General features: G+C 61.3%; 48 protein-coding genes, 1 tRNA gene and 1 other RNA gene (2 of these 50 running past the window's edge). 17 read left to right on the top strand and 33 right to left on the bottom strand.

Annotation, left to right across the window (positions count from 1 at the left end):
* From bamA to pyrH, 8 genes are all read right to left on the bottom strand, one after another.
* Positions 1–2226, bottom strand: the 5' portion of a protein-coding gene (gene bamA, locus phaeop14_RS06625; protein WP_040168926.1) for an outer membrane protein assembly factor BamA. The gene continues 171 nt to the left of window position 1, outside the view; 2226 of the gene's 2397 nt are visible here — the first part of the coding sequence; it begins with the start codon at positions 2224–2226; the stop codon falls past the left edge of the window.
* A gap of 125 nt (positions 2227–2351) precedes the next feature.
* Positions 2352–2477: a hypothetical protein gene (locus phaeop14_RS19965; protein ID WP_255352585.1), complete on the bottom strand. Its 126-nt coding sequence runs from the start codon at positions 2475–2477 to the stop codon at positions 2352–2354.
* A gap of 197 nt (positions 2478–2674) precedes the next feature.
* Complete coding sequence (gene rseP / locus phaeop14_RS06620) at positions 2675–4024, bottom strand: RIP metalloprotease RseP (protein ID WP_096789089.1); 1350 nt, start codon at positions 4022–4024, stop codon at positions 2675–2677.
* A 4-nt stretch (positions 4025–4028) separates the two neighbouring features.
* Positions 4029–5201, bottom strand: coding sequence for a 1-deoxy-D-xylulose-5-phosphate reductoisomerase (gene dxr, locus phaeop14_RS06615; protein ID WP_096789088.1), 1173 nt, complete (start codon positions 5199–5201; stop codon positions 4029–4031).
* On the bottom strand, positions 5201–5992 hold the full coding sequence (locus phaeop14_RS06610) for a phosphatidate cytidylyltransferase (protein ID WP_096789087.1): 792 nt from the start codon (positions 5990–5992) through the stop codon (positions 5201–5203). Before phaeop14_RS06610 ends, dxr begins: the two co-directional genes overlap by 1 nt.
* Positions 5989–6747, bottom strand: a complete 759-nt coding sequence (locus phaeop14_RS06605) for an isoprenyl transferase (RefSeq protein WP_096789086.1) — start codon at positions 6745–6747, stop codon at positions 5989–5991. Before phaeop14_RS06605 ends, phaeop14_RS06610 begins: the two co-directional genes overlap by 4 nt.
* Before the next feature lie 9 nt (positions 6748–6756).
* Positions 6757–7320, bottom strand: a complete 564-nt coding sequence (frr, locus tag phaeop14_RS06600) for a ribosome recycling factor (protein WP_014874537.1) — start codon at positions 7318–7320, stop codon at positions 6757–6759.
* Positions 7321–7607: 287 nt separating this feature from the next.
* Positions 7608–8357, bottom strand: coding sequence for a UMP kinase (gene pyrH, locus phaeop14_RS06595; protein WP_040168918.1), 750 nt, complete (start codon positions 8355–8357; stop codon positions 7608–7610).
* A gap of 147 nt (positions 8358–8504) precedes the next feature.
* Here pyrH and miaA point away from each other — a divergent pair, with 147 nt between their 5' ends.
* The 6 genes from miaA (at position 8505) to phaeop14_RS06565 (ending at position 17435) form a co-directional block, all read left to right on the top strand.
* Positions 8505–9377, top strand: a complete 873-nt coding sequence (gene miaA, locus phaeop14_RS06590) for a tRNA (adenosine(37)-N6)-dimethylallyltransferase MiaA (protein ID WP_096789085.1) — start codon at positions 8505–8507, stop codon at positions 9375–9377.
* A 291-nt stretch (positions 9378–9668) separates the two neighbouring features.
* A complete protein-coding gene (locus phaeop14_RS06585; protein WP_040168915.1) occupies positions 9669–10493 on the top strand; it encodes an AraC family transcriptional regulator in 825 nt (274 codons plus the stop codon).
* Positions 10494–10906: 413 nt separating this feature from the next.
* The gene (locus tag phaeop14_RS06580; protein ID WP_096789084.1) at positions 10907–12571 is read left to right on the top strand and encodes an ABC transporter substrate-binding protein; all 1665 of its coding nucleotides are present in this window, start codon (positions 10907–10909) and stop codon (positions 12569–12571) included.
* A gap of 170 nt (positions 12572–12741) precedes the next feature.
* Positions 12742–13794 carry an ABC transporter permease gene (locus phaeop14_RS06575; protein ID WP_096789083.1) on the top strand — a complete coding sequence of 351 codons (1053 nt, stop codon included), beginning with the start codon at positions 12742–12744 and terminating at the stop codon, positions 13792–13794.
* Between the two features lie 14 nt (positions 13795–13808).
* Entirely contained in the window at positions 13809–15251 is a 1443-nt protein-coding gene (locus phaeop14_RS06570; RefSeq protein WP_096789082.1) for an ABC transporter permease, read from the top strand.
* A 96-nt stretch (positions 15252–15347) separates the two neighbouring features.
* The gene (locus tag phaeop14_RS06565; protein ID WP_096789081.1) at positions 15348–17435 is read left to right on the top strand and encodes a dipeptide ABC transporter ATP-binding protein; all 2088 of its coding nucleotides are present in this window, start codon (positions 15348–15350) and stop codon (positions 17433–17435) included.
* A gap of 46 nt (positions 17436–17481) precedes the next feature.
* Here the strand turns inward: phaeop14_RS06565 and phaeop14_RS06560 are convergent, their stop codons facing one another.
* Both phaeop14_RS06560 and phaeop14_RS06555 read right to left on the bottom strand, forming a co-directional pair.
* Positions 17482–17856, bottom strand: a complete 375-nt coding sequence (locus phaeop14_RS06560; RefSeq protein WP_024097407.1) for a hypothetical protein — start codon at positions 17854–17856, stop codon at positions 17482–17484.
* A gap of 283 nt (positions 17857–18139) precedes the next feature.
* On the bottom strand, positions 18140–18724 hold the full coding sequence (locus phaeop14_RS06555) for a lytic transglycosylase domain-containing protein (RefSeq protein ID WP_024097408.1): 585 nt from the start codon (positions 18722–18724) through the stop codon (positions 18140–18142).
* Positions 18725–19067: 343 nt separating this feature from the next.
* Here phaeop14_RS06555 and ssb point away from each other — a divergent pair, with 343 nt between their 5' ends.
* Positions 19068–19598, top strand: a complete 531-nt coding sequence (gene ssb / locus phaeop14_RS06550; RefSeq protein WP_040168907.1) for a single-stranded DNA-binding protein — start codon at positions 19068–19070, stop codon at positions 19596–19598.
* 427 nt (positions 19599–20025) lie between these two features.
* Positions 20026–22104, top strand: coding sequence for a methyl-accepting chemotaxis protein (locus tag phaeop14_RS06545; protein ID WP_244905814.1), 2079 nt, complete (start codon positions 20026–20028; stop codon positions 22102–22104).
* Positions 22105–22251: 147 nt separating this feature from the next.
* Here phaeop14_RS06545 and aroB read toward each other — a convergent pair whose 3' ends face one another.
* Both aroB and phaeop14_RS06535 read right to left on the bottom strand, forming a co-directional pair.
* On the bottom strand, positions 22252–23367 hold the full coding sequence (gene aroB / locus phaeop14_RS06540) for a 3-dehydroquinate synthase (RefSeq protein ID WP_420874967.1): 1116 nt from the start codon (positions 23365–23367) through the stop codon (positions 22252–22254).
* Between the two features lie 25 nt (positions 23368–23392).
* Positions 23393–23983 (bottom strand): shikimate kinase, encoded by a 591-nt coding sequence (locus phaeop14_RS06535; protein ID WP_096789079.1) that lies wholly within the window; start codon positions 23981–23983, stop codon positions 23393–23395.
* Between the two features lie 80 nt (positions 23984–24063).
* Between phaeop14_RS06535 and phaeop14_RS19735 the strand changes: the two genes are divergently transcribed.
* The 6 genes from phaeop14_RS19735 (at position 24064) to phaeop14_RS06510 (ending at position 31873) form a co-directional block, all read left to right on the top strand.
* The gene (locus phaeop14_RS19735; RefSeq protein ID WP_014874523.1) at positions 24064–24213 is read left to right on the top strand and encodes a hypothetical protein; all 150 of its coding nucleotides are present in this window, start codon (positions 24064–24066) and stop codon (positions 24211–24213) included.
* The gene (locus phaeop14_RS06530; protein ID WP_096789078.1) at positions 24203–25930 is read left to right on the top strand and encodes a hypothetical protein; all 1728 of its coding nucleotides are present in this window, start codon (positions 24203–24205) and stop codon (positions 25928–25930) included. The genes phaeop14_RS19735 and phaeop14_RS06530 overlap by 11 nt, the downstream gene beginning before the upstream one ends.
* A gap of 33 nt (positions 25931–25963) precedes the next feature.
* Entirely contained in the window at positions 25964–26977 is a 1014-nt protein-coding gene (locus tag phaeop14_RS06525) for a site-specific tyrosine recombinase XerD (RefSeq protein ID WP_096789077.1), read from the top strand.
* A 109-nt stretch (positions 26978–27086) separates the two neighbouring features.
* Positions 27087–28397, top strand: coding sequence for an HlyC/CorC family transporter (locus phaeop14_RS06520; RefSeq protein WP_040168899.1), 1311 nt, complete (start codon positions 27087–27089; stop codon positions 28395–28397).
* A 186-nt stretch (positions 28398–28583) separates the two neighbouring features.
* The gene (locus phaeop14_RS06515) at positions 28584–31001 is read left to right on the top strand and encodes a GcvT family protein (RefSeq protein WP_096789076.1); all 2418 of its coding nucleotides are present in this window, start codon (positions 28584–28586) and stop codon (positions 30999–31001) included.
* Positions 31002–31246: 245 nt separating this feature from the next.
* A complete protein-coding gene (locus phaeop14_RS06510; RefSeq protein WP_096789075.1) occupies positions 31247–31873 on the top strand; it encodes a nucleotidyltransferase family protein in 627 nt (208 codons plus the stop codon).
* A gap of 11 nt (positions 31874–31884) precedes the next feature.
* Here phaeop14_RS06510 and phaeop14_RS06505 read toward each other — a convergent pair whose 3' ends face one another.
* From phaeop14_RS06505 to phaeop14_RS06445, 13 genes are all read right to left on the bottom strand, one after another.
* Positions 31885–32475 carry a Hint domain-containing protein gene (locus phaeop14_RS06505; RefSeq protein WP_102897071.1) on the bottom strand — a complete coding sequence of 197 codons (591 nt, stop codon included), beginning with the start codon at positions 32473–32475 and terminating at the stop codon, positions 31885–31887.
* Between the two features lie 524 nt (positions 32476–32999).
* On the bottom strand, positions 33000–34442 hold the full coding sequence (xylB, locus tag phaeop14_RS06500; protein WP_096789073.1) for a xylulokinase: 1443 nt from the start codon (positions 34440–34442) through the stop codon (positions 33000–33002).
* Positions 34443–34481: 39 nt separating this feature from the next.
* The gene (gene xylA, locus phaeop14_RS06495; RefSeq protein ID WP_096789072.1) at positions 34482–35786 is read right to left on the bottom strand and encodes a xylose isomerase; all 1305 of its coding nucleotides are present in this window, start codon (positions 35784–35786) and stop codon (positions 34482–34484) included.
* Positions 35787–35788: 2 nt separating this feature from the next.
* Positions 35789–36850, bottom strand: a complete 1062-nt coding sequence (locus phaeop14_RS06490; protein WP_096789071.1) for a LacI family DNA-binding transcriptional regulator — start codon at positions 36848–36850, stop codon at positions 35789–35791.
* Positions 36851–37045: 195 nt separating this feature from the next.
* Positions 37046–37135: transfer RNA gene (locus phaeop14_RS06485), tRNA-Ser, on the bottom strand.
* A 92-nt stretch (positions 37136–37227) separates the two neighbouring features.
* Entirely contained in the window at positions 37228–37959 is a 732-nt protein-coding gene (locus phaeop14_RS06480) for an alanyl-tRNA editing protein (protein ID WP_096789070.1), read from the bottom strand.
* Positions 37956–40445, bottom strand: a complete 2490-nt coding sequence (locus phaeop14_RS06475; protein WP_096789069.1) for a DUF3772 domain-containing protein — start codon at positions 40443–40445, stop codon at positions 37956–37958. Before phaeop14_RS06475 ends, phaeop14_RS06480 begins: the two co-directional genes overlap by 4 nt.
* Positions 40442–41476 carry a cysteine synthase A gene (locus phaeop14_RS06470; RefSeq protein WP_096790246.1) on the bottom strand — a complete coding sequence of 345 codons (1035 nt, stop codon included), beginning with the start codon at positions 41474–41476 and terminating at the stop codon, positions 40442–40444. The genes phaeop14_RS06475 and phaeop14_RS06470 overlap by 4 nt, the downstream gene beginning before the upstream one ends.
* 96 nt (positions 41477–41572) lie before the next feature.
* Positions 41573–42697, bottom strand: coding sequence for an NUDIX domain-containing protein (locus phaeop14_RS06465; RefSeq protein ID WP_096789068.1), 1125 nt, complete (start codon positions 42695–42697; stop codon positions 41573–41575).
* Positions 42698–42726: 29 nt separating this feature from the next.
* On the bottom strand, positions 42727–43167 hold the full coding sequence (locus tag phaeop14_RS06460; RefSeq protein ID WP_040178340.1) for a TrgA family protein: 441 nt from the start codon (positions 43165–43167) through the stop codon (positions 42727–42729).
* Between the two features lie 15 nt (positions 43168–43182).
* Entirely contained in the window at positions 43183–44388 is a 1206-nt protein-coding gene (locus phaeop14_RS06455) for an SAM-dependent methyltransferase (RefSeq protein WP_096789067.1), read from the bottom strand.
* 68 nt (positions 44389–44456) lie between these two features.
* Positions 44457–45896: a cryptochrome/photolyase family protein gene (locus phaeop14_RS06450; RefSeq protein ID WP_096789066.1), complete on the bottom strand. Its 1440-nt coding sequence runs from the start codon at positions 45894–45896 to the stop codon at positions 44457–44459.
* A 24-nt stretch (positions 45897–45920) separates the two neighbouring features.
* Positions 45921–47150, bottom strand: a complete 1230-nt coding sequence (locus tag phaeop14_RS06445) for an aminotransferase class V-fold PLP-dependent enzyme (RefSeq protein WP_096789065.1) — start codon at positions 47148–47150, stop codon at positions 45921–45923.
* 160 nt (positions 47151–47310) lie between these two features.
* On the opposite strand from phaeop14_RS06445, the gene phaeop14_RS06440 reads away from it, so the two are divergent.
* Positions 47311–47694: a VOC family protein gene (locus tag phaeop14_RS06440; protein WP_338090138.1), complete on the top strand. Its 384-nt coding sequence runs from the start codon at positions 47311–47313 to the stop codon at positions 47692–47694.
* 120 nt (positions 47695–47814) lie between these two features.
* Here the strand turns inward: phaeop14_RS06440 and phaeop14_RS06435 are convergent, their stop codons facing one another.
* Both phaeop14_RS06435 and acuI read right to left on the bottom strand, forming a co-directional pair.
* Positions 47815–49452, bottom strand: coding sequence for a BCCT family transporter (locus phaeop14_RS06435; RefSeq protein WP_040168876.1), 1638 nt, complete (start codon positions 49450–49452; stop codon positions 47815–47817).
* Between the two features lie 405 nt (positions 49453–49857).
* Positions 49858–50850: an acrylyl-CoA reductase (NADPH) gene (acuI, locus tag phaeop14_RS06430; RefSeq protein ID WP_040168874.1), complete on the bottom strand. Its 993-nt coding sequence runs from the start codon at positions 50848–50850 to the stop codon at positions 49858–49860.
* 173 nt (positions 50851–51023) lie between these two features.
* Here acuI and phaeop14_RS06425 point away from each other — a divergent pair, with 173 nt between their 5' ends.
* Together phaeop14_RS06425 and ssrA are read left to right on the top strand one after the other, a co-directional pair.
* Positions 51024–51764 carry a FadR/GntR family transcriptional regulator gene (locus phaeop14_RS06425; protein ID WP_040178332.1) on the top strand — a complete coding sequence of 247 codons (741 nt, stop codon included), beginning with the start codon at positions 51024–51026 and terminating at the stop codon, positions 51762–51764.
* Between the two features lie 68 nt (positions 51765–51832).
* Positions 51833–52184: a transfer-messenger RNA gene (gene ssrA, locus phaeop14_RS06420) on the top strand.
* Positions 52185–52301: 117 nt separating this feature from the next.
* Here the strand turns inward: ssrA and phaeop14_RS06415 are convergent.
* From phaeop14_RS06415 to phaeop14_RS06390, 6 genes are all read right to left on the bottom strand, one after another.
* On the bottom strand, positions 52302–53381 hold the full coding sequence (locus tag phaeop14_RS06415; protein WP_082035277.1) for a helix-turn-helix domain-containing protein: 1080 nt from the start codon (positions 53379–53381) through the stop codon (positions 52302–52304).
* 539 nt (positions 53382–53920) lie between these two features.
* Entirely contained in the window at positions 53921–54511 is a 591-nt protein-coding gene (locus phaeop14_RS06410; RefSeq protein ID WP_096789064.1) for a hypothetical protein, read from the bottom strand.
* A gap of 150 nt (positions 54512–54661) precedes the next feature.
* Positions 54662–55066, bottom strand: a complete 405-nt coding sequence (locus phaeop14_RS06405; protein WP_096789063.1) for a 4'-phosphopantetheinyl transferase superfamily protein — start codon at positions 55064–55066, stop codon at positions 54662–54664.
* The gene (locus phaeop14_RS06400) at positions 55059–55319 is read right to left on the bottom strand and encodes a phosphopantetheine-binding protein (protein ID WP_096789062.1); all 261 of its coding nucleotides are present in this window, start codon (positions 55317–55319) and stop codon (positions 55059–55061) included. The genes phaeop14_RS06405 and phaeop14_RS06400 overlap by 8 nt, the downstream gene beginning before the upstream one ends.
* Before the next feature lie 25 nt (positions 55320–55344).
* Complete coding sequence (locus phaeop14_RS06395; protein WP_096789061.1) at positions 55345–56280, bottom strand: 3-oxoacyl-[acyl-carrier-protein] synthase III C-terminal domain-containing protein; 936 nt, start codon at positions 56278–56280, stop codon at positions 55345–55347.
* A 688-nt stretch (positions 56281–56968) separates the two neighbouring features.
* Positions 56969–57671, bottom strand: the 3' portion of a protein-coding gene (locus phaeop14_RS06390; protein ID WP_040168841.1) for an ABC transporter permease. It continues 500 nt past the right edge of the window; 703 of the gene's 1203 nt are visible here — the last part of the coding sequence; the start codon falls outside the window, past its right edge — the gene reads right to left on this strand; the stop codon is at positions 56969–56971.

Raw genomic sequence — 57671 nt, 5'->3', positions numbered from 1 at the left:
AGCGCCGGTATCGGCGTTGTTCAAACCCCAAAGGTTGCCAACATCATAGAACAGACCACCGCGCAGTCCGATCTCTTCGGGCAGGCCCAGCGGGAATTCCGCATCAAAACGCGCAGCTGCGTAGTAGTTGCCGCCGAGGAAGTCGTTGTAATTTCCGCCGCTTCCGTTCGGTGACTGATCCCGTGGGCCAATCCCACCGGGTTCAAAACCGCGCAGGATGCTGGGCGACAGAACAAACCGGTCGATGGAGCGGCTGAACCCGTCCCCTTGCCAGCTGAATGCACCCGCCTCGATGGTGGCGCGCAACGTGACCTCTTCGTTGAAGACACGCCGCTGGGCGATGAACTTCGCGGTGCTGCGCAGATATTCAGAGTCTCCGCCAAGCCCTGCATAGTCAGCGCCAACCTGGATCAAATACCCCGAATTCGGGTCCAGACCGTTCAACCGGCTGTCCACCGTATAGGTAAAGCCGATGGTGCTGGCGTTGATAGCGCCCTGATTGATCTCGCTTCGAACAAGCGGCCCGGCCAGCGGGAAGCCAGAGGAATCGTCGCCCCGGCTGATCATCTCGTCCTCATCCCAAGTATAGCGCACCTGAAGATTGCTGTTTTCAGAGGTCTGGAAGGTCAGCGCAGGCGAGAAAAACGCCCGCTTGGTATCATAAAGGGCAAAGCTGGAATCGGTCTCCGAAAAGCCCAGATCCAGATCGAACCGCAGGTCGCGACCCAACAGGTAGGGCTCTGTAAAGCCGAGAGTATATTCTTCTTTATCCTGCGCAGTGGAGATGTTGAACGACAGACGCTGGCCACGGCCAAGGAAGTTGTTCTCCGACAGGCCCAGGCTGATGCCGAAACCATCGTTGACCGAATAGGCCCCGCCAAGGCTCAGCGATCCGGTTGGTTTCTCTTCGACGTCCACATCGACAACCACCTCACCGGCGCTGCCGCCTTCACGAACGTCTACTTCTGCGGTCTCAAAGAACCCAAGCGCCCGGATGCGTTCTGCGCTCTCGCGGATTTCACGCGGGTTGAACGGGTCGCCTTCAACTGTGCGGAACTGTTGACGGATCACCCGGTCCAGAGTGGTTGTGTTGCCTTCGATATCAATCCGCTCAACAAACACGCGTGGTCCGCGGGTCAGAACAAAATCGACATCGAGGGTCAGATCCCGATCATTGCGGCTGATGCGCGGCTCCACCCGCAGGAAATCGATCCCCTTGCGGATGGCAAAGGTTTCCAGCCGCCGGATCGCATTTTCAACAACGCTTGGGGAATAGGTCACGCCGGGGCGCACCTTCAGCACCTTGCGGAACTCATCAGCGTCGGCTTCCGACATTTCGCTGGTGACCGAGATCTCACCGAACTCAAACTGCTGGCCCTCGGTGATATCCACCACCAGGAAGGCGGCGTCGCGTTCTTCGGTGACTTCGGCGTTGGTGCTGTTGATACGCACATCCACATAGCCGCGCGACAGGTAGAAATCGCGCAGAACCTGTTTGTCGAACTCAAGGCGGTCTTCAATCAGCGTATCCGCCCGAATGAAGGTCCGCAGCAGACCCGCCTGTTTGGTTTCCAGCACGCGACGCAGGCGACGGTCGGAATAGACCCGGTTGCCCACAAATGACACGCGCTCCACCTCAATGGTATCGCCTTCGGAAATTTCGAACACCAGATCAACGCGGTTGTCGCTGCGCCGGATGATGCGCGGTGTCACAGTCGAGGCCAGACGCCCCTGCGCGCCGTAAGCTTCCGCGAGGTTGGAGGCATCCCGTTCGGCAACTGTCGGGTTAAACACCCGGCGCGGCGCTGATTCTATCAGCGCCAGCATTGCATCATCTTTGATACGGCGATTGCCTTCAAAGCTGATTTTGTTGATGGTCGGGAATTCGGTCACCTTGATCACCAGCGTGTTGCCCTGCGGCACGATCTCGACGGTTTCAAAAACACCACTGTCGAGAATACGCTGATAAGCATCATTGAGCTGACCGGCACTGACGGATTTGCCCCGTTCAATGCCTGTATAGGCCACAATTGTTGAGGTCTGGATACGTTGATTGCCCTCGACCTGAACGTTTGTGAAACTGTAGCTCTGCGCCACTGCGACCTCTGGCGTCAGGACAAACCCCAATGCAATTGCCAGCGCCGCGGCAGATACGTTTCTATACAAAATATGGGCACCCAATTTGCGCCCCCCACAGGATGTACCCGTGTGCTTCCCCCGAACCATCAGTCAAAACCCGATTTTTTTACAGCTTAATCCGTGCGTATCGGGTTTATCGGCGCTTGTCAAAAACAACAAAAAGGCGCGCGGGATCACCCCACACGCCAGATCGCTTACAACAGCTTGAAAACTCAGAGACTGCCGATCCAGGCACCGGCTGCAAGCGCGCCCAAAATCGTCGCCGCAGACATGGCGCGATCCCAGTTGAGGCGCATAAATAGACCAAATCCAGTATTGGTAATCTGCAGGGTGCTCATGTCGTCCACTCTCCCACTATCAATAATGATCCCACATCCGCCACAACCTTGCCGCGCTCTGCGACACCGTTGCCCACTGGCGTCTTACCAAAGGATTAACAAAGGAATGTGGCGACAGTTGGGCGCGCCAACCCGTCACAGGATCCGGACCCGGATCACAGCGCCAACCGGGCCATCCCCGGTCGGCGAAAAAGCGCTTAGCAGAAGATGTCGTTAAAGAGCGCAAACATCATCAGGCTGAGAATAGCAGTGATCCCCACAGTCATCAGGATCCGCATCACCGCGTCATTGGGCGGTTTCCCGGTGACGGCCTCATAGGCGTAGAACACCAGGTGGCCACCATCCAGCGCCGGGATCGGGAACAGATTCAGCAGCCCGACGGCGGTGGACAGCACCGCGATAAACCGGATGAAGCTTTCGGCCCCCTGGCTCGCCATCGCGCCGGAGGTCTCAGCAATGCCAATCGGACCGGAGAGGTTACAGGTGCTGATCGCGCCGGTGATCATATGCCCCAGCCCAGAGAGTGACATTTCAACCACGCCCCAGACCTGCGCCGCGCCACCGCCGAGGGCCTCGCCGACACCAACCGTCTCCGTCGCCGGGTCAAAGGCAAGACCACCGGCAATCCCCATGCGCCAGCGCGTGGCGAACCCGCCCTCTGGCTGTGGCTCATCGACACGCCGTGGTGCCAGCGCCATCTCAAACTCTTCGCCCGCGCGCCAGACATCCAGCAGCAGGACCTTGCCCTCCGCGCTTTCGACTGCCCGTTTCAGCTGATCGAAGGCAAAGATCGGCGTGCCATCAACGGCAGTGATCACATCCCCCGGCTGCAGGTCGATATCGGCGGCGGCACTGCGCGGCGCCACACCGCGCACATGCGGCGGCCAGGGATACGGGCCTTCGACCTCGACCTCCCGCTCATCCCGCAGCACAGTATAGGCCAGCGGTTGCTGCTCCGGCACCGCATCGCGGAAGGCGGTAAAGGCGGCACCGTCCTCCAGAGAGGGCACATCGACCCCTTCGATCTGCAACAGCGCGTCGCCTTCGCGCAGCCCCGTCTGCAGCCCCGGCAGCGGCACCAGCCGCTCCACGGTCAGCGGATCGCGCATAGTGCCTTGCAGCATGAACACACCCGCAAAGATCAGCGCCGACATGATGAAGTTGAACACCGGCCCCGCCGCAACCGTTGCCGACCGTGCCCAAAGCGGCGCGCCATGCATGGTCCGGCGCAGGGCGACCGGATCTGCGGCAGCATCTGCCATCGCATCCGCATCCTTGCCCGAGGCCGCATCAGCATCCCCAAGGAACTTCACGTAGCCGCCAAACGGCAACAGCGCCACCTGCCAGCGGGTGCCGCGTTTGTCGACGCGGGAGAACAGCACCGGGCCAAACCCCAGTGAGAACACCTCAGCGTGAATCCCGGACCAGCGCCCGACGATGTAGTGGCCATATTCATGCACAGCGACAATCACCGACAGCGCCACCAGAAAACTGGCAATCACATAGAGATACCCGCCAAGCTGCGGAAGAAAGGAGACGAAATCCAAGGGCTTACCTTACATAGTCTAAAATTGCGTTGTCGGCTTCCATACGGGTGAGATGGTCGGTCCGGCTCACCGTATCAAGGGTCATTGCCTCATCTAGCCCGCGATCCGCGCTGTCAAACTGCGCCAGCACCCGCGCGACCACCGCCGCCATATCCAGAAACCCGATGCGCCCGGCGATGAAATGATCCAGCGCGCGCTCCTTGGCGGCGTTGAACACCGCCCCCATCAGGCCGCCCCGGTCCATCACGTCATAGGCCAATTGCAGGGCCGGATACCGTGCCGGGTCAGGCGCGCGGAATGTGAGCGTTGCCAACCGCGCCAGATCGAGCCGCTCAACCGGCAGCTCCCGCCGCTCCGGCCAATGCAGCGCATAGCCGATGGCATGGCGCATATCCGGCGCGCCCAGATGCGCCATCAGCGCCCCGTCGCGAAACCCGACCAGCGCATGAACGATGGATTCAGGGTGAACGACAACCTCGATCTGCTCAGGCGCCACGCCAAAGAACTCACGGGTTTCAATAACTTCCAGCGCCTTGTTAAACATGGACGCGCTGTCGATGGTGATCCGTTGCCCCATGTCCCAATTGGGATGGGAGGAGGCCTGCGCCACCGTGGCTGTCTTCAGCTGCTCCTGCGGCCAATCCCGGAATGCCCCGCCAGAGGCGGTGATCACCACCCGCTCTACGGCGGAGATATCCTCGCCGACCAGCCCCTGAAATACCGCCGAATGCTCACTATCGACCGGCAACAGCCGCGCCTTGTGGCGCCGCGCCGTCTCCAGCAGCAGCGCCCCCGCGCAAACCAGCGATTCCTTGTTGGCCAGCGCCAGCGTGGCGCCCTGTTTCAGCGCCTCAAGCCCCGGTGCCAGCCCGGCCGCGCCCACAATGGCCGACATCACCCAATCCGCAGGCCGCGCCGCCGCCTCAGCCAGGGCCGCCTGCCCTGCGGCAGCGGCCACACCTGACCCGGCCAAAGCGGCCTCAAGCGCAGGCAGCTGGTCATCATAAGCGGTGACAGCGATATCCGCCTTCAGCGCAATCGCATCCTGCGCCAGCCGGGCAATATTGGCGCCACCAGTCAGCGCCACCACATCATAATCGCCGGGCGCCCGCCGGATCAGGTCAATCGTGTTCTGACCAATGGATCCGGTGGCCCCGAAAATCGAGATCTTCCGCATTACATCGTCCCGCCGGGCAGACCCCAAAGGCTGAGCACCAGAAGCACCATCGCCGCGGCTCCCAGCATCCCGTCAAACCGGTCGAACAAGCCGCCGTGGCCGGGGATCAGCGCGCTGGAATCCTTCACGCTCATCTTGCGCTTCAGCGCGCTCTCGGCCACATCACCGGCCTGGCTCGCCATGGAAACCAGCACCGACAGCACCACCACGCCAAAGCCCAGCCCCGCCTGCGCTGCAAAAATCGCGCCGACAATCGCCGCCGCGACCCAGCCGGCAGAGGTGCCGGACCAGGTTTTCTTGGGGCTGACACGGGGCCAGAATTTCGGCCCGCCAAAGGTTTTACCGGCAAAATAGCCCGCGACATCCGTAGCCACCACGACCGAGATCAGCCAGACCATCCAGTCCAGGCCCAATGTGCTGCGCATCCAGATGAAGGCATAGGCGGCGAACAGCACCCAAAGCGCAAAGCCAAGGTAAATGCCGCGGCGAATATCCAACGCGACCGCGCCGAGGATGGCCGGGATCAGCAACAGACCCACGGCCCCGCTGCCCGCCATCAGAGCCGCCGCCAGAACCGCGCCCATCGACAGGACACCCAGCGGCAGCGCCACCCCCTGACGATGCGGCGCAACCATGCGCAAAAGCTCCCAGATCATGCCACCACCGGCCGCCGCGATCAGCAGGTCAAAGACCACGCCACCACGCCAGACAGCCCAGCCGCCCACAAGGATCATCACCACGGCAGAAATCAGCCGGGGCATAAGGTCGGCCCAACGCCCTGCGCCGCTCATGTTTTCACCGCGCCAAACCGGCGATCCCGCTGCCCGTAGCTGCGACACAGCCGGTCCATTTCATCAGCAGTGAAATCCGGCCAAAGCGTATCAATGAATTCATATTCGGCATAGGCCGACTGCCACAGCAGGAAGTTGGAAATCCGCGCCTCCCCGCTGGTGCGGATCACCAGATCCGGATCCGGCAGCACATGGGTATCAAGATAACGCGGCAGAGTTTCCTCATCCACATCCGCAGGGTTCAGCCGCCCGGCCGCCACATCTTCGGCCAGCCGTTTGGTGGCACGCGCCACCTCATCGCGGCTGCCGTAATTCAGCGCGATAGTCAGATGGGTGCCGTCATTACACGCGGTTTCCTGTTCCAGCTGATCCATCAGCGTGACCAGTTTCTTGTCCAGCCGAACCCGGTCACCGATGAAGCGCACCCGCACGTTGCGCTGCGACAGCGCCTTCATCTCTTTGGAAATGTAGCGCCGGAACAGGCTCATCAGGCCTGCCACCTCAACCTGTGTGCGTTTCCAGTTTTCCGTCGAGAAGGCAAAAATGGTGAGGTATTTCACCCCCAGTGCCGGGCAGCATTCCACCACCTCACGGACGCGTTTGGCGCCCGCATGGTGGCCGAACAGCCGCGGACGGCCCCGTGCCTGAGCCCAGCGGCCATTGCCATCCATGATGATGGCCACATGTTTGGGACCGCGTTGCGGGGCAGGCTCGCCCTCACTCGGCGCCAAGGCGGTGTCTGTGCTCTGTGACATCTGCAGGTGTCAGACCTGCATGATTTCGGCTTGTTTGGTTTCCAGCGCTGCGTCAACGACCTTGATCATCTTGTCGGTCAGCTCCTGAACTTCGCCTTCCCACAGCTTCTGGTCGTCCTCAGACATGCCGTCAGCCTTGGCTTTCTTGATCTGGTCCATACCGTCGCGACGCACATTGCGGATCGACACGCGGGCGTGTTCGGCATATTGGCCGGCCACTTTGGTCAGATCCCGGCGGCGCTCCTCGTTCAGCTCGGGGATCGGCAGCATGATGATGGTGCCGTTGAGCTGCGGGTTGATGCCCAGACCGGATTCGCGGATCGCTTTTTCGACCTTGCCGACCAGACCTTTGTCCCAGACGTTGATGGTGACCATACGCGGCTCGGGCACATTGACAGTGCCAACCTGATTGATCGGTGTCATCGACCCATAGGCATCCACCATAACCGGCTCCAGCATCGACGCGGAGGCGCGACCGGTCCGCAGCGACGCAAATTCGGTCTTGAGGTTGGCCATGGCGCCATCCATGCGGCGCTGTAGATCATCGGTATCGAGAATAAAATCGTCAGACATTCTGCTCTCCCCTGACTTGAGGCGGTGTTTGTATTGCTCATAAGACATTGACGGGGGGTTGTATAGCGATCTTGCCGCAGTTTTGAAGCGCCGGCCTGCCCCGCCGCATGGCCCGCCGCGCTCAGGGATCTGCCATCAAACACGCCCTCGGCGCCTGGTTCAGCCCCCGGCACACCCCCGTCACAACAAAGCCGCGCGCTGGATTGATCCAAACGCACGGCCCGTTTCTGTCTCACCCGCAGGCCGTACGGCCCGGACTGAGCGCCCTCAAATAATGGAGAGGGGTGTTAGCCATGCACCTTGGTATAGGTGCCCTTCCCGGCCAGAATACCGCGGAACCCGCCGGGTTCATCCAAGGGGAACACCATCAGCGGCAGGTTATTGTCGCGCGCCAGCGCAATGGCCGAGGCATCCATCACCTTCAGACGCTTGGCCAGCACCTCATCGTAGGTGATATCATCGTAGCGCACCGCGTCATCATGCTGCGCCGGGTCCTTGTCATAAACGCCATCGACGCCGTTCTTGCCCATGAAGATCGCCTCACAGGCCATCTCATTGGCGCGCAGGGTCGCGGCGGTGTCGGTGGTGAAATAGGGATTGCCGGTCCCGGCGGCAAAGATGCAGACCCGTTTTTTCTCCAGGTGGCGGACCGCGCGGCGGCGGATGTAGGGCTCGGCCACCTCATCCATGCGAATGGCGGAGATCACACGGGTGAACACACCCAAACCTTCCAGCGCCGACTGCATCGCCAGCGCATTCATCACCGTGGCCAGCATCCCCATGTAATCCGCCGTGGTCCGCTCCATCCCCTGGGCAGAGCCGGACAGGCCGCGGAAGATATTGCCGCCGCCGATCACCATGCAGATCTCCACGCCCATATCGCGCACGGATTTCACTTCCTGGGCAATGCGCTGGACGGTCGGCGGATGCAGACCATACCCTTGGTCCCCCATCAGTGCTTCACCTGAAATTTTCAGCATGACACGTTTATAGGTTGCCGCCGGCGTGGCCTCCGGCTGATCGTTGGTAAGGGGCATGTTGCGCTCCGGAATATGACGGGGTTACTTTGCGCGCAAAATGAAGCAAATCGGCGGCAGGATCAATGCGGCCTGACATGTTTTTCGGCGCCGCCTTGCTACTCTGCCCGGCGCGCCGGGGAACATCCGAAGAACAGGACGCCCTGCATGACCGACTTGACCGCGCTGCCAGAGATCCCAGCCCACCTACCGGTGCTGATCGCCGGGCCAACCGCCTCCGGCAAATCCGCACTGGCCCTGCGGATTGCCGAAACTCAGGGCGGGGTGATCGTCAATGCCGATGCCAGTCAGGTCTATGACTGCTGGCGGGTGATCACCGCCCGCCCCTCGCCTGAGGAAGAGGCGATGGCGCCACATCTGCTCTATGGTCACCAGCCCTATGATGCCGACTATTCCGTGGGCCACTGGCTGCGCGAGGTGCGGCCGCTGCTCAGCGACGGCCCGCGCCCGATTATTGTCGGTGGCACCGGGCTGTACTTCGCCGCGCTCACGCAGGGGCTGGCCGAAATACCCGCCACCCCGGTAGAAGTCCGTCAGCAGGCCGATACGCTGTCGCTCGCGGAGATGTGCGCGGCGCTGGACGCGACCACCGCCGCCCGGATCGACCTGCAAAACCGCGCCCGTGTGCAACGCGCCTATGAGGTGCTGACCGCAACCGGGCGCGGGCTGGCCGACTGGCAGGCAGACACGCCACCGCCGCCGTTGCCGCTGGATCACTGCACCGGAATTGTCTTTGACACCGACAAGGACTGGCTTGAGGCGCGCATTCGCCGCCGCTTTGATGTGATGATGGATATGGGGGCCATGGCGGAGATCGCTGCCATGCAGGACCGCTATGATCCAACCCTGCCCGCCTGCCGCGCCATCGGAGTGCCGGAACTGATGGCCCATCACCTTGGCGACCTGCCCGAAGACGAGGCCCGCGAGCGTGCGGCGGTCGCCACCCGGCAATTTGCCAAACGCCAGCGCACTTGGTTCCGCGCCCGGATGAAGGGCTGGCACTGCCACCGCCCCGACTAGCTGCCACCGCGTGCTCAGTGCGAGCCCAATGCTACTCTGCGCCCCGGCCGAGCCTCGCTCTGGGCTGCACACTCAGCCAAATTGTCCGTATAGAGGCGCTTCACCTCGAACAGCTTGGACAATCCGTCCCGCTGACTGTGCGGAATGCGCGCAATGTTGCTCAAAACCCATGCGGCGGCTGCGATTCGACTAAATCCTTACGCATTTTTCGGCAAAAACTTGCCAGAATCAGTTTTTCATGGCCATTTGCGCGCACGGAAAATTACGAGCAGCACATACCATATCCATCCTATGCCATTTGACCCCACCCATATCGGCGAGATCACTGTCGCACCGCTGTCGCAGCTGACCCCCGATGGATCTTGGCAGGTCGAATTGGCGCATGATCTCACCGAAAACTTGCTGATCTGGATCACCCGTGGTCAGGGACGGGTTTTTCTGAATGGTCAACAGCGGGGATTTGGTCCCAACAGCGCGATCTTTGTACCTGCTGGCACGTTGTGGTCGCTGGAACTGGGCCGTCAGTGTATCGGGCAGGTGATGACAATCCCGGCCTCAACGCCGATGGATTTCCCTGACAGTGCCGACACATTGCGCATCCCGGACGCGCAGGATCAGGCGGTGATCAACAGCATGTTTCAGGCCATGCAGGCCGAGCAGCAGGATCGACCGGCTCTGTGGTATCGCGCCATGCAGGCCCATGGCACGCTGATTGCAATCCATGTGCGACGCCTGATGGCGGCACGCAACAGCGCCATCAGCAAACCCACCGCGGCCCAGAGACTTGCGCAGGGCTATTGCGGCCGGATTGTCGAATGCTATGCCCAGCACGCCAGCATGGCGGATCACGCGGCAGCGCTGAATGTGACGCCCACCCATCTGACCCGTGTCTGCAAATCCGAGACCGGCAAGACCGCAGGCGCCCTGCTGACCGAACGCCAGCTCCACGCCGCGCGCAGCCTGCTGATCACCTCTGAACTACCGATGCGCGATATCGCGGCCACGCTTGGCTTTGGCAGTGCGGCCTATTTCACGCGGTTCATCACCCAGCATACCGGCGAAACACCGAGCCGGCTGCGCAAACAGGCCCGGGACAAACTGAAGCGCAGCGCCTGATCCGGCAATTTTGGTGCCTCCCACCAGCCGCTCCAGGTCGGCCGAATTTCACCATCCAACCAACCTTTGACCAATATGGATCTACCCGCACGCGACAGGCTGCGCTTTCTGCAAAGCCATGTCGCGAGTCACCTTGGCAAAGGAGACATGGCAGGACATTGCACTGGGCACTTATGCCCAGTACTAAGGCTTTCGAAGGGGCCTTTCAGCACTCAAAATCAAAAAACGACATTCAAAATGTCGCAAAATACATAAGAAAGGTCGATAACCTACATTGACCTACCCCGCGTTCTGGGGCCGAATGGTCATACGGGGAAACAATCGTGAACACAGCACCACAAACGGCACTCGCCAGATCCGACTGGCCCGCCGTCCCAAAAGACAAAATCTTGCGGTGCAACAGGGAGAGCCACATGACAAAAGACACCACCACCGGGACCGATCTGCACCCGGCAGCAAAGATGTATGCGTCAGAAACCCTTGCAGGGAAGATGGACCGCCGCGAATTCATGGCCCGCGCCACTGCGCTTGGCCTCAGCTCGGTGGCGGCATATGGCCTCCTTGGGCTGGACGCACCGGTCCAGGCCGCCGGAGATATGCAGGATGGCGGCACCATGCGCATGCAGATGCTGGTGAAGCCACTGAAAGACCCGCGCACCTATGACTGGTCCGAAATGGGCAACCAGAGCCGCGGCACGCTGGAATATCTGGTCGAATACAACAACGATGGCTCCCTCTCCGGCATGTTGCTGGACAGCTGGGAGATCAATGAAGACGCCACGGTCTATACCCTTAACGTCCGCAAAGGCGTAAAATGGAACAATGGCGATGATTTCACCGCCGAGGATGTGGCCCGCAATATCGCTGGCTGGTGTGACAAGGGCATGGAAGGCAACTCCATGGCCGGCCGTTTTGGCTCATTGGTTGACGAAGCCTCCGGTCAGGCCCGCGACGGTGCAATCGAAGTGGTGGACAGCCACACCGTCCGCCTCAGCCTGCCGAACTCGGATATCTCGCTGATCCCCGGCATGGCCGACTATCCCGCCGCCATTGTCCACTCCAGCTTCCAGACCGACGATTTCACGGCCAATGTTGGCACCGGCCCCTACAAGCTGACCGAGCTTGAGGTCGGCGTGAAGGCCACGCTGGAGCGCAACGAAGATCACACATGGTGGGGCGAAGCCGTCTTTGGTCGTCCGGCGCTGGACCGGATTGAGTATATCGACTTTGGCACCGATTCCTCTTCCTGGCTAGCAGCACTGGAATCCGACGAGGTGGATCTGCTTTATGAATCCGTGGGTGAGTTCATCGACGTCATGGATGGGCTTGGATACCAGAAGTCTGAAGTTGTCACCATGGCCACCATCGTTGTCCGGCCAAACCAATTGGCGGAAGTGGACGGCAAACAGCCTTATGCCGATAAACGTGTGCGCCAGGCGATTTCCATGGCCGTGGATAATGCGGTCTGCCTGGAACTGGGCTACGGTGGCCGCGGTGAAACTGCCGAAAATCACCATGTTGGCCCAATCCATCCCGAATATGCCGAACTGCCCGCCCGCAAGGTCGACGCTGCCGCGGCAAAGGCTCTGATGGAAGAAGCCGGTATGATGGATTTCGAGCATGAAATCATCTCCATTGACGATGACTGGCGCAAGAACACCACCGATGCGGTCGCAGCGCAGTTGCGCGATGCCGGCTTCAAGGTCAAACGCACAGTGCTGCCCGGCTCCACCTTCTGGAACGACTGGGTGAAATACCCATTCAGCTCCACCAACTGGAACCACCGCCCGCTCGGCGTGCAGATCCACGCGCTGGCCTATCGCTCGGGCGAGGCCTGGAATGAATTTGGCTGGTCCAACGCAGAATTCGACGAGCTGCTGACTGAGGCGCTGGCTATTGCGGATGCTGACAAGCGCCGTGAGGTCATGGCCAAGATGGAAGCGATCATCCAGGATGAGGGCGTGACCATCCAGCCTTACTGGCGCTCGCTCTACCGCCACATGCGGGAAGGCGTCGTCGGCGCGGATATGCACATTTCCTATGAGCATCATCACTACAAATGGGGCTGGTCGGCCTGATCCTGCCAACTCACCTATCCCGCATCTGCCCCGTCACCGGGGCAGATGCTGCCAGCGCAGCTGCCACAGCCGCCAGCTCACCCGCCGTCGGACCTCAGCTCTAGCGCAGCCTCTGCGCTGCCTCCGATCGCGCATGGCAGACCAACCGGACTTTGCCAACAGGACTTTGCATGGGACTTTTTATTCTGCGCCGAACGGGCGTGATGATCCTGACGGCGCTCTGCCTCACCTTCATCGTGTTCATTCTGACCAACCTCTATCCGAACCTTGAAAAACTGGCCAAGACCGAGGGCAACTTCCGCATGTCGGATGAGGCCGTCGCCAGCTGGTTGGACAAAAACGGCTATCTGCAGCCAATGCCGGTAAAATACGGCCAATGGCTGGGGGTACTCCCCGGTTGGCGTACCACCACGGATGAGGGGATCACCGGCCGCTGCATCACCGGCGTTGTCAGCGCAGAGGAGGCAGAAGACGCCCCGTCGTTCTGTGGCGTTTTGCAAGGGGACTGGGGCTATTCCACCCGGTTCAAGGATGAAGTCTGGACCATTATTCAGACCCGGCTTGGCAATACCGCCTTCCTGATGATGTGGGTGCTGATCCTGATGGTGCCTTCGGCGCTGCTGATCGGTGTTCTGGCCGGTATGCGCGAAGGCTCGGTCACCGACCGGTCGCTCTCCACCGCCTCCATCCTGACTACCGCCACCCCGGAATATGTCTCCGGCGTGATTTTCATTGCGGTGTTCACCTCCTCCGCGGTGGGGCTCAAATGGTTCAAGGGCACGGCAACCTCTGCGATGACCGATGCCAATTTTGAGAATTTCTTCCTGCCGGTGCTGACCATCGCCCTTTATGGGATCGGCTATATCGCCCGGATGACCCGCGCCTCCATGACCGAGGTGATGACCGCGCAATATATCCGCACTGCCCGGCTGAAGGGCGTGAGCTTTCCGAAGATTGTCATGCGCCACGCCCTGCGCAACGCATTGATTGCCCCCTTCACCGTGATCATGCTGCAGTTCCCGTGGCTGCTGAATGGTGTGGTGATCGTGGAGACGCTGTTCAACTACAAAGGCTTCGGCTGGGCCCTGGTGGAGGCGGCAGGCAACAATGACATCGAACTGCTCCTCGGCATTTCCGTGGTCTCCGTGGTCGTGGTGCTGCTCACTCAGCTGATCTCCGATATCGGCTATGTCTATCTCAACCCCCGCATCCGGATTTCCTGAAGGAGGAACGCACTATGGACCCTCTCAGCTGGACCGGGAGCCTCTCTTTTCTCACCCCTGTGCTGATGCTTGCCCTGGTGGCGCTTGCCGCCTCTGTGATCGCCTGGCTGGTGCTCAGCATTGTGACCACAAGCCCCACAATGGCGGTGAACGCCCACCGCAGCGCTAGTCTCGCCACAACGCCGGATGTGCTGGCCGGTATCGCCGTGCGCTACAGTTTTCTCGCGGTGATCGTGCTGATCGTCATCTACATTCTGTTTGGCGTCATCTTCGGCGCCTCCGGTGGCATCGTTGGTGCCATGGCGCAGTTGCTCTTGCCGGTGTGGAGTGCATTGATCGCACTTTTTGCCGTCTCCATCACCTTCAAGCGGCGACTGGGTCTCTACGGGAAACTGTTTGACAGCCCCATCGGCATGATCGGCTTTGCACTGGTGATGTTCTGGGTCTTTACCGGGGTGCTTGGCGCGATGGATCTGATCGCACCGCATGACCCGCTGGCGCAGGTTTCCGGCCTCAAGAACAAACTGCCCGGCACCCCGCTGCCGGGTGCCGAGGCCGATGCAGGCATCGCGGCCTGGTATCTGCTTGGCGGTGACAATCTGGCGCGCGATGTGTTCAGCCGCCTGATAGATGGCGCCTGGGTGGTGGTGCAGATCGCGCCGCTGGCGACGCTCTTTGCCTTTATGGTGGGGATCACGCTGGGGCTGCCTGCGGGGTATTACGGCGGCCTATGGGACACGGTTCTGTCCTTCCTTGCCAACCTGATCCTCGCCTTCCCGGTGATCCTGCTGTTCTACCTGCTGGTCACGCCGGAGATCATCGAAACCGGGCTGCCGCAATATATCGCCGTGGTGCTCTTTGCCTTTCCGCTGATCTTTGTTGCGGTGCTGATCCATTCACGCTTTCGCACCCGCCCGCAACATAATACCATCTGGCTGGCCATTGTGCTGGTCCCCGGTCTCCTCGCCTATCTGTCGCTGATCAATGAGGCCGGGTCGAAGATCACCTTCTGGCCGCTGGATCTGTTTGACGTGCCGGGCGGTATACTGGTGGTCTTTGTCTCCGTGGTGTTTGTGAATTCTCCCACAGTGTTCCGCATCGTGCGCGGCCTGACCATGGATATCAAAACCCGCGACTATGTCGCCGCCGCCCAGACCCGGGGGGAGCGCCCCTGGTACATCATGCTCTGGGAAATCCTGCCCAATGCCCGTGGCCCGCTGATCGTAGATTTCTGCCTGCGCATCGGCTATACCACCATCCTTCTTGGGACCTTGGGGTTCTTCGGGCTGGGGCTGCCGCCGGAAAGCCCGGACTGGGGCAGCACGATCAATGACGGGCGTAAGCTGTTGTCGATCTATCTGCATCCACCGCTGCCACCGGCGCTGGCGCTGTTGAGCCTTGTTCTGGGCCTCAACCTGCTGGCGGATGGCCTGCGCGAAGAAAGCCTGCGCGACTGATATGACCCTCTCCGGGGGCGCTGCCCCCGGACCCCCGAGATATTTGGAGCCAGAAGATGCCTCTTAGGCATCAACCAGCCCTCCAGGGAGACCAAGATGACCAAACTCGCAGAGTATGACGGCCCGATTCTGGAAATCGACAAACTGTCGATCTCCTTCTTTACCCGGCTGCGGGAAATTCCTGCGGTGATGGATTTCTCCGTCTCGGTGATGCCAGGTGAGGCCGTGGGACTGGTCGGTGAAAGCGGCTGCGGCAAATCCACCGTGGCGCTGGGTGTGATGCAGGACCTCGGCAAGAACGGCCGCATTGTTGGCGGCTCGATCAAGTTCAAGGGCCGCGATCTGGCGGAGATGTCGGCGGACGAGCTGCGCGACGTGCGCGGCAATGAGATCGCGATGATCTATCAGGAGCCGATGGCCTCGCTCAACCCGGCAATGAAGATCGGCAAACAGCTGATGGAAGTGCCGATGATCCATGAGGGCGTCAGCAAGGAAGAGGCCTACAGGCGCGCCCTTGAGGTGGTCACGGATGTGCGCCTGCCTGATCCCGAACGGATGCTCAATTCCTTCCCGCATCAGCTGTCCGGCGGCCAGCAGCAGCGCATCGTGATCGCCATGGCGCTGATGTCAAAACCCGCCCTCCTCATCCTGGATGAGCCGACCACCGCGCTGGATGTGACGGTGGAGGCCGCCGTGGTCGAGCTGGTCAAGGATCTGGGCAAGAAATACGGCACCTCGATGCTGTTCATCTCCCACAACCTTGGTCTGGTGCTGGAAACCTGCGACCGGCTCTGCGTGATGTATTCCGGCGAGGCGGTGGAGCGCGGCTCCATTCATGATGTGTTTGACGAGATGCAGCACCCCTATACGCAGGCGCTGTTCCGCTCCATCCCGCTGCCGGGCGCGGATAAAAACGCCCGCCCGCTGGTGGCGATCCCCGGTAATTTCCCTCTCCCGCATGAGCGCCCGCCCGGCTGCAACTTTGGCCCGCGCTGCGATTACTTCGAGGCCGGGCGTTGCGATGCGCAGGACATTCCGATGGTGCCGGTGCATGGCAATGACCGCCATCACACCCGCTGCCTGCGCCATGATGAAATCGACTGGAACGCGCCGATCACAGTTGGTGAGCAGAAGGAGAAACCCGAGGTTGGCGAGGTTGTTCTGAAAATTGACGCGCTGCGCAAATATTATGAGGTCTCCGCCAATGCGCTGTTTGACAGCGGCGCGCGCAAGGTGGTGAAGGCCAATGAAACCCTCAGTTTCGAGGCCCGTGAGAGCGAGACGCTCGCTATTGTTGGCGAGAGCGGCTGCGGCAAATCCACCTTCGCCAAGGTGCTGATGGGATTGGAGACCGCAACCGCAGGCGCCATTCAGCTGGATGGCAAGAACATCGAAACAACCCCGATTGAACAGCGCGACACCCGCACCGTCTCCGACGTGCAGATGGTGTTCCAGAACCCATTTGACACGCTGAACCCGTCCATGACCGTGGGCCGGCAGATCATGCGGGCGCTGGAGATCTTTGGTATCGGCGACAGCACCGCCGCGCGCAAGGAGCGCATGCTGGAACTGCTGGATCTGGTGAAACTGCCGCGCGCCTTTGCCGACCGGATGCCACGGCAGCTGTCAGGCGGGCAGAAACAGCGCGTCGGCATCGCCCGCGCCTTTGCCGGTGGCGCGCGTATTGTGGTCGCCGATGAACCGGTCTCGGCGCTGGATGTGTCGGTGCAGGCGGCCGTGACCGATCTGCTGATGGAAATCCAGCGCAAGGAGAAGACAACGCTGCTGTTCATCTCCCATGACCTCAGCATCGTGCGCTATCTCAGCGACCGGGTGATGGTGATGTATCTGGGCCATGTGGTCGAGCTGGGCACCACCGATCAGGTTTTTGCCCCGCCCTATCACCCCTATACCGAGGCACTGCTGAGTGCGGTGCCGATCGCCGATACATCGGTTGAGAAACGCCACATCGTGCTGGAGGGCGATATCCCATCGGCGATGAACCCGCCGCCCGGCTGCCCATTCCAGACCCGCTGTCGCTGGAAATCCAAAGTGGCCGGCAACCTCTGTGAGGCAGAGGTTCCGCCGGTGCGCACCCTCGCAGGCGGCCATCAGGTGAAATGCCACCTCAGCGATGCCGATCTGAAAGAAATGGAACCGGTCATAAAAATCGCCGCCGAGTGATCGGCGGCGCGATTTGACCGGTGCTGGATCGGGGCTGCTGGCGGGATTATCCCAAGAGCAGCATCACGATGATCAGCAGGTTCATCGACGCAAACTGCATCAGGCGCGGCATGTCGTGACGGCGCAGCACGGCATAGGCGGCCAGCGCCAGTGACAGGCCCGCGCCAGCCATGGAGGCGCCGCCGATCAGCAGACCGGTCAGGCCGGTGTTCGGCCCCCAGGGCGCGCCGGGGGTATAAATTCCCTTAAGGCCCACCCCGATCAGGATCCCCAGGATCGCGCCTGCGAGGGTGAACTCCACCCCCCGCACCGCCAGCGGCGGGCGGTCGGCCATCACGCTGTCAACGATCTGTGGCGACGGGCCGGACTGGGGCTGCCACTGCATCTGGGTAAGACGTTCGTCAAAGCGTTTGAAAGACACCGGGATATTCCTCTTCTGAAGCTTCCCACTAGGTGCCAAGAGATTAAGGCAACTTTCTGGCAGACAGACGGAGTTAACACGGCATTAAGGAAGATTATCAGCAGATTAACGCCGATCCCCGGCGCAATCGGCAATGCGCTGCCGAAACGGCGCCAAAATATCAGGACGGGTGAAAAAACGCCGCCGCATCAGGACAGCTTGGAACCACAGATCTGCGCGCAGGGGGGCACACCTCCCCCGCCAGATACATGCCTGTTTCCACAGCAGTCTGGCAGCGCCGCTGTCAGCTGCCCCAGATCTTCTTCACGTAATTCTGAGTTTCGCGGTAGGGCGGCACGCCGCCGTGTTTACGCACCGCCTCAGGCCCTGCGTTATAAGCCGCCAGCGCCAACCGCCAGGAACCGAACTTGCGGTATTGCCGCGCCAGATACCGCGCGCCGCCTTCCAGGTTCTGCTTGGGATCGGACGCATCCACCCCCAGCGCCTTGGCGGTGGCGGGCATCAGCTGCGCCAGTCCTAATGCGCCCTTGTGGGATTTCGCCGTGGGGTTCCAGCCGCTCTCCTGCTGCACCAGTCGCAGGAACAGATCTTCGGGCACGCCATGTTTCTGCGCCGCTGCCCGCGCGACATTCAGGTATTTGCCGCGGTATTTGCCACTATAGGGAAGGCTGCCGTATTTCGACGGTGTGTGAATGGTCGGCGGCTGCAGGCGGATCGAATTCTTGTACTGCCCAGACGCCCGTTCATCCAACACCCGCGCCTGCGAAGCAAACAGCTTGCGCTGGCTCTTTGTGCTGAACATATCCGCAGTTGCAACCTGACCTGACAGAACCCCGGTCACCGCAACCCCCACCAACAGTTTACGCATTAAAAACGCCTTGTCCCGCCCCGGTTTCCCTGTCCTTGATTGCGCGAAACTATAGCCGGATTGACTAAAAAGAAAAGCACCATCGCATATTCCCGTCCGCCACCGCCCTGCCTCACGGCGCGCCTGCGCAAAATCTGTGGATGATCCCAGATATCCGGGCCTGCCGACTTTCATGTGGCGACCTTGGGCGGTACTGTGGCCGCCAACCCGGCGCGACCAGATTCGGACCGGACAGAATTCATACCCCGACGGGGTCCGCTGAAACCGCTGAGCTGGAAGGGAAGACCACCTGGCTTTGGCTGATTTTCGCGGCTTCGAACGACCAGACCAAGAGGACAGACCCATGGCAGGCTCAGTCAACAAAGTAATCCTGATCGGCAACCTCGGCCGTGATCCCGAAGTGCGCAGTTTCCAGAACGGCGGCAAGGTCTGCAACCTGCGGATCGCCACCTCGGAAACCTGGAAAGACCGCAACACCGGCGAGCGGCGCGAGAAAACCGAATGGCATTCGGTCGCCATCTTCTCCGAAGGTCTGGTCCGCGTGGCAGAGCAGTACCTGCGCAAAGGATCCAAGGTCTATATCGAAGGCCAGTTGCAGACCCGTAAATGGCAGGACCAGAGCGGCCAGGACCGCTATTCGACCGAGGTCGTCCTGCAGGGCATCGGCGGCACGCTGACCATGCTCGATGGGCGCAATGACGGCGGCCAGGGCGGCGGCGGCGGCGGCTACGGTGGTGGCAGCGGCGGCGGCTATGGTGGTGGCGGTGGTGGCTACGACAGCGGTCAGGGTGGCGGTAATCAGGGCGGTGGCTTTGGCGGCGGCAACCAGGGTGGCGCGTCACACAACATCGACGATGACGAGATCCCGTTCTAAGGACGAATCACCTCTTCATCCGGGCGGCAACGCCCTGATACAAACACACCAAAAAAGTGCAGGCCTCGACCAGGCCTGCACTTTTTTAGTGTAAACCTCTGAATTCTAAAAAGGAACGACCTTGCGTTTTCAGCGACGTCACCTGCCTTAAAAATACGGGTATTTTGCATGTATCTTTTATTTGAACTGCTCCAAAGCGTTTCAAATACACATTCTATTAGGGTCTCAAACACTACAATTTGTGCAGTATTAACGTTACGCCGGAGCGCAGAGTATGATTACCCGCCTGTTACAAAAAATATCCATCCGTACCAAAATACTGACCATGATAGGGTTGCCCCTCCTAATCATTATCGGGATGTCCGGGGCGGTTTTATACTCGCTCAATAAGCGCGCCAGCTTTGATACATCACTAACGCGGGACATCATGCTGACGGTTGGAGATCTCGTCCATAATCTGCAGCTGGAGCGGGGGCTATCGGCGGCATTTCTGACCGGTGACTCATCTGCCGTACCACAGACACTAACCGAACAGCGGCAAAAAGCGCAGGATCTGCGCCTCCATATGCTTGAGGTAATCGAATCTGCGGATCTGTCACAGCTGCACGAAAACACCCGCGGCTTCGTCGAACTCGCCCACGATGAATTGGAAGCCTTGGACGGCATCCGCACCCAGATCGAAAACCGCAGCATCAGCGCGCCCGAAATGATCGATTTCTACACCGAGGTGAACATACATCTGCTGGAAACTGCTCTGGCGTTCGAGGTGCTGGTACCCGATACCGAACTGGCGGAACGCGCGATGGCCTTCACCTATTTTCAGATGGCTAAAGACGCCTATGGGATCCAGCGCACGATCGGTGCAGAGGGCTTTGCACACGGTTGGAGCGACATGCTGCGCTCCCGGATGACTGTATCGTATCTGCAATCAAAAGAGAGAATGCGGGTGTTCCGCGAGCTTTCAGACAGCAAAAGCGTGCATCTCTTCGACGACCGCGCAGAAGGCGAGGTTTATCAGAGCTTCGACAGGATCCGGGCGGCCGCTATCGACAACAATGCGCCGGAAACTCTAACCGCGCAGCAATGGGTCAAGCTCGCAACCGCGGCGATCGAGGTTGTCGTAGACGTCGAATCCGAGATCCGCAGAGAACTTCTGGCCGACTTCCAAACTTTTGACACCTACAACAAAAATGCCTTCTACTCGGCGCTGGTCGGCCTTTTGCTGGTGCTTGTGTTCATTGGCCTCAGCGCTACCTTGATAGCCCGGGACATCGCCGGCGGCGTGCGCATGGTCACCTCCGCCCTGGAGCGGATCAGCGCTGGTGAACTGGATGAAGATATCTCCGGTAAATCGCGCCGGGATGAGGTCGGCAGCATCGCACGTCAGGCTGAAATCCTACGTGGATACGCGGTCGAGAAGCGAGAGGCCGATGAGCAGCTCAATCGCGCGATGGCCGAGCAGAAACAGGTCTCCGACGCCATCGCCACGGCGCTGAATCAGCTTAGCAATAAAGTTCTGGTCTATCGTCTGGACGATAACTTTCCTGAGGAATTCAAGAAGCTTCAGATCGATTTTAATGATCTGGCCCAATCGCTTGAGGATGCCATGGGCACGGTGCGCAGCACTGCGCTCACGGTCGGGGATGACAGCCAGACCATCGCGGCGAATATGGATGACCTGTCCCGCCGAACGGAATCGCAAGCCGCTGCACTGGAGCGGTCGACGCAAGCGATGAACGAAATCACCACCAGTGTCGGCGAATCCGCCCGCAACGCCAAAGATGCCGAAACCATCGCAGGCACCACCCAGGACAAGGTCAACGATTGCGAAGACATCGTGCAGAAAACCGTGACCGCAATGGAGGAGATCCGAGCCTCCTCGGATGAGATCTCCCAGATCACCAAGGTGATCGAGGATATCGCCTTCCAGACCAATCTCCTTGCGCTCAACGCCGGGGTTGAGGCCGCCCGCGCCGGAGAAGCCGGACGTGGCTTTGCCGTTGTCGCCAGCGAAGTGCAGCGCCTGGCGCAGCGTTGCTCCGATGCGGTGTCGCAGATCGACGAGATCACCGCCCGCAGTTCGTCTCAGGTCAATACGGGCTCCACCCTTGTTGGCTCCGCCGGAACGGCAATGGCCGATGTCAGCACGCAGGTGAGCGCGATTTCCGAGCTGATCGTCTCCATCGCCAGGGGGTTGGATGCCCAGTCTTCACAGCTGAGCGAAGTCAATCACGCCGTCGGCGAGATGGAGCAGATGACCCAGACCAATGCCGCCATGACCGAGGAAACCACCGCCTCCGCCACCCAGCTGTTCCAGCAGGCGCGTGAGTTGAACACCATGATCGGCGCCTTCCAGCTGGACGGTCCCGCCACCTCCTCGACACCGGAAGAGATGGCGCACGATGCTGAGATGGCGGCACAGATGCAGGCCACCGGCGACGGCGCATCGGATGTTTCCAATGAGGGCAGTTTCGACACACCGGACGACGAATCCTGGGTGGCCTGAGCTCCTCTCTCCCCGATCACGACAAACGACAAAAGCCCTCGCGTTCTGCGGGGGCTTTTGTCATGTGACGGTCAATAAAGTGCACGCCTTGGCAGACCTTGGTCCTGTCGTTCTCTCGAACTGCGGGGACCGCTGCTGGGTAGGCGACTATTTCGCGGCCAATGCGTCCCGCAGTACATCCAGCACCGCCGCTTGCGGTACATCCCCGGTGACAAAGGCCTGACCGATGCCGCGTGCGAGGATAAAGCGCAGCTGACCGTCAACCACCTTCTTGTCCTGCCCCATCAGCGCCAGCAGCGCCTCGGCATCCGGCAACTCGCCTGGAATATCCGCAAGGTCGGTCTTCATGCCCATCGCCTTCAGATGGGCCCGCACGCGGCTTGGATCCTCCTGACTGCACAGCCCCAGCCGCGCCGACAGCTCAAACGCCAGCGCACAGCCGATCGCGACGCCCTCGCCATGCAACAGCCGGTCGCTATAACCCGTTGCCGCCTCCAGCGCATGGCAGAAGGTATGGCCAAGGTTCAACAGCGCACGGTCGCCCTGCTCGGTCTCATCGCGCACCACAATGTCGGCCTTCATCTGCACCGAGCGTGTCACCGCCTCGACCCGCGCTGCCATGTCACCCGCCGCTAGCGCCGGGCCTTGCGCCTCCAGCCAGTCAAAGAACTCCGCATCGCCAAGCAGCCCGTATTTCACCACCTCGCCATAGCCGGCCAGAAAATCGCGCGGGGTCAGCGTACCCAGCAGCGCTGTATCCGCCAGCACCAGCGAGGGCTGGTGAAAGGCGCCGATCAGGTTCTTGCCCTGCGGCGCATTGATGCCGGTCTTGCCGCCGACCGAGCTGTCCACCTGCGCCAGCAGCGACGTCGGGATCTGCACAAACCGCACCCCGCGCCGCAGCACTGCCGCCGCAAAGCCTGCAAGATCGCCAATCACACCACCGCCAAAGGCGAGGACAATATCGCCGCGCTCCACTTTCTGCGCCAGCAGCCATTCCACCGCGCGGCTGAACTGCGGCCAGGCCTTGGTGCTCTCCCCCGGCGGCAGCGCCAGCGCCGCCATCTCGATCCCGGCGGTCGCTAGGCCGGCGCGCAACCCCTCAAGGTGATGCGCCGCCACGGTTTCATCGGTCAGCACCGCCACCTTTGGACGGCGCAGCATCGGTTTCAGGCGTGCGCCCGCATCTGCCAGCAGATCCGGCCCGATCACCACATCATATGCGCGCGCTCCCAGCGCCACATGCACGCTGCGTTCCAGCATTGCCTGCTCCATCACACCCACTCCGTCACACCCACTCAAGCACATCCGGGCGGGCGCGCAGCGCCTCGACAACCCGGTTTACCATTTCATCAATCGACGCCTGCCCATCCGACCGCACCGTCAGATCCGCCTGCGCATAATAGGGTACCCGATCATGATAAAGCGCCGACAGCGTCGCATGGGGATCCTCAGTGCGCAGCAGCGGCCGGGTGTCGCGATGTTTCACCCGGTTCCACAGCACCTCAAGGTCGGCATTCAGCCAGATCGCAACACCGCGCTCCGAGATGATCTGACGGTTTTCCGCCGCCAGAAACGCGCCGCCGCCTGTAGACAGCACACCGCGTTCCTCATCCAGCAACCGCCGGATCACCTGACGCTCCTTCTGTCGAAAGAACGGCTCGCCATCGCGGGCAAAGATTTCGGGAATCGTGCGGTTGGCCGCGGCCTCGATTTCATGGTCACTGTCCAGAAACGGGGCCTTCAGACGGGCCGCCAGGGCACGGCCCACCGCCGTCTTCCCTGCCCCCATCATGCCCACCATCACGATGGTTTTTTTCAGCGCACCGGGCACCCGGCGGTCACCCGCGCCACTGAGTGTTTGCTCTTTTTCGCTCATTCTTCAGTGAATGACGTGATATTGCTAAAAAGGCCATATATAACTTGCACAAAAGCCAAAGAAGCAGTGAGCGGACACCCATGGGGCGATTGATCAAATACTTCCTTTATTTAGTTGTTCTGGCAGCGATCGGTCTGGTGATCTATGCCTATGTGGGACCGTGGTTCGGGGCGGATTTCGACGCCCCCACCGCAGAGGTCCGCAAACCGGTGGTTCTGAATGCCGACTAGACAGCGGCGTGGTGAGTCGGCTCTGGCGGCTCTGCTTGCGCGCAGCATCTCTGCCAGCGCAGCCCCACGGCCCAATCATCTGCTGAACCACGTGCTGGCGCTGGGGCTGGGCGTCGCGACATCCGGGTTTTCTGCGGCGGCCACCGCCCAGACGCCAGCCGCTCCTGCGGCCTCACCTGTGGCGCAATCCGGCCCGCCCGGCACGGCGACCAGCCGCAACACCCCCCGTGCGGGCAGCGGTACAGCCAAACCCGACGACCCGCTTGCCGCCATCGACTGGCTGGCCACACCGGCGCCCGACGCAGGGCTGCCGGGCACCGTCCTGCTGGAACCACCCGTCGCAGGCTCCGCCCGCCGCCCGGAGGTGACCGTCACCCCGCTGGCCAGCCTTGTGGCGCCCATCGGCCTTGTCAAACCAGCCTCCACCGGCCTGCCCGTCGATCTCTGGCGCGGCAGCAACGCCGAGGCGCTCGCCACGCTGCTGGCCTCCGTTCCCGTGCGGAAATCCCCCGCGATGCAGTCGCTAATGTTCACCTTGCTGCTGTCGGAGACCCGCCCACCGGTTGAGGGCGGCGAAACCCTGTTGCTGGCACGGCTTGACCGGCTGATGGATCTGGGCGCGCCGGACCCCGCACAGGCACTGGCCGAACAGGCGGGCCCCACCCGCAGCAAGGCACGATTCAAACGCTGGTTTGACGCCACCCTCTTGACCGGCGACGAGCAGCAGGCCTGCAGTGCGCTGCAGGATCGGCCCCATCTCGCGCCGGATTACGCCGCCCGGATCTTCTGCGCCGCCCGGCTTGGCGATTGGCCCACCGCCGTGCTGCTGCTGGAGGCCGCCCACGCGCTGGAGCTGGTGGACAGCCGCCAGCTTGACCTACTCGACCGGTTCCTGAACCCCGATGTGTTTGAGGATGCACCGCCGCTGCGCGCGCCAAAATCCCCGGACCCGCTAACCTTCCGCCTCTATGAAACCATCGGAGAGCGTCGCCCCACCAGCAACCTGCCGCGCGCCTTTGCGGCGGCGGATCTGCGCGACATCGCCGGCTGGAAGGCCCAGCTTGAGGCGGCAGAGCGGCTGACCCGGATCGGTGCGCTGAACCCCAATCACCTGCTCGGTCTTTATACCGAGCGCAGCCCCGCGGCCTCCGGCGGTATCTGGGACCGGGTTGCAGCACTGCAACGCTTTGAAACCGCACTGGAAACCGGCAGCGCCGAGGCGGTCAGCAAAACCCTGCCCAAGGTCTGGCGCGCCATGCAGACAGCACAGATCGAAGCCGCCTTTGCCGATCTCTTTGCCGATCAGCTGGCGCGCATCCCGCTGGAGGGTCAGGCGGCCAATCTGGCTTGGCGCATTCGCCTGCTCGCCCCAACCTATGAAACCGCCTCTCACAGCCCGCCCCCGTCGCCGGGACGCAGCGCCTTTGTTGCCGCCGTGGCGCAGGGGGTGCCCACACAGGAGTTGGCCCGGAACGGTGTCGAACAGGCCATCGCCGCCGCCTTTGCTGCCGACAGTGCCGCGCCGCGCAAATTGCAACGGCTGCTCGACAACGGCCAGCTGGGTGAGTCGATCCTGCGCGCGATGCAGCTCTTTGCACAAGGGGCGGACGGCAATCTCGGCGATCTGACCGATGCGCTGGCCACCTTCCGCGCTGTCGGGCTGGAGGACACCGCCCGCCGCGCCGCGCTTCAGCTGTTGTTGCTGGACCACCGTTGACGGTCCCAGGCATGACATGAAACACCCCCAGCCATGACCCCACCCATCGCCCAGCCAGCCAACGCCCCGCAGGATGATCTGCAATGGATCGCCACCTTTCTGGATGCGCAGGCCGCCGATCTTGGTGCGGCGCGCAACACGCTGCTGGCCTATGGTCGCGACCTGAAGGATGTGGCCAGTTGGCTTGCGCATAAAAACCGCGCCTTTGGCAGCGCCTCCCGCGATGATATCGAAGCCTATCTGATCGCCTGCGACGCCGAAGGGCTGGCGCGCGCCACCCGCGCCCGCCGCCTCTCCGCGATCAAACAGATCTACCGTTTCGCCTTCGACGAGGGCTGGCGCAGCGACAACCCCGCCATCCAGATCAAGGGACCGGGCCGCAAAAAGGCGCTGCCCAAAACGCTGGAAGTGATCGAGGTGGACCGGCTTCTGGATGCGGCGCGCCAATCCGGGCGCAGCACCGCCGACCGGCTGCGCAACACCTGCCTGATGGAGCTGCTCTATGCCACCGGTATGCGCGTGAGCGAACTGGTCGGCCTGCCCGTCGCCGCCGCGCGCGGCGATCCCCGTATGCTGCTGGTGCTGGGCAAGGGCGGCAAGGAACGGATGGTGCCGCTCTCTCCCCCCGCCCGCGACGCGCTGGCCGCCTGGCTCACCACGCGCGATGCCGCTGAGGAGGCCGCCGTGGGCAAAGGCGCCGCCCCTTCGCGCTTCCTGTTTCCCTCGCGTGGCAAATCCGGCCACCTAACTCGGCACCGCTTTTATCTGCTGATCAAGGAGTTTGCCGTCACTGGCGGCCTCCCGCCCGAGGCTGTCTCGCCCCACACCCTGCGCCACGCCTTTGCCACGCATCTGCTGACCAATGGCGCTGATCTGCGGGCCATTCAGGCGCTGCTGGGCCACGCTGATATTGCCACGACGGAGATTTACACCCATGTGCTGGACGCCCGCCTGAGTGAATTGGTGCTGGAACATCACCCGCTGGCGCGCAAAGACACCGGATCAGACACCCCCCCGCAGCCGGGCGACGACGACGCGACAGACTAATCATCCCCAATAATCGCCCCAAGGTGCGACAGCTCGGCACCTCCCCCTTGCGACAGCGCGGCAGGCACCCCATAACCATGGGGATCTCAACATTTCTTTCGGGACTCTGATGGACAGCACCACGACCTTTGTCGATTCCACCTTCTGGACCACCGCCGGCGCGATTGTCTTCCTGCTGGTGCTCTCCGGTTGCTTTTCCGGCTCTGAAACCGCGCTCACCGCCGCCTCGCGCGGCAAGCTGCGCAGCCAGGCCGACAAGGGCTCCAACGGCGCCAAACGCGCGCTTGCCATCACCGAGGATAGCGAACGGCTGATCGGCTCGATCCTCCTCGGCAACAACCTAGTGAATATCCTTGCCACCTCGCTCGCCACCGCGCTGTTCACCCGTGCCCTCGGCGAAAGCGGCGTGGCGCTGGCCACGCTGGTGATGACCCTTCTGGTCCTGATCTTTGCCGAAGTTCTGCCCAAGACCTACGCGATCTCCAATGCCGAAAAAGCTGCCGCCGCGGTTGCGCCTCCAATCGGCATTCTGGTGACTGTTCTGGCCCCGGTGGTGGGGGCTGTCCGCCTGCTGGTGCGCGGCGTCCTGCGCCTTTTCGGGGTGCGGATTGACCCCGACAGCCACATCATGGCCGTGCGCGAGGAAATCGCCGGCGCCCTGCATCTGGGCCACTCCGAAGGCGTGGTCGAGAAAGAAGACCGCGACCGCATTCTCGGCGCGCTTGATCTCTCCGACCGCTTTGTTGAGGAAATCATGCTGCACCGCTCCAACATCGAAATGGTCGATGCCAATCTGGACCCGCAGAAGATCCTCGAACAATGTCTGACCTCGCCCCACACCCGCCTGCCAGTGTTCAAGGATGAGCCGGAGAACATCATCGGCGTGCTCCATGCCAAGGATCTCCTGCGTGAGATGTATGCCCAGATCGGCGGCCCCGATGGCGATGCCTCCCTGCTGCGCAACTTCAACATCACCAGCGTGACCAAGCCGCCGTATTTCGTGCCGGAAACCACCACGCTGGATGATCAGATGCGCCAGTTCCTGCGCGCCCGCACCCATTTTGCGCTGGTTGTGGATGAATACGGCACCCTGCAGGGGCTGATCACGCTGGAGGACATTCTTGAAGAAATCGTCGGCGAGATCACCGATGAATTCGACCCGGATGAGGAAACCGTCGTCACCAAGACCAGCGATGGCAACTACCTCGTTGATGGCGCCACCACCATCCGCGACCTCAATCGCGCCACTGACTGGTCACTGCCCGATGATGAGGCCAATACAATTGCCGGTCTGGTCATCCATGAGGCCCAGACCATCCCCATCGTCGGACAGGTGTTCTCCTTTCACAACTTCCGCTTTGAGGTCACCGCCCGCGAGGGCAACCGCGTGACCGAGCTGAAAATCCGCCCGCTGCACTGATCCTGCCTCAGCGCCGGACAGATCAAAAGCCGCTGCCCCGCTGGGCGGCGGCCCTGTTGTATTTGCCTATCGCAGCGCGAATTCACCGCCAGAGCGCCCATTCCCGACCCTGCGTGTCGCAATTTTACTGGACTACTGAACACATCTGTCCAGAATGAAGCGAAATAGCCAGTGAGGGATGACAAGATGAAGACGACAACACGGGTAGCAGTGATCGGCGGCGGCGTTGTGGGTTGCTCGGTGCTCTATCACCTGACCAAGCTGGGCTGGTCCGATGTGATGCTGCTGGAACGCTCCGAACTCACCTCCGGCTCCACCTGGCACGCGGCAGGCGGCTTCCATACCCTCAATGGCGACACCAATATGGCCGCGCTACAGGGCTATACGATCAAGCTATACAAAGAGCTGGAAGAGATCACCGGCATGTCCTGTGGCCTCCACCACGTCGGCGGCGTCACCCTGGCTGAAACCCAGGAACGGTTCGATATGCTGAAGGCGGAGCGCGCCAAACACCGCTTCATGGGGCTGGAGACGGAAATCGTCTCCCCCGAGGAAATCAAGAAGATCGCCCCCGTGACCAATATCGACGGCATTGTCGGCGGATTGTACGACTCGCTCGACGGGCACCTCGACCCCTCCGGCACCACCCACGCCTATGCCAAGGCCGCGCGCATGGGTGGCGCCACCATTGAAACCCACTGCAAGGTGGTGGAGACCAACCAGCGCCCCGATGGCACCTGGGATGTGGTCACCGACAAGGGCACGATCCACGCCGAACACATCGTCAACGCCGGCGGGCTCTGGGCGCGCGAGGTGGGCGCCATGGCGGGCGTCTACTTCCCGCTGCACCCGATGGAACACCAGTATATCGTCACCGATGAGGTGCCGGAAATCGCCGGGATCATCGACGCAGGTGGTGAACACCCGCATGTGATGGATCCCGCCGGTGAAAGCTACCTCAGGCAAGAGGGCCGCGGCCTTTGCATCGGCTTTTACGAACAGCCCTGCAAACCCTGGGCCGTCGATGGCACGCCGTGGGAGTTCGGCCATGAACTTCTCCCCGATGATTTCGACAAGATCGAAGACAGCATCGCCTTTGCTTACAACCGCTTCCCGGCGCTGGAACGCGCAGGCGTCAAATCGGTGATCCATGGCCCCTTCACTTTTGCCCCCGATGGCAACCCGCTGGTCGGCCCGGTGCCGGGGATGCGCAACTACTGGTCCGCCTGCGCCGTCATGGCCGGCTTCAGTCAGGGCGGCGGCGTCGGGTTGATGCTGGCGCAATGGATGGTGGAGGGCGAATGCGAGCGCGACACATTCGCGATGGACACCGCCCGCTTTGGCGACTGGATCACGCCGGGCTACACGCGACCTAAGGTGATTGAAAACTACCAGAAACGCTTCTCCATCGCCTACCCGAACGAGGAGCTGCCCGCCGCCCGCCCGTTCCGCACCACGCCAATGTACGACATCTTCGATGGCATGGGCGCGGTCTGGGGCGCGCAATACGGGCTTGAAGTCCCGAACTACTTCGCGGAAGGCGACGAGCCGCGCTATGAGACCCCGTCCTTCCGCCGCTCCAACGCCTTTGACGCCACCGCGCGCGAGGTTAAGGCGGTGCGTGAGGCCGTCGGCATCAATGAGGTCCATAACTTCGGCAAATACCTGGTCAAGGGTGCGGGTGCCCGCCAATGGCTCGACCGCATCATGGCCGGCCGGGTGCCACAGCCGGGCCGCCTGTCGCTGACCCCGATGCTGTCCCCCAAGGGCCGGCTGATCGGCGACTTCACCATCTCCTGCCTCAGCGAAGAAGAGTTCCAGCTCACCGCCTCTTACGGCTCGCAGGCCTGCCACATGCGCTGGTTCCTGCAGAACCTGGACGACGGCGTCAGCCTTGAAAACATCTCTGACACCCGCAACGGCTTCCAGATCGCAGGCCCCAAAGCACGTGATGTGCTGCAGGCCTGCACCCGTCAGGATATCTCCGACCTGCGTTTCATGGATGTGCGCCGCATGACCGTGGGCATGGCCGACTGCATAGTGCAGCGGGTCAGCTATACCGGCGATCTGGGCTATGAAATCTACTGCGACCTGCCCTCGCAACGCGCGCTCTGGGATGCGCTCTGGACCGCAGGCCAGCCGCACGGCATGAAACCCTTTGGCATGCGCGCGATGATGTCGCTGCGCCTGGATAAATTCTTCGGCTCCTGGCTCAGTGAGTTTTCGCCCGATTACACCGCTGCGGAAACCGGCTTGGATCGCTTCATTTCCTTCAAGAAAGATGTCGATTTCATCGGTCGTGCCGCAGCGGAGGCCGAGCGCGACGCAGGCCCCGCCCGCAAGCTCTGCGCCTTTGAGGTGGCGGCCGAGGACGCCGATGTCACCGCCTATGAACCCATCTGGCACGATGGCGCTGTGGTCGGCTTCTGCACCTCCGGCGGCTATTCCCATCACGCGCAGAAATCCATCGCCCTCGCCCTGATCCCCCGCGATCTGGCGCAGGACGGGCTGGAGGTGGAAATCGAAATCCTCGGCAAACTGCGCGCCGCACGGCTGATTACCACGCCGCTGTTTGACGCCGATGGCGCCCGCATGCGCGGCTAATACCATAGGTGGGTCAGATGAGCTGACCCACCTCACCCCCTGTTGCGCGCCCCGCGCGCGCTGAGCTGCTGATAGCACGCAACACTTAGGGCATATATCGGCCCCAATGTTTCGCACGCGAAACATCCCGTCAGCCTCTCTGACCTATTACCGCCGCTTTTGCTGGACCCGCCCCCGCTTCTGGCTCAAAATATCCCCGCCGAAGGAATCCAACAGCCCAAGCAAACGCCGGGGAGGCGACAGATATGACCGCCATCGCCGCTCTCATCCTCGCTGCGGGAAGATCTTCCCGGATGCGGGGGCGCGACAAGCTGCTGGAGCCGGTTGACGGCACCCCGCTTCTGGCCCGGATCTGCGCAGCGGCAACGCAGAGCGCAGCGACGACCTATGTCACCCTGCCAACCCCCGACCACCCCCGCGCCGCAGTGATCCGCGACCACTGCCAAGGGGCCAGACCTGTCTATGTGCCAAACGCAGAAGAGGGCATGGCCGCCTCCATCCGCGCAGGCATTGGTGCGCTCTCTCGGGCTTACGATGCGGTGATGATCCTGCCGGCGGATATGCCGGAGCTGACGGCCAAAGACCTCGCGCAGGTGGTGGCGCAGGCCAGCAGCACTCCGGATCAGATCCTGCGCGCCACCGGTGCCGACGGGACATTTGGTCACCCGGTGGTGTTCCCGCGCCGACACTTCACCGCACTCAGCCAGTTGACCGGCGATCAGGGCGCGCGCGCAATCTTAAAGGCGGCACAGCATCAGGGGGAGATCATCCGCCCGGTCCCCTTGCCCGCGTCCCATGCGCTCACCGATCTGGACACGCCAGAGGCCTGGGCCGCCTGGCGTCAGGCCCGCAAGTCAACGTCGACAGAATAACAAGATCCGCCTCAGTGGATGAACCACTGCACCCCGTCTTTGCCACCGCGCGGAGATCCAACCGCCGATGTTGCCATGGCGGATGGCTGCGCCTGCAACTCGGGAAACAGCATCAGCACCTCTTCCCGCTGGGCCCGGTCCAATCCGCGCTGGGATTGATCGGCCGGCTGAAAGCATTCGATCCACGCCCCGTCCGCACAAACCACCTCATGGCCCGCACAGACAAAATGGATGTAATCGATAGACGACGTCTCCACCGCATCCACCCCGGACAATCCGGTCAGATGTTTCGCCGCGACCAGAATTTCGCGGCCCTCAAAATAGAAGGCCGTCTTGTCATTGGTGATCAGCACGCGGTGGTTGGGGCTGAGCAGCAGATCCCGCTCCGGCATTCCATTGCCAAGCGCCCCCTCCGCAACCAGAACCGGCTGCAAATGCGCCGCCCCCTGCAAGGCCGCGCGGTCCAGCTGCCGCTGCCCGATCCAGCGAATGGGCTGCAGACCATTGTCGCGGGTCATCACCCGGTCGCCGACGCTCAGATCCTCGACGGCGCAGGCCCCATAGGGGGTTGCAATGGTTGTTCCGGGCGTGAAGCAGGGCACGTTGCAGTCTCCGTTCCAAAGCTGCCTCCACCGGTCGCAAACCTCGTGCAACCGGCCATTGGCCTGCTTTGGTGTCATTAAATCGAACCGCATCTGTCGGCACGGCGTAGAAGAGAGCGCCACGCATTCTGTGGCAGCATTAAAGGTATCCTACGCAGCGCCCTGCGCCCAAAAAAGAACAAAATCTTAATCAGCATCCCGTCGCCGACCAGCCCCAAGCGGGACATGCAGTTCTCTGAGGCGCGCGCGGGCGTGATTGTTTCCGCGCGAAGGTTGCGTTGGCCCTGATCCGGCCCAAATCCGCCACGCGGGCCTCCAAACCACCGCCCGTTGTTGCGTCAATGCGAACAATTGAGCGCCAGCTGTTCCGACAGATCACCTCGGACGGTTTGCGCAGCCCGTCAGGATGGACCTGAGGTTGTCCCGCGACGCGCAACAATATGGAAAATTTAAGGCAACTTGTCGTGAACCACGCCAAAGGTTCCGATTCGCGGCCCACGGCACGTTTCGCACCCACCGCGAAGCTACCGCAAGGTCAACTCAGCCCCGCGTTTGCGAAACGCGGCATAGCCTGCCTCATAGCTGTCGCGCAGCTGCGGATCAGGCGGGACGGTCATCGCACGCTCCGGTGCGGTCAACACCTCGGCCGGGTCCTCGCCGGTAACGGCCAGTCGCGCCAGCCGGGCCGCGCCTAGGGCCGCGCCAAATTCTCCATCCTTGGGCAATTGCAGCGGCAGGTTGAGAATCGTGGCCAGCAGCTTGACCCAATAGGCGGATTTGCTGCCGCCGCCGATCACCAGGCAACTGTCAAGTTGCGCACCGGTCTTGCGCAACGCCTCCAGACAGTCCCGCAGACCGTAGGAGACCCCTTCCATCACTGCGCGCGCCAGATCCTCAGCCGTGGTGGCGATGGACAGCCCGTCAAACCCGCCACGCAGGTTGGCCGAGTTATGCGGCGTCCGCTCACCTGAGAGATAGGGCATGAATGTCACCTCCCCCGGTGGCCGCAGCTGATCGCCAAGGCCTGCCGTCAGATCGGCAGGGCTGCGCCCGGTGATACGGCCCAGCCAATTCAGGCAATCGGTCGCCGACAGCATAACACCCATCTGATACCAGCGCTCCGGGATTGCATGGCAGAAGGTATGCACAGCCGTGGCCGGATCGGGATGAAACCCGTCGCGCGCCGTCAGCACCACACCAGAGGTGCCAAGCGAGACAAACCCCTGCCCCGCGGTCATCACGCCGGTGCCGCAGGCCGCAGCGGCATTGTCACCTGCGCCCCCTGCAATTGTAACAGGCCCGGTCAGCCCCCAGCGAGAGGCCAGTTCAGGACGCAAGCGACCCGCCGCCGCGCAGCCCTCGACCAGATCCGGCATCTGATCGCGCCGCATCTGTCCGGCCTCCAGCAGATGGTCGGACCAGTCCCGCGCGCCGACATCCAGCCAGGACGTGCCGGCACTGTCGGACATATCCGCGACATGCCGCCCGGTCAGATGCAGGTTGAGGTAAGCCGCAGGCAGAAGAACCTTGGCGGTTCTGGCAAAGATCTCCGGCTCGTGGCGCTGCACCCACAGGAGCTTTGGCGCGGTGAAACCGGGGAAGACGATATTGCCGCTGAGATCACGGACCTGAGCTGTTTCGTCCAGTTCCGCCGCCTCCGCCGCCGAACGGGTGTCATTCCACAGGATGCAAGGCCGCAGCACCTGATCGCCGCTATCCAGCAACACCGCACCATGCATGTGACCTGCGACCGCAATCCCGCGAATATCGCTGTATCCGGGACTGCCCTGCAACTGCGCCATCGCCTGATCCAGCGCGGTGATCCAGGTGCCGGGATCCTGCTCCGACCAACCGGGATGGGGGGTCTGCACATCATACTGCGCCTCTGCCGAGGCAACGGGCCTGCCCGTGTCATCCGTCAGCAGGGCGCGCAGCCCCGATGTGCCTAGATCAATGCCAAGATACATATCTGTCCCCTCTCCCGATTACGCCGTGGTCTTGTCGCCTCAGACGAAGCGGTTGACCAGCGCCTCCAGCTGTTCCTGACGGCCAGAAACCGGCTGCGGATTAAGCGCCTTGGCCTCAGCCTGATCGGCGATGGCGTCCAGCGTGGCCCCCTCCGCCAGATAGGCCTGCGCCTCGGGGCTGTTCCAACCGGCATAACGATCCCGGCGCTTGGCCTCGAGACTGTCGCTTTCCAGCATGGCCGCAGCTGCGCGCAAGCCGCGCGCACAGACATCCATCGCGCCCACATGGGCGGCGATCAGATCCTCGGCATCCAGTGACTGACGGCGCAGTTTGGCGTCGAAATTGGTGCCGCCAGTTGTCAGCCCGCCACCGCGCAGGATTTCGTAATAGGCCAGCGCCACCTCCGGCACATTGTTGGGAAACTGATCGGTGTCCCAGCCAGACTGATAGTCATTGCGGTTCATGTCGATGGAGCCAAAGATCCCCAGCGCATTGGCCATGGCGATCTCATGTTCAAAGCTGTGCCCGGCGAGGATGGCATGGCCCTGTTCGATATTGACCTTCACCTCCTCCTCAAGCCCAAAGCGTTTGAGGAAGCCATAAACAGTGGCAACGTCGTAGTCATATTGGTGCTTGGTCGGCTCCTGCGGTTTGGGTTCGATCAGGATCGCGCCTTTGAAGCCGATCTTGTGTTTGTACTCCACCACCATCGACAGGAAGCGGCCCATCTGCTCCAGCTCACGCGTGAGATCGGTGTTGAGCAGGGTTTCATACCCCTCGCGCCCACCCCAGAGGACATAGTTCTCACCACCCAGACGATGGGTCAGATCCATGCAGGCGCGCACTGTGGAAGCGCAATAGGCAAAGACATCCGGGTCCGGGTTGGTGCTGGCGCCGGACATATAGCGGCGATTGGAGAACATATTGGCGGTCCCCCATAAAAGTTTCGGGCCGCCATCGGCCATCTTCTGTTCCAGCACGTCGCCCATGGTGTTGAGGCGTTTGTGGCTTTCGGCGAGGCTGTCGCCCTCTGGCCGGATATCGTGGTCATGAAAACAGTAATACGGCACGCCAAGGATGCGGAACATGTCAAAGGCGGCATCGGCCTTCATACGCGCCAGATCCATGGTGTCGGCGGGGAACCACGGGCGCTGAAACGTCTGGCCGCCAAAGGGGTCGTTCCCCTCCCACACAAAATTATGCCAGTAGCAAACGGCAAAGCGCAGGTGGTCCTCCATCCGCTTGCCCATGATCATTTCATCGGGATTGTAGTGGCGATAGGCCAGCCCGTCGCTTTCCGGGTTATAGGTGATTGCCGCGATGTCGTCGAAATAGCCAGCCATGGTCAGGCCCCTTCTTCTGGCCCGACCGCAGACTGCGGGGGCATGTTGTGTTTGAAATGAACGGCCGGGGTGATTTGCCCCGCCAATGGATCAACCGGCTGCCCGTCACTGAGGGCGACAAGCGCGGCCAGGGCGGCAGTGATTTCCTGCGCCGGTTTCTGATCAATCACCGCATCAATGAGCCCCTGCGCCACCGCATCGCGGGTGGCCGCGCAGAGTTCGTGGCTGATCACCACCGGCTTGTCGCCTGACTGTGTCGTCGCAAGCGCCGAAATCAGACCCGGAATACCCGCCCCCAGATTGTAAATGCCGGTAATATCGGGGTTGGCACGCAGCGCGTGGCGCAAGGCCTGTTCAAGGATCTCCGGATCATCGCCAGTTTCCAGCGGCGGCAGGATGCGCAGATCTGCGGCCACCACATCACAAAAGCCCGCATAGCGGTCGGCGTGATCGCGGGCGTTGAGACTGCCGGTGATGGGTAGGATCTGACCCTGAGGGGCTGCACCACCGCGATGGGCCAGTCGCATCAGATCACCAGCGGTGCGCCCGGCCCTGCGGTTATCAATGCCAATATAGGTATCGCGGGTCTGCGGCGCGCTGTCGGCAACCAATGTCACCACGGCCATTCCCTGCGCCCGCAGCCGGGTCAGCGCGGCTTCAACGTCCGGATCCTCAACCGCGACGAGGCAGACACCATCGTAGCCTTCTGCGGCGCAGCCTTCTATCGCGCGGGTCAGCGCTGCGGCGTCGAAGGGCGGCACGCGGGTTATCGTGATCTGCTGGCGGGCCTGAGAGCGAGCGGCCACCTCCTGCTCCAGATCAGCGTGCAGCGCGGCAAAGAACCCCTCCCGCGCCGCAGGCAGCAACACCGCAAAGCGGTACTGACGGCGGCGCGACAGATTGGCGGCGGTGATGTCGCGCTGGTAGCCCAGATCGGCAATCGCCGCGCGCACCCGGTCCTGAGATTTTTTGGCCACGCCACCCCGATTGTTCAGCACCCGGTCCGCCGTCGCATAGCTGACCCCCGCCGCAGCCGCGACATCATGTAATGTGGGTTTTCCCATCCTTGCGGCGCCTCTGCGTTCGTGAGTTTTGATAGACGTATATCATTTCTTGATAGACGTCTATCATTTTGTCACACAGGTATTGGCCACCCTGATGTGACGGGTGGCATGACGGATCGCAGATCAACGGTGAAAACGCAAAAAGCCACCACATGCGGTGGCGGCTGTCATAAAATCATCTTGGTCTAGATGTTATGGCGGAGAGACAGGGATTCGAACCCTGGAGACGGTCTCCCGCCTACACACTTTCCAGGCGTGCGCCTTCGACCACTCGGCCACCTCTCCGTTGGGCGGACTTTTGACGGATCGCGGGGGCAATTGCAAGAGCGAAAACAGCAAAAAATTCACTCTTGCCCAAACTTATTTTCGCGCCCCGCTCAACCCCCCAGATGCAGGTAGACCCGGCGGTTCTGTTTTCCCTTTTTTTCAACCTTTCCAAGGCGGATAGGGCCAATCTCGGCGGTGCTGCGCACATGGGTGCCACCGCAGGGTTGCAGGTCAATCTGCTCATCAGCGCTGCCAATCCGCACCAGACGGATACGGCCAGTGCCACGAGGCGGCGCCACCGACATGGTTTTCACCAATTCGGGGTTTGCATCCAGCTCATCCTCAGTGATCCAGCGCTCACTGACCGTCAGATCGCGGGCGATCAGCGTGTTGAGCGCATCCTCCAGCGCCTGCTTGTCCTCAGGCGCCTCCGGCATGTTGAAATCAAGCCGGCCCTTCTCGGCGCCGATGGAGCCACCGGAGACCGGCAGCGGGACCACCACCGACAGCAGATGCAGCGCAGTGTGGACGCGCATATGGCCAAAGCGGCGGTCCCAATCGAGGGTCTGCACCACCTCCTGGCCGACAGCTGGCAGAGGCTGCCCCTCGGCGGGGATCAGGACACTGCGGCCCGCCTCCCCCTTTACCGTGTTGATAATGGGCAGGTCATGTTCCCCTGCCCCATCGGACCAGCTGAGGCGGCCGGTATCGCCCGGTTGCCCGCCCCCAGTCGCGTAGAAGACGGACTGGTTCAGAACCAGCCCGCCTTCTGTTGTGTGTTCGGTTACGTGTGCCGGGGCCTCTTGTGTATAGGCGTCGGTCAGGAACAATTGTTCGGTCATCGATCGGCGTCTCCGTCTTCGCTGCCTTCCCCGTCGTCGCCGCTGGACAGATCGTCAAGATCAGGACGATCCGGGCGTTTCTTGGCCGGGGATGGGGGTGGATTTGAGGCTGCTACCGACGCCTCAGGGGCCGCGATACCCTGAGCGGCCTCGGTTGCGGCGGTGGCAAGCGCATCGGGATTGCGGATCCAGATATCGCGCTGGGCAAAGGGGATCTCAATCTCGGCCTCTTCAAAGCGGCGTGCGATGTCGTAGTTCATGTCGGATTTCACCGACAAGACCCAGTTCACATCCCGCAGAATGGCGCGGATCTCAAAGTTGAGACTGTCGGCGCCAAAGCCCTGGAACACCACCGAGGGCGCCGGATTCATCAGCACCATCGGGTGATCCTTAGCCACCTCCATCAGAATCGCCTCCACCTTGCGCGGATCGGTGCCGTAGCTCACACCAACGGGCACAATCACCCGGCCCACGGTATTGCCGCGGGTGTAGTTGGTGACGGTGCCGGTGATCAGGTCCGAGTTCGGCACGATCACATCAGTGCGGTCGAAGGTTTCAATCCGGGTGGAGCGCACCGAGATGTCGCGCACATAGCCCATCAGGCCACCGACCTCGATCCAGTCGCCTTTGGAGACTGGGCGTTCGACCAGCAGGATGATGCCAGAGACAAAGTTCGATACGATGGTTTGCAGGCCAAAACCGATACCCACAGACAGCGCACCAGCCACAATGGCGAGGGAGGACAGATCAAGCCCCGCCATCGAAATCGCCACCAGAGCTGCGAGAAAGATCCCGACATAGCCCATACCGGAGGCAATGGCGTTCTGACCGCCGATATCAATGCGGGTTTTCGGCAGCAGCGCATTGCGCAAGCTGCCCTGCACCAGTCGGGTCAGGCCGTAGCCAACGGCAAAAATCGTCACGAAGGTGAGGAACGCCGTGGGTGAAATCCGGGTGTCCCCGATCTGAAAACCTTCGAGGAAGTTCGACCAAAGCTCGGTCAGATCCGCCACCCGCGCGCCCCAGATCAACGCCAGCAACGGCAGCGCCAGAAGCGCCAGCGCAAAGCCGATCAGCGCGGCAAAGAGTGAGTCGCGTGCCGCTGTGCCCTTGCCGCTGACAAATCCATAGAGATCACCGAGAAAGCGGTGCAGCACAAACAGCCCGGCCAGCACGGCGAGCGTCAGCATTGATGGATAGATCAATGCCTCAGCGGCGTTAAGATAGCCAATTGCTGCCAGAACGGGACCGGCGAAACCAAGCAAGTAAATGCTGCGCCGCAGCACAGCGATAATCCGGTTGGCGCCCGCGGCAATCGCGCCCTCCTCGCTGTCTTCATCATCCTGTGCCTGACGCTGTTTGGCTCCGATCCGGTGTAGCCGCAGTAAGATCAGTGCGGCGCAGGTGATCAGCGGGAAAGCGTAGACGGCGGCGCTGCTTTCGGGGATGTTCTGGATTCTCACAATCGTGTCGAATGCATCCTGAAGCACCAGGATCACCGCCATCATGTCGATCAGAAAGCGGGTCTCAGCCTGATTGTTTTCCTGAACCGGCAGCAGATCGTTTTCAATCTGATTGGCGTAGAGCTGCTCACCCAGCCAATGGAAGGACAGAATAATGAACGCCCAGGCTGGAACGGAATCCAGAATGATACTGCCGCGCACGCCAAGGATGCCCGAAAGATCAATCGCCGCTGCCAGAAAAATCACACCAATAAGCGGCAGCAGCACCTGAAGGAGCGAGACGACGAAGGTCCAAACCCCGGTCCCACGCGCACCGTAGCGGCGCAGATAATCGCCAGCCCGATGGGCCCATGAACGTCCGCGCGTGATCAGAAGCAGACCGATGAACAACACCGCAAGCAGCCCGACCAGATCACCGCTGATGCGTTCACTGGTGGTGTCATTGCGCAGCTGCGACAGGGTTTCATTGCCCACCCCACGGCTGGCATGGAGCATATCCCGCAAAGCTCCGGGCCAATGTTCGGGGTTGAGCGGCGAGGTGCCGCGTTCAAACAGACGTTTGGTCAGGCGCTCGCGGACGATCTTGTCGATCTCGTTGATGAGGCCATCGGCGCGGCTGTAAGCTTCCTCGGCGACGATACGCGGAACCTTGAGCTGATTGAGCTGCTGGGTCAGCGAGGCACGCAGATCTGCAATATCTTCGGGCTCTTCCTCCCCCTCGCCGGGAGCGGGACCTAGGGCATCGAGCTGGCCCTGTAGCGTTTGAATGCGCTCGCCATTTTCACCACGCTTGACCTGGAAAGTCTGCCGAAAATCCGCCAGCTCGCTGCGCAGCTGTTCCAGTGCAAGATTGGAGGCGCGGCTGGCGTCAATGACGGTCTCGGCCCGGTTGGCGGTGCGCAGCCAGTCCTCATAGTAGGATTTGGCACGCGCATCGAGCTGGGCCAGAGCGGGAAAGGCCAGGCTGATCAGCAGAACCAGCCCGGCCAGACATTTCACAATACCACGCATGACGGGGATCATACGTCCTCAAACACGCCGGGGATAGAGGCCGGGGTGTGGGTCATCCAATCGGGAACCGGCAGGTCCTTTTCACGCAGGAAGTCGGGATTGAACAGCTTCGACTGGTAGCGCGTGCCATAGTCGCACAGCACGGTAACAATGGTTTTGCCCGGACCCATGTCCTTGGCCATGCGCACGGCGCCAGCGATATTGATCGCCGAAGACCCGCCCAGAACCAGCCCTTCATCATGCAAGAGGTCAAAGACATACGGCAGCGCGTCGCGGTCTTCGATCTGGTAGCAGAAATCGGGTTTGAACCCTTCGAGGTTCTTGGTGATGCGGACCTGACCGATGCCTTCGGCAATTGAGCCGCCTTCGGTCGCGATCTCGCCGGTGGTGTAATAGGAATAAAGCGCGGCGCCCATCGGGTCCGCGAGACCGATCTTCACGCCCTTGGGCTGCAGCGCATCGGCGACACCGGCCAGCGTGCCGCCGGAGCCAACGGCGCAGACAAAGCCATCAACCTTGCCCTCGGTCTGGTCCCAGATCTCCGGTGCGGTTGTCTCAACATGGGCCTGACGGTTGGCCACATTGTCGAACTGATTGGCCCAGATTGCGCCATTGGGTTCGGTCTTGGCCAGTTCCTTGGCCAGACGTTCCGAGTACCGCACAAAGTTGTTGGGGTTGCGATAGGGCGCTGCGGGCACCTGCACCAGCTGAGCGCCGGCCAGCCGCAACATGTCCTTTTTCTCTTCGGACTGGGTTTCGGGGATGACGATCACCGTTTTGAACCCCATCGAGGCGCCAACCAGCGCCAGACCGATCCCGGTGTTGCCGGCGGTGCCTTCGACGATGGTGCCGCCCGGTTTCAGATCCCCGCGGGCAATCGCATCCTTGATGATATAAAGTGCCGCGCGGTCCTTGACCGACTGGCCGGGGTTCATGAACTCGGCCTTCCCCAGAATCTCACATCCGGTTTCATCGCTGACGCGGTTCAGGCGGATCAGAGGCGTGTGGCCGATCGCGTCGGCCAAGTCATGTGCAATGCGCATGGTATCCCTTTCGATCATTCCCGTTGAGGTGTAGCCAAGGCATTGGACAACCACAAGCCGAGATGCAGATCACATGCCCGGTTGCCCGCCGCCTTGTCAGGGTTCGCCGCGGCGCAGCCGGTCACGATGACGTGACAGCCAGAGTGCGGCGGTGACCAGTGGCATGTCCTGATAGCTGTGATCATCAACACCGCGCATCAGGTCATCATAGGGGATGATCTGGCTGCGGATATCCTCATTCTCGCTCTCCAGCCCGCCGCCGCCTGCGATGTTCTCAAAGTCGCAAACGCCTACAAAGATGTGCAAAAACTCGCCCGACGCGCCGCTGGACGGATAGACCCGTGTCACGGTTTCCAGCTGGTCGATGGTCAGGCCGGCCTCCTCCATCGCCTCGCGGTGGGCCGCCTGTTCGGGCGTCTCGCCGGGATCAATAAGCCCAGCCACCGGTTCCCACATCCACGGGCGCCGGTTGCCTGCGATATAGGTGGCCGCGCGAAACTGTTCGATCAGCAGCACCGCATCGCGGCGCGGATCATAAGGCAGCACCACCGCCGCCTGACCCACCAAGGCCGCGCCCCGGTTCACCACCGGGCTGAGGCTGCCATCGTAGCGGCGGAATTGCAGGTCCATCTCCTCCATGGCGAAGAAATTCACATAAGCGCGCTTATGCTCATGCACGACGACATCGCGGGCCAGATCGTGATCGGGATCCTCGGCCCGGTTCTGCGCCGCCAACCAAGCGGCGGCGCGAATACGGATCGGGCGAAAACGGGCTGCAACCTCAGCCGGGCTCAGTCGGCCACGGTAGGCCATGACCTCCTCTGCGGCGCGCAGGGACAAGGCGCCCCAGTCGGCCTGCCATGCGGCCAGATCCCAGGGCGCGCCGGTCTGCCAGAGGCCCGGATCGGGGAAATAGACATCCGCCGGGGCGCTGCCACCTGCGTCCAGCTCCACCGTGACGCGGCGCAGCGTATAGTCGAACCCGCCTTCGTAGAAATTCAGCGCGTCGATATCGTCCTGCGTGAGGCCCTGCAGCAAGAGCCCCGGGGCGCGGTGTCCGGCGCGGGCCTCAATCGCGGGAAAGGGCTGATCCACCACCGCAAAGGCGCCGTGGTCCGGCAGATGCGCCGACACGGCATCCAGCGCGGCACCGGACCGCCCCAGCACCAGTTCAAGCAGCGGCAGATGGCGCAGGGTGCCATAGACAAAAAGATCAACCACGGTCTGTATCCTATTGGAAATATGTCGTTTCAGCGCCAGCGTCTTGCGGCGTTCTCGGTCACCAGGCCAGAGAAGATGCCGCCAATCACCAGCGCCAGCAACACATGTGGCACCGCCATCACAAAAAAGAAATCCAATCCGATGACAAAAATTGCCGAAAGCGCCTCAAACGGGCCGTCGTAGCGATTGCGCATGGCGAGGCGGAACATCTCCCACGCGCCCTGAAAGAACAGCCCCCAGAGCACCAGAAGCGCGGCACCGGTCAGCCCGTTATTGATGGCATTGACCACCCCGCGCCCCACATGGCGCCCCACCCAGACCCAGCCAATCAGCACGCCAAGCGCGGCATTGAAGGGCACGAAATAGCCAAAATCCGTGCCCTCTGGCATCAGCGGCATGATCAGGAAGGAGACGGCGATGGCGACAAGAGCCATGCTAAGGGCGGCAATCAATCGGGCGGCGGTGGGCATATTCGGGGCTTTCGGTCAGCGGTGGGCAAGCGTGATCTGGGTGACATCGCAGGTCTCAGCCTTGAACGCGGCCGCGCAGGAGGTGAGGTAGAAATTCCACATTTTCCTGAAGCGATCATCAAATCCCATGGCAGCAATCTCGTCCCAGCGGTTGTTGAATGTGGCGTGCCAGCGCCGCAACGTCTGATCGTAGCTATCACCGAATTCGAGCGATTTCATGACCTGCAGCCCGGCAAGTTCCACCTGTTGGCGCAGGATCTTTGGCGCGGGCAGCATCCCGCCCGGGAAAATATGTTTCTGAATGAAATCGACGCCGCGTTTATAAACGGTCCAGCGCCGGTCCGCGACGGTGATGATCTGCAAGGTCGCCTGCCCGCCCGGGCGCAACCGGTCGTGGATCATCTGGAAATAGGCGGGCCAGTATTTTTCGCCCACCGCCTCAAACATCTCGATGGAAGCGATACCGTCAAAGGTGCCCTCGCAGTCGCGGTAGTCCTGCATCCTGAGTTCGACCTGATCGGAAAGTCCAGCCTTTTCAATGCGCTGACGGGCGTATTTCAACTGTTCTTCGCTGATGGTGAGGCCAGTGACACGCAAGCCCCGTTCGCGGGCGGCATATTCGGCAAAGCCGCCCCAGCCGCAGCCAACCTCCAGCACATGGTCGCCGGGCTTCACCCCCATCTGATCCACCATGGAGGCGTATTTGGCTGTTTGCGCGGTCTCCAGACTTTCCTGTCCGGTTTTGAACAGGGCACTGGAATAGGTCATCGTGTCGTCCAGCCACAGCCCGTAGAAGGCGTTACCAAGGTCATAGTGGTAGGAGATATTCGCCTTGGCCTGGGCGCGGTGATTGCGTTGCAGCCAGAAGCGGAACTGCTCATAGGCGCGGATCAGCCCGCGTCCCGGGAAGCCGTCGTAAACAGTTTCCGACCCGAGATGGATCAGATCCATGAAGGCTTGCAAATCCGATGTGCTCCACCAGCCGTCCAGATAGGCATCGGAAAACCCCAGATCGCCCTCGCGGATCAGCCGGGCAAAGCAGTCCGGATTGTGGATGCGCAGATCGGCCACCGGGCCGGGCCGTTGGCCACTGACGCGAAACACCCGCCCGTCCGGCAGGTCAATGTCCAGCTGCCCCACCTCCAGCGCGTGCAGTTGGTCAAAAATCGCTGCGAAGTAGCGCGGCAGATTGGCCTGTCCGTCGGTCGTTGTGAGCGCCATTCTGTCCTCCCCAAGACGAGCCCACCCAAAAGGCTAGGCCAAATCAGGCGCTTCTGGCAAGGGATCTGTCAGTCGTCAGGCAGTTCCCGCTGGCCGTAGACCTCCAGCGCGCGGGCGCGGCCCTCCTTCAGGTCAAGGAACGGCTCAGCGCGTTTGTCCTTTGGCGACAGCTGCCAGGACAGGGGTGTGGCGCGGTAGAAATCCAGCGCGGTCTGCGGCGGATTGGCCTGCCCTTCGGCGATCCAGGCGGACTGGTAGCGGCCTTTGGCGTCGAATTTCTCCAGCTGGCCATCGGGGTTGAAAATCCGAAAGAACGGCGAGGCATCAGGGCCGGAGCCTGCCACCCATTGCCAACCCATGGCGTTGGAGGCCGGGTCCCAGTCCACCAGACACTCCTCAAACCACTGCTGGCCAATGCGCCAATGGGTGAGCATATGTTTGGTCAGAAAGCTGGCCACGATCATCCGGGCGCGGTTGTGCATCTTGCCGGTCACGTAAAGCTCTCGCATGGCGGCATCGACGAAATTATACCCTGTCTGGCCGCGCCGCCAGGCGTCGACCTTGTCATCGTCACGCTCCGACCAGTTGAAATGCTCCCATTCCGGGCGCCAGTTGCGAGTCAGAATATGGGGGGTGTGGAACATCAGGTGATAGGCAAATTCGCGCCAGACGATTTCCTTGAGGAAATGCTCAGCGCCGGATTTGCCGGCCCGGCGCGCCTCCAGCCCGTGATGCCACATGCGGCGCGGACTGATCTCCCCCCAAGCGAGGTTCTCAGACAGACCCGAGGTGGCATCCATTGCGGGAAAATCGCGGTCCTGTTTGTAGTCGGCGACGCGGCTGTCGAGGAACTCTGCCAGCCGCTCCTGCGCTGCATCTTCGCCGACGCGGCAGTATTGCGCCACCACATCTGCGCCCCGCCGCATCGCGGCAGCCATCTGCCAGCTGTCCAGATCATCTGAGGCCGGCCAATGCGCCGGCGCCGGGATCCGTGAGGGGGCGGCGATCAGCCCGTCAACGTCGCGGTCGCGCACCGCCTTCCAATAGGGCGAATAGACCCGGTACATGCCGCCGGTTTTGGTCTCGACCGTCCAGGGCTCAAACAGCAGATGGCCGCCAAAGGATTTCGCCGCAATTCCCTGCCCCTTCAGCTGATCCTTGATGTCGGTGTCGCGGGCGATGGCCTGCGGGTCATAGGCGCGGGTCCAGTGAACTGCGCCCGCACCGGTGTCCGTGATCAGCTGCGTCAGCACCTCCTGTGCTGACCCGCGGCGCAGGATCAGCCGCGCGCCGCGCCGCTCCAGCTCCTTGGCCAGATGCGCCAGCCCCAGCCCCAACCGGAACCTTGGCGCGGCGCCCAGGTCCTCATCCAGCGCATCAAGGATAAAGACAGGGATAACCGGAACATCCGCAGCGACAGCCGCCGCCAGCGCCGGGTTATCGGCAAGACGCAGGTCGCGCCGCACCCACCAGATGATCGGGGCGTTGCTCGGTTTGTCGTCGGTCATGAAGGGCCTGTCCTTTGGATCTCGTCACTTGCTCAAGACGCGATCTAGGGCCTCCATCAGCTGTGTCATCTCCTTTTTCGAGGTGTAATGCGTAAAACTGAGCCGCAGCACCCCATCGCTGGTCGACACGCCCATAGCATTGAGCGCGCGCAGGGCGTAGAAATCGCCGCCCCCCGCCATGATGCCGTGCTCTGCCAGTTCAGCCGCCACGGCCTCTGCCGGGCGGTCGAGCGCCAGCGCCACGGTGGGCGCGCGGGTGGCGGCATCAGACGGACCAATCAGGCGCAGGTCATTGCGATCCTTCACCATGTCCAGCAGCGGTTGCAGCAGCTCTACCTCATGGGCGCGCATCAGATCGTGGACAAAGGCGCCCTGCGCGGCGCCTTCGGTCAGCGGACCGCCGTGGTGATGGGCAAGGGTTGCAATATAATCGGCCATGCCGGCGCAGGCCGCGATCTGCGCATGATCTGGCCCCGCCGGGGTGAAGCGTTTGTAAAGCGTATCACCATTGAAGAAATGGCCCTGATTGGGCAGCAGCTCCCCAAGGGCGCGGCGGATCACCATCAGCCCCTGATGGGGCCCGTAGGTTTTATAGGCAGAAAACAGATAGATATCCGGCCCCAGCTCGCCAACATTTGGCAGACCATGGGGCGCATAAGAGACGCCATCGACACAGACAAAGGCGCCCGCCGCATGGGCCAGTGCGGTGATTTCGGTGACCGGGTTCAACTCCCCGACCACGTTGGAGCAATGGGGAAAACACACCAGACGGACCTTTTCATCCAGCAGGTTTTCAAGATCGCCCGGATCCAGATGGCCGGACTGCGGGTCGATCTGCCATTCGCGCACCTCAATCCCCGCATCAGCCAGACGGCGCCACGGACCACTGTTGGCCTCATGGTCCTGATTGGTGACGATGATCGCCTCCCCCGGGGACAGAAAGTCACGAAAGGCCTGCGCCAGCACATAGGTGTTCTGGGTGGTGGAGGGGCCAAAGCTCAGCTCATCACGATCCACCCCGAGAATGCCCGCCAGGCGGTGCCGCGCCTCATCCATCTCAGCGCCTGCCAGTGTCGAGGCCTCATAGGGCGCATAGGGCTGCACCTTGCGTTCAGTGTAAAACCGGGTGAGCCGGTTGATCACCGGCTGGCAGGTATAGGAGCCGCCGGCATTTTCAAAAAACGCCTGACCTTGCAAATTCGCTGCTGCAAATGCCGGAAACTGGCTGCGGACGAAATCGATATCGAGGGCCATGGTCTCTCCTTATGTCTGTCTCCGAAAGGAGTGCCGATGATGGTGCATGAGGTCAAGCGCCGATGGTGATGCCTGCCCGCAGCTGCCGTTGCTGCGCTGATGACATTTTTTGGCAACAGCGGCGGGTAGCAAAGGGCCACATCAGAAGGAAAGGACGCAGATGATGGCATATACTCCGAAGGATTTTCTGGTCTGGGGCGAGATCCCCGTGACCGATATGGACGCCGCGACCCGCTTTTATCAGCATGTGACAGGGGCTGAGTTGGAGCTGGTCACCGATGGGCCAAACCCGATGCTGCTGTTTCGCCCGAAAGACCCGGCCACCGGTGTCGCGCTGAGCATCTACCCTGGCACCCCTGCCCCCGATGGGATCGGTCCCACCCTGCATCTGGCGGCCGAGGGTGCGCTGGCCGACGTGATGACACGGGTGACGGATGCCGGAGGACAGGTGGTGTCGGAAGCGATCCCGCTGCCGCGCGGGCATTTCTTCTACGCCAAAGATCCGGATGGTAATTCCGTCGGCTTTTTTGAGGCAACGGGCTAGGCGGGTAAAAACCGCAGTCCAGACAGTGCAAAACGCCCCGGAGGATCCCCGGGGCGTTTTCTGTCAGATGTGTGTGGCGAATGGGTCAGGTCGGAACGTCAGACCGGACAGCCATGCCTGTCAGCGCGGCTCGCTTTGCAGTCCGCGCAGGATTGCCCAGCACATCAGGAGCAGCACCACCGTGAACGGCAGGCCCGTTGAGATCACCATCGCCTGCAGGGCGACCAGACCGCCGCCAAGCAGCAGCACAATCGCAACGGCGCCTTCGAACACGCACCAGAACACCCGCTGCGGCATCGGCGCATCAACCTTGCCCCCCGCGGTGATCGTATCGATCACCAGCGAGCCGGAATCCGAGGAGGTGACAAAAAACACAATCACCAGCAGGATCCCGACAAAGGAGGTGATGGACGCCAGCGGCAGCTGATCCAACATCTTGAACAGCTTCAGTTCAAGCGCCGCATCCTGCGCACCGGTATAGCCATCCGCCACCACCTGATGGATCGCGGTGCCGCCAAAAACGCTCATCCACAAGACACAGACCAGGCTGGGGATCAGCAGCACGCAGATGATGAATTCCCGCACGGTGCGGCCCCGGCTGACGCGGGCGATGAACATGCCGACAAAAGGCGACCAGCTGATCCACCACGCCCAGTAAAAGGCGGTCCAGCCCTGGCTGTAGTTGGTATCCTCGCGCCCGAAGGGCATCGAGAGAGCAGGCAGATACTGCACATAGGCCATCAGACTGTCGAAGAAGCCGGTGATGATCAGCAGGGTTGGCCCGACCAGAAGCACGAAGATCAGCAGCAGGAAGGCCAGCCCCATGTTCAGCTCGCTCAGCACCTTCACGCCGCCATCAAGGCCACGCACCACCGACACCAGCGCCACCGCGGTGATGGCGGAGATCAGGATCACTTCGGTGGTGGAACCAACCGGCACGCCAAAGAGTTCGTTCAGCCCCGCGTTGGCCTGTGTCGCACCAAAGCCAAGGGAGGTTGCAAGACCAAAGAGCGTGGCAAAGACCGCAAGGATATCGATCACATGGCCCGTCCAGCCCCAGACCCGTTCGCCGAAAATCGGGTAGAAGGCCGAGCGGATGGTCAGCGGCAGCCCCTTGTTGAAGGAAAAGAGCGCCAGTGACAGCGCAACAATGGCGTAGATCGCCCAGGGGTGCAGGCCCCAGTGGTAGATCGTTGCCGCCATGCCAAGACGCACGGATTCCGCGCTGTCCCCTGCGGCCCCACCCAAGGGAGCCCAATCGGTGCGGGCGCCGTTCTCGCCCATGCTCACCCCGCCAAAGGAGGTGGAATAATGGCTCATCGGCTCACTGACGCCGTAGAACATCAGGCCAATGCCCATGCCGGCGGCGAACAACATCGCGAACCAGCCGGTATAGGTGTAATCGGGTGCCGCATCCGCGCCACCCAGGCGTACCTTGCCCCAGGGCGAGACGATGAGGAAAAAACAAAACAGCACGAAAATATTGCCCGCGCTGAGGAAAAACCAATCAAAGGAGCTGGTCACCGCCGGGCGCAGCCAGCCGAAGAAAGCGGCGGCCTGTTCGGGGAGCACCAGCGCGTAGAAGACAAACAGCATGATGCTGATGCCGGAGACCATGAACACGGGGTTGTGGATGTCAAATCCGATCGGCCCCACCGATCCCTCTAAATTGTCCTGTCCAATTTCATATTCGGTGTCGATGACGGCGGCCTCACCGTCGGGGGCGGGTATGCCCTGATTGGCCGTTTCATCTGTCATGGGTGTCCCTGCTTTGTCTTATGTGAACGTCCAGTGTCTCAACTGCTCATCGGCTGCGCGGGTTCCCGCCGATCGTGAAAAAATCGCAGGAACGCTCAGACGATGTGCGCGCGGTTCGCTCTGCCTGACCGGTCAGAGCCTATGCCAGAAGAGAGGGTCGCGCGCTGGCACGCAGCGGCGGCGCGGTCGGGTGCAGAGGCCGAGCATAGCAGAAAACCGCGTGATTGTCGCGCCTTATGCGCGCACCATCAGGATGGGCTGGCAACCCGATGTGAAAAAACGCGCAGCCGTACTGCGCGTTTCTCTGCCCTATCGCCAGAGTGTTGCGCAAAATGTGGGCCGGGTGTGGGCCGGAGTGTGGGCCGGAGTGTGGGCCGGGGTTTGGGCGGGTAACGCCTGCCCGCGTCAGCCGTTCACATCCACGACCACGCGCCCTTTCACCTGCCCTTGCAGAATATCGGCGCCAAGCTTTGGCAGGTCCGACAGGGTGGCGGGCTGAACCATCGCCTCCAGCTTCTCCATCGGCAGGTCGGTGGCGACCCGCTGCCAGGCCCGCAGCCGATTGTCATAGGGTTGCATCACGCTGTCGATGCCCAGCAGGTTCACACCGCGCAACAGGAACGGGATCACGGTGGCAGGCAGCCCTGCCCCGCCAGCCAGCCCGACCGCCGCAACAGAACCGCCATATTTCATCTGGCCCAGCACACGCGCCAGCATTGCGCCGCCGACGGCATCAATACAGCCGGCCCAGTTTTCGCTCTCCAACGGGCGTTTGACGGTTTCGTTCAGCTCTTCGCGCGGCACAATCTGCGTGGCACCAAGGGCGGTCAGGTACTCCGCCGTCTCGGGGCGGCCGGTCACTGCGGCGACATCATAGCCGAGGTTGGCAAGGATCGCGGTGGCCACAGAGCCGACGCCGCCCGCGGCCCCGGTGACCAGCACCGGGCCACGGTCCGGTGTCAGCCCGTGATCCTCCAGCGCCATCACCGACAGCATCGCGGTAAAGCCTGCGGTGCCCACCGCCATCGCCTGCCGCGTGTCGATCCCCTCTGGCAGCGGCACCAGCCAATCGGCGCGCACGCGGGCCTTTTGCGAATACCCGCCCCAATGGGCCTCTCCCACGCGCCAGCCGGTCAGCACCACCTTGTCGCCGGGCTTGTAGCGGTCATCGTTTGAGGCCTCGACCGTGCCTGCAAAATCAATGCCCGGCACATGGGGGTATTTGCGCACCAGCCCGCCGCCCGGACCGATGCACAACCCGTCCTTGTAGTTTACTGTGGAATAGTCCACCGCCACCGTCACCTCTGCGTCGGGCAACTGATCCAGGCTGAGCGTTTCAACGGCGGCTGATGTTTTGCCGCTGTCTTCGTCCTTGTTCACGACCAAAGCTTTGAACATGATCTGTCCTCCTCTGACATTCATTGGCGCACCGGCACGCCTGGGTGCGTTGGCTGAGCGATCATGCCGACGGGCCTCTTTCTCCTCCACGACGGCGACTCAGCTCTTGCCAATCAAATGTCAGACTTTTAAATGTCTGACAAATGATTTCTCCCGACAGGCGGCGCCAGAGCATGAAATTGACCCCTCGCAGCACAGCGGATTTGTCCGCCCAGATCGCCGAAGCCATTCGTGATGCGATCATCACAGGGGCGTTGATCGTCGACCAGCGGCTGCCCTCGGAGGCGGAGATGGCAGAGCAGTTTCAGGTCTCGCGCCCCACCGTGCGCGAAGCGCTGAAGCGGCTGGCCGCACAATCGCTGATCCGCACCCAGCGTGGGGCCACCGGCGGCGCCTTTGTCAATCGGCTGAGCTTTGAGGAGGCCTATGCGCAGCAGATCACCACGTCGACGCTGCTGCTCAGCATGAATGCCGTCAGTTTCGATACCGCCTGCGAGGCCCGCTATGCGCTGGAGCGCGCCTGTGCGCCGCTGGCGGCCACCCGGCGCACGGCAGATCACCTTGCCACCATGCGCGCGGAGATTTTCCGGCAGGGCCAACCTGGTCTCTCCGATGAGGCGTTTTGTGCGTCTGATGTGACCTTTCACCGGGCGCTGGTGGATGCGGCGGGCAATCCGGTTTTGTCCTATCAGCTGGCTGGCGCTGTGGAGGCGATGCAGCCGCTGATGAATATGATTACCTTCAGCGCGCGGGACCGCGCCGTGATCACTGTATTGCACAGCCAGATTGTCGAAGCCATCGAGGCCGGGGATGGCGACGCGGCCACCACCCATCTGAGCGCGCTGGAAGCGGAGAGCTGCAAGCTGGCGGCACTGGTTTTTGCGGCGCGCGCACAGCGACCCACCTCAAGCTGACGCAGCCTCGTCAGGGTTCAGCCTTGCCGTCGCAGACCATCAGAAACCTTGCAGGATTTTGATACCGCCCCCTTTGCATCCGACAAAAACCTGCCTATATAAGACTTGTTCTTCGGAACTATGGACATAAACGCGCTCGTAATAAGCGGATCGGACCCGGGGGCGGTACCCGGCGACTCCACCAAACATCCTTCATTTGGGGATCATGGGGTCGAAACAGGATCGACGAACGTCTAAAGGGGTTAGCTTTGTCTCGGCTGTCTGCCACCGTTATCGGCGAAACTTGTACAATTGCAAATGACAATCGTGCTCCGGCAATGGCAGTAGCAGCGTAAGCTGTTAATGTCGCCGAAACTTAAGTCCTTATGCCTAGCCGTGTAAGGCGGGGTTCGCAGGTACCTGGCAACAGAAACCTGCACTTTCCCTCCCCCGTATCATGGTTGTGCACAGGTTTCGGCTTATTGTGTATCGCGGAACGTCTCTCTGTTTCGGACCGCGTCAGAGTCTTGCCGTCCATCCCTTAGCAAGTACTTCGCATCAGGTCGTGCCCCCTTGTGCCGCGGCGCAGCCGGTGTTTGGTTCGGCCGTGGGATCCTCAGCAGCCGGTGTATATTTCATGCGCCATGCCTGCGGGGTCATACCGGTTACCCGGCGAAATTCTCGATTGAAGTTGGACTTCGTCTGAAAGCCCACATCGAACATGATATCGGTGACTGACCGGCGTGTCGCCTGCAACAGATCGCAGGCCTCTGCGATGCGGTAGCCGTTGACATATTGCGACACATTCATGCCCACAGAGCGGTTGATTGCTTGTGAAATTTGCCGCGATGGGATCAGCGCTTTGCGTGCCAGTCTTTCGAGGTTCAGATTGGCATCTCGATAGACATGATCGTCATTCATGAGTTCCTCGATCCGCTGGATAGTAGCCGAGCCACTCAGTTCCTCCTCATCCAGTCGGCGTGGCTGCGGCGTGTCCTGCGGCGGGGTTTTGCTATTGCTGGCAAGTGTTGCAGCCAAGCCGAGCATCACCAAGGCTGCAAAATTTGCGAACAGGATCACCGACGGCACGTGGTCCACATGCTTCCAGATGAAGCTCAGAAACAGGATCGTGTCGATCAACGCAAAGGACAGCAGAGACAGCGCCGCAAAGAAGATTGCGCGGTAGGTAGAATCCGCGCCGTCCAGCGGAGTAATCCCCAGCGCATCGGTCCCCGGCAACAGCAGCCGAAGAATGACCACCGCATAGGCCAGGAAGGTTATCACCACGACTATATCAACTGCCTCACGCCAGAAGAGCGTCAGCCCGACCACCAGAACGGTCGGCAGGTAATAGACCACCATCCGCTGCGCCAGTGGCCAGCGGTCGCGCTCAATAACATTCAACACACCAGCATAGACCAGAGCCGGCAGCAAAGTGGCCAGTATCGGCACAATGTAGGACGTGGCTTCAACATCATAGCCCCACCGCAGACCCAGCAAAAACGACTGAACCGCGCTCAGCAGAATAAGCAGCAAAAACGGTTTGTTTTTGTTGGCCGTGTCATCGTTTCTGACCACATGAATAAACAAGAACATCATCTGTGCTGAAAACATGAACTCAATCGGTATGAAAATCATTCTTTTGCTGCCCTAGTATTGACGGCCGTCTTGCATCACTGCGACGCAGGCGGAGACCATGCGGCACGCCTGTTTGCTGGGCGTAACAATGCCCGGGTTAGATGAAACAACTGTGTCGCCGCGGTGGGCGGTCTCAGCGTCGGCGGTTGGCCGACGCGTGTGAACGGCTGGACTGATCGCGCATCCCACCGCGCAGGACGCAGGGTCTGCCTGCGTGCAAGGGTGAAGGCGATCTGGTGGCTCAACCCTGCGGTATCGGGAACCGGATATCGGCGCGACAACATAGGGCAATCCCGCGACGGCCTGAGTGATTCTGCACCGCGATCGCACCCTTTGTATCACCCTACGTCAGTTCGTTTCCTCACGGGGGGGGCAAAACCTCCCATAAGTATATTCAATATCTATCTGCTCTATAACAGGTTGTGGACCAACTGCACAATTGCTTTGCCTTACTTTGTGACATCCCCCTATGAAAAGTGGAGGATTGCTGCCGATGTGGTCTGTTTGGACAGCCTTCAATTTGTGCGCGCTGATACGCTCTAGTTGGTGCGAAAAGAGATGTGGGACAGGTTCAAAGGCACGTTCACATCCACGTTTTCCCGTTTTGTATCGGGGCCGAACTCCAGCCGTGAGATCGCCTTGGCGCCGGTCAGTTTGAAACGGGCGGCATCCCCTGTGAAATTCACCACTGAGTTTTCCGACGCGATTCCGACCACGCCAAATGCGCCCTGGATGTCGGCCACCAGCCTACCGATTTCAACCTTTAGCCCGAGATCCATTGGCATAGAGATGTGAAGCTTCGGTTCGCACCACCAGCTGCTACGCAGCCCAGTGCGTGTCAGGTGGATTTCAAGGGTTTTGCCGCTTTGCTTCACCTGTGCTTCCAGACCGCATCCCAAGCTGTTTGCAGTCGAAATTTCCAGTGGCTGGACCGCGCCTTGGCTGTTGGTCAGCTTCAAGGCGGTTTCGTCGCCGACCAGCCGCACGGTGGTGATCGGGGCGGATAGTTCCGGGAGTGGTACATTCTTGGCAGTTGCGGCGCCACTGCCGATACCCAATGTCGCCATTGCAGCGGCGAGAAGACGGATCAGTGGTGAACGAACTTGCGGGCGAACGGTATAGGCGGTCATCGGATAGCTCCTGTAGCTGCTGTCGGGTGGCAAACTGTCACACCACGACCGGGTGATGTGACATATGTCTTGGCTTGAAGTCTCATCAGAGTCTCTGGTGCATGGCGCCATCTTGCCCGAGCACCGGCGCAGTTGCGTCCTGAATGGGGATTAAGGACGGACAGGATGCGGTTTTCGCAAAAGAGAACCCGAGACCGCCGGGTCATCCTCCTCTACGAAGCTGAAATGGTGAACCCGGGCGTCGGCTCTGTGCACGGCGACAGCCGCCCGGTAGCCTGCAGCCGGTGCCCAACAGCTTATTGTCCAATCCGAGACAGCACCCACCGCACTGCGGAGCACTTCAGGCGCGCTATCAGTATAGCTGACTGCAAAGCTGTTCAGCGGCAATGCCAACCCCTGCCCGGTCGCCTTGATATAAGCCTCTTTCATGGTCCATATCTGCGTGAAATGCTCTGATCGCAGCCGCCCCAGTTCAGCCAGTGCTTCTTTAGGCGCATGGTTGCGCGCCATGGCCGTCAGTGACGACAGGCTGTCTGCGCTTTCCAGATCAAACATGTTCAGCCTGCCGCACGCCGATGCGGTCTTGGATGTGGCTGACCAGAGATGCCGCGCGATTGAACTCTTGTTGTCCGATAGCGTCCGGGTCGAACTGTAGCCCGTCGATCTGATCCTCCAGCGCCAGCAGGAACTGTACGAACATGTAAGAATCCAGATCAAAAGCTTTGTCTAGCTCAGTCTCAGGTGTGATCCCGCTCACCTGCCATTCCGTAACCTCGGAAAGCGCGGTCTCGATTGCCTTGAAAATCATCGCTGTCAATGTTCCATACCTCTTTTTAAGTGATGTCCGTTCGTTCCAGCAGACAGGTCGCAAAGGTCACACCCGTCCCCGCCGCCAGCACCAACAACTGAGTGCCAGGTGAAATCTGATCAGTCTGCGACACCTCGTACTCACTCAGATTTACAAAGATGTCGGAGCAATAGCCGTGACCGAGGCCGTGGATGTCACCCTGGACGCATCGCTGATCCCAATTGAAATGACGCAGAAGCGCCCGTGTCACGGGAAGGTTCAGGTTATGGGGTAAGACCCGAAAGTCCGGGTGAAGCACATCTGCGCAATTGCTCAGACAATCCTCAACGAAGCGGATCAGTCCTGTCAGATAGTCTTTCTGAAGCGCGCGCCGGTCCTCAACTGCCATAGCATCTGGATTTTGGAAGTAGCGCGGCAGATGACGCACCTGGCTGTCGAGCAGACTCCATTTTCCGGGACCTGCATTGAACAGCGCCGCAGTGGGCAACTCGCCCAGCAACCCCACCGGCAAGCGCGCAACACTGTAGTGAAAGGCCTTCTCGCCAGTAAGGATGATCACCGGCCGATCTTCTTCACAGGCCTGGATAAACCGCATTGCCGCTAGGGCCGTGGCACAGCTGGTCATCGTCAGAGAGGTGACATCCCAGCCCTCGAGACCATAGGTGTCAACGAGACCGCGCAGCCAGTTTTCGTCCGCAAACCCATGGTGAGTTTGCGTGCGGCAGTAATAGATGACACCGCTCTCATTCCTGAGGTTGGGGTAGCCCGCCAGCAGCGGGCTGAGCGCGGAGCCAAGCATTTCGCTCAAATCTCCGCAATGCAGCCCGACACTCTCAAGCTCGAAGAAGCGCTGGTACATTTTCACAGACCCAGAGGTCAAACCATGGCTAGGGCCAAGATCTTGCAGGGGGATGCGTTTGATTTCGTCATCGGGAAAGCAAATGTGATTGAGCGCCAGCATAACGTGTCCTTTTTGCTGACGAACCTGGTCGAAAACAGGCCTTGGTCAGCGATTTCACGTTGTAGTCTGTGAATTTCGCGCAACCAGAGAACGACCTTTTTCACGATAATGTACCCTTTAGAACGTATAATCGAACCTTTAGCTTCCCTAAGGGACAGTCGCGAGCCGCCAGAGGTCAGCACCAGCCAAGCCGGTCGAGAACCGTTGGCTTTCCTTGGGAACAGGATTGTTCATTTGCCGAAACATCCTTTGCATAATACCACCTGAGGGAGATTATCATAAAGACGAATACCGGGAGCATGGCGGTGCGGCCGCAGCATCAGGTGACAGGCGCGACAGTGGACCCCAAAAGGAATCATCTTCTGTCAACGCGGGGGGCGGTCACTCATTAATTTGGTATCAACCAGCCCACCTCGCTACTCGGTTTCCCAGAGGAGCGCCCAGTTTTGGATCATTGATGAGGGTTGTTCGGAGGCCTGGGTCGCGAGTTAAACTCAGATCCATTCCACTATGCAGGTATTGAAAGACCTGGTCCATTGCCACATGGGCACCCTGCAGGCGCAGATGGAAGGCTTCCCATCCACGGATTTTTGGCCAGACCCGTCTGCTGGCCTCACCCTTCGAATAGGGAATGCCGGCCCCAATAATGGAGCCGGCACTGTCTGCCCGCTTGCAGCTTCCAGAATGGCTACCCGGCTGAACGCAGGGCTGTCGCGAGTTTCACCCGTGTTGCCGCCAATGCTGGCAGAGCACCGCCCACCATTCCAATGGCGATCCCCAAAAGCGCACCATCCTTTAGAACATCAAGGCTCACCTCTAGTTGAAAGCCAGTGGTCGTATTATTCGGGCCGACGGTGCTTGCCTGCCACCCATTGAATAATAGCCACGAAGCAGCAGCGCCCAAAACCGCGCCAGCGACCGAAAGCACCACGGCCTCGACCCACGTGCCGGCAAAAGCTGACAAGCGGGAAAAGCCGAGCGTGCGCACGGTGGCGATCTCCATGGCACGATTGGACACCGAAGTCATCATCGTGTTGATTGCTCCAACCGTGGCCCCAATCGACATCAAGATCGCCAGCGGCCAACCGAACAGTCGGATCAGCGTGGAGGTCCGCGCCGATTGCGCTGACAAAAGCTGTAACTCTGTCACCGCAGTCAGTGGCGTTTGCGACAGTGCAGGCAGGGCGGCCTGCACCGTGCCCAATGCCTGCGGGGTGATCAACGATGCACGCAGAACCTGCACCTGCCCCATCTGATCAAAAGCGGATTGCACCGCCTCAAGCGGCCCCCAGATTTCAGATTCCATTGCGCCACCATCGGCATCGAAATGCCCGACAACCAGCCAATCGACGGCCCCCAATCGCACGGTCTGACCAATACCAAAGATGCGC

Origin of the sequence: Phaeobacter piscinae (assembly GCF_002407245.1) — a bacterium.
Taxonomy (GTDB): domain Bacteria; phylum Pseudomonadota; class Alphaproteobacteria; order Rhodobacterales; family Rhodobacteraceae; genus Phaeobacter; species Phaeobacter piscinae.
The sequence above is the reverse complement of the archived record's forward strand: the minus strand, read 5'-3'. Positions and strand labels throughout refer to the sequence as shown.

Excerpts from the sequence above, each read along its gene's own strand:
- phaeop14_RS06555 (WP_024097408.1), bottom strand. The coding sequence starts at position 18,724 with ATGCGTAAACTGTTGGTGGGGGTTGCGGTGACCGGGGTTCTGTCAGGT.
- phaeop14_RS06565 (WP_096789081.1), top strand. The coding sequence starts at position 15,348 with ATGACCAAACTCGCAGAGTATGACGGCCCGATTCTGGAAATCGACAAA.
- phaeop14_RS06450 (WP_096789066.1), bottom strand. The coding sequence starts at position 45,896 with ATGACCGACGACAAACCGAGCAACGCCCCGATCATCTGGTGGGTGCGG.
- phaeop14_RS06580 (WP_096789084.1), top strand. The coding sequence starts at position 10,907 with ATGACAAAAGACACCACCACCGGGACCGATCTGCACCCGGCAGCAAAG.
- phaeop14_RS06425 (WP_040178332.1), top strand. The coding sequence starts at position 51,024 with ATGAAATTGACCCCTCGCAGCACAGCGGATTTGTCCGCCCAGATCGCC.
- pyrH (WP_040168918.1), bottom strand. The coding sequence starts at position 8,357 with ATGCCCCTTACCAACGATCAGCCGGAGGCCACGCCGGCGGCAACCTAT.
- phaeop14_RS06520 (WP_040168899.1), top strand. The coding sequence starts at position 27,087 with ATGGACAGCACCACGACCTTTGTCGATTCCACCTTCTGGACCACCGCC.
- phaeop14_RS06445 (WP_096789065.1), bottom strand. The coding sequence starts at position 47,150 with ATGGCCCTCGATATCGATTTCGTCCGCAGCCAGTTTCCGGCATTTGCA.
- ssb (WP_040168907.1), top strand. The coding sequence starts at position 19,068 with ATGGCAGGCTCAGTCAACAAAGTAATCCTGATCGGCAACCTCGGCCGT.
- phaeop14_RS06455 (WP_096789067.1), bottom strand. The coding sequence starts at position 44,388 with ATGGCGCTCACAACGACCGACGGACAGGCCAATCTGCCGCGCTACTTC.
- phaeop14_RS06515 (WP_096789076.1), top strand. The coding sequence starts at position 28,584 with ATGAAGACGACAACACGGGTAGCAGTGATCGGCGGCGGCGTTGTGGGT.
- xylB (WP_096789073.1), bottom strand. The coding sequence starts at position 34,442 with ATGTATCTTGGCATTGATCTAGGCACATCGGGGCTGCGCGCCCTGCTG.
- phaeop14_RS06435 (WP_040168876.1), bottom strand. The coding sequence starts at position 49,452 with ATGACAGATGAAACGGCCAATCAGGGCATACCCGCCCCCGACGGTGAG.
- phaeop14_RS06460 (WP_040178340.1), bottom strand. The coding sequence starts at position 43,167 with ATGCCCACCGCCGCCCGATTGATTGCCGCCCTTAGCATGGCTCTTGTC.
- phaeop14_RS06545 (WP_244905814.1), top strand. The coding sequence starts at position 20,026 with ATGCTGACGGTTGGAGATCTCGTCCATAATCTGCAGCTGGAGCGGGGG.
- phaeop14_RS06610 (WP_096789087.1), bottom strand. The coding sequence starts at position 5,992 with ATGAGCGGCGCAGGGCGTTGGGCCGACCTTATGCCCCGGCTGATTTCT.
- phaeop14_RS06400 (WP_096789062.1), bottom strand. The coding sequence starts at position 55,319 with ATGATTTTCAAGGCAATCGAGACCGCGCTTTCCGAGGTTACGGAATGG.
- phaeop14_RS06395 (WP_096789061.1), bottom strand. The coding sequence starts at position 56,280 with ATGCTGGCGCTCAATCACATTTGCTTTCCCGATGACGAAATCAAACGC.
- phaeop14_RS06415 (WP_082035277.1), bottom strand. The coding sequence starts at position 53,381 with ATGATTTTCATACCGATTGAGTTCATGTTTTCAGCACAGATGATGTTC.
- phaeop14_RS06410 (WP_096789064.1), bottom strand. The coding sequence starts at position 54,511 with ATGACCGCCTATACCGTTCGCCCGCAAGTTCGTTCACCACTGATCCGT.
- phaeop14_RS06530 (WP_096789078.1), top strand. The coding sequence starts at position 24,203 with ATGCCGACTAGACAGCGGCGTGGTGAGTCGGCTCTGGCGGCTCTGCTT.
- miaA (WP_096789085.1), top strand. The coding sequence starts at position 8,505 with ATGACCGACTTGACCGCGCTGCCAGAGATCCCAGCCCACCTACCGGTG.
- phaeop14_RS06480 (WP_096789070.1), bottom strand. The coding sequence starts at position 37,959 with ATGACCGAACAATTGTTCCTGACCGACGCCTATACACAAGAGGCCCCG.
- phaeop14_RS06440 (WP_338090138.1), top strand. The coding sequence starts at position 47,311 with ATGATGGCATATACTCCGAAGGATTTTCTGGTCTGGGGCGAGATCCCC.
- phaeop14_RS06405 (WP_096789063.1), bottom strand. The coding sequence starts at position 55,066 with ATGTTTGATCTGGAAAGCGCAGACAGCCTGTCGTCACTGACGGCCATG.
- phaeop14_RS06470 (WP_096790246.1), bottom strand. The coding sequence starts at position 41,476 with ATGCGCATTGCACATGACTTGGCCGACGCGATCGGCCACACGCCTCTG.
- phaeop14_RS06510 (WP_096789075.1), top strand. The coding sequence starts at position 31,247 with ATGACCGCCATCGCCGCTCTCATCCTCGCTGCGGGAAGATCTTCCCGG.
- frr (WP_014874537.1), bottom strand. The coding sequence starts at position 7,320 with ATGTCTGACGATTTTATTCTCGATACCGATGATCTACAGCGCCGCATG.
- phaeop14_RS19965 (WP_255352585.1), bottom strand. The coding sequence starts at position 2,477 with ATGAGCACCCTGCAGATTACCAATACTGGATTTGGTCTATTTATGCGC.
- phaeop14_RS06535 (WP_096789079.1), bottom strand. The coding sequence starts at position 23,983 with ATGAGCGAAAAAGAGCAAACACTCAGTGGCGCGGGTGACCGCCGGGTG.
- phaeop14_RS06490 (WP_096789071.1), bottom strand. The coding sequence starts at position 36,850 with ATGGGAAAACCCACATTACATGATGTCGCGGCTGCGGCGGGGGTCAGC.
- phaeop14_RS06575 (WP_096789083.1), top strand. The coding sequence starts at position 12,742 with ATGGGACTTTTTATTCTGCGCCGAACGGGCGTGATGATCCTGACGGCG.
- phaeop14_RS19735 (WP_014874523.1), top strand. The coding sequence starts at position 24,064 with ATGGGGCGATTGATCAAATACTTCCTTTATTTAGTTGTTCTGGCAGCG.
- dxr (WP_096789088.1), bottom strand. The coding sequence starts at position 5,201 with ATGCGGAAGATCTCGATTTTCGGGGCCACCGGATCCATTGGTCAGAAC.
- phaeop14_RS06570 (WP_096789082.1), top strand. The coding sequence starts at position 13,809 with ATGGACCCTCTCAGCTGGACCGGGAGCCTCTCTTTTCTCACCCCTGTG.
- phaeop14_RS06525 (WP_096789077.1), top strand. The coding sequence starts at position 25,964 with ATGACCCCACCCATCGCCCAGCCAGCCAACGCCCCGCAGGATGATCTG.
- acuI (WP_040168874.1), bottom strand. The coding sequence starts at position 50,850 with ATGTTCAAAGCTTTGGTCGTGAACAAGGACGAAGACAGCGGCAAAACA.
- phaeop14_RS06585 (WP_040168915.1), top strand. The coding sequence starts at position 9,669 with ATGCCATTTGACCCCACCCATATCGGCGAGATCACTGTCGCACCGCTG.
- phaeop14_RS06605 (WP_096789086.1), bottom strand. The coding sequence starts at position 6,747 with ATGTCACAGAGCACAGACACCGCCTTGGCGCCGAGTGAGGGCGAGCCT.
- xylA (WP_096789072.1), bottom strand. The coding sequence starts at position 35,786 with ATGGCTGGCTATTTCGACGACATCGCGGCAATCACCTATAACCCGGAA.
- aroB (WP_420874967.1), bottom strand. The coding sequence starts at position 23,367 with ATGCTGGAACGCAGCGTGCATGTGGCGCTGGGAGCGCGCGCATATGAT.
- phaeop14_RS06475 (WP_096789069.1), bottom strand. The coding sequence starts at position 40,445 with ATGATCCCCGTCATGCGTGGTATTGTGAAATGTCTGGCCGGGCTGGTT.